The organism is Flavobacterium sp. AJR, assembly GCF_002156885.1.
GTDB lineage: Bacteria > Bacteroidota > Bacteroidia > Flavobacteriales > Flavobacteriaceae > Flavobacterium.
In genome coordinates this window covers 1-41,911 of sequence record NZ_NCWQ01000054.1, presented here as the reverse complement: position 1 = coordinate 41,911, position 41,911 = coordinate 1, and the positions used below count along the sequence as shown (strand labels likewise).

30 protein-coding genes are annotated in these 41,911 nt (G+C 32.7%); 19 read left to right on the top strand and 11 right to left on the bottom strand.

What is annotated here, in order from left to right:
* Positions 1-75: 75 nt before the first annotated feature.
* Positions 76-864 (top strand): sensor histidine kinase, encoded by a 789-nt coding sequence (locus B8T70_RS14700; protein ID WP_086895328.1) that lies wholly within the window; start codon positions 76-78, stop codon positions 862-864.
* 122 nt (positions 865-986) lie between these two features.
* On the opposite strand, the gene B8T70_RS14695 is transcribed toward B8T70_RS14700, so the two are convergent.
* From B8T70_RS14695 to B8T70_RS14660, 8 genes are all read right to left on the bottom strand, one after another.
* Entirely contained in the window at positions 987-2,045 is a 1,059-nt protein-coding gene (locus B8T70_RS14695) for a DNA polymerase beta superfamily protein (RefSeq protein ID WP_086895327.1), read from the bottom strand.
* Positions 2,046-2,071: 26 nt separating this feature from the next.
* Positions 2,072-2,641 carry a peptidylprolyl isomerase gene (locus B8T70_RS14690; protein ID WP_086895326.1) on the bottom strand — a complete coding sequence of 190 codons (570 nt, stop codon included), beginning with the start codon at positions 2,639-2,641 and terminating at the stop codon, positions 2,072-2,074.
* 204 nt (positions 2,642-2,845) lie between these two features.
* A complete protein-coding gene (locus tag B8T70_RS14685; RefSeq protein WP_086895325.1) occupies positions 2,846-4,834 on the bottom strand; it encodes an AAA family ATPase in 1,989 nt (662 codons plus the stop codon).
* Between the two features lie 2 nt (positions 4,835-4,836).
* Complete coding sequence (locus B8T70_RS14680; protein ID WP_086895324.1) at positions 4,837-5,586, bottom strand: nucleotidyltransferase domain-containing protein; 750 nt, start codon at positions 5,584-5,586, stop codon at positions 4,837-4,839.
* A gap of 192 nt (positions 5,587-5,778) precedes the next feature.
* Complete coding sequence (locus B8T70_RS14675; RefSeq protein ID WP_086895323.1) at positions 5,779-6,930, bottom strand: hypothetical protein; 1,152 nt, start codon at positions 6,928-6,930, stop codon at positions 5,779-5,781.
* 438 nt (positions 6,931-7,368) lie between these two features.
* Entirely contained in the window at positions 7,369-8,628 is a 1,260-nt protein-coding gene (locus B8T70_RS14670; RefSeq protein WP_086895322.1) for a Na+/H+ antiporter, read from the bottom strand.
* Between the two features lie 57 nt (positions 8,629-8,685).
* Entirely contained in the window at positions 8,686-9,309 is a 624-nt protein-coding gene (locus B8T70_RS14665; protein ID WP_123912113.1) for a hypothetical protein, read from the bottom strand.
* Between the two features lie 47 nt (positions 9,310-9,356).
* A complete protein-coding gene (locus B8T70_RS14660) occupies positions 9,357-9,914 on the bottom strand; it encodes an ATP-grasp domain-containing protein (RefSeq protein ID WP_369827401.1) in 558 nt (185 codons plus the stop codon).
* An 829-nt stretch (positions 9,915-10,743) separates the two neighbouring features.
* On the opposite strand from B8T70_RS14660, the gene dnaK reads away from it, so the two are divergent.
* The 16 genes from dnaK (at position 10,744) to B8T70_RS14580 (ending at position 37,417) form a co-directional block, all read left to right on the top strand.
* Positions 10,744-12,627, top strand: a complete 1,884-nt coding sequence (gene dnaK, locus B8T70_RS14655) for a molecular chaperone DnaK (RefSeq protein ID WP_039112954.1) — start codon at positions 10,744-10,746, stop codon at positions 12,625-12,627.
* Between the two features lie 376 nt (positions 12,628-13,003).
* Positions 13,004-13,393, top strand: a complete 390-nt coding sequence (locus B8T70_RS14645; protein WP_086895320.1) for an IS6 family transposase — start codon at positions 13,004-13,006, stop codon at positions 13,391-13,393.
* Positions 13,394-13,434: 41 nt separating this feature from the next.
* The gene (locus tag B8T70_RS14640; protein WP_086895319.1) at positions 13,435-14,868 is read left to right on the top strand and encodes a glycoside hydrolase family 28 protein; all 1,434 of its coding nucleotides are present in this window, start codon (positions 13,435-13,437) and stop codon (positions 14,866-14,868) included.
* A gap of 113 nt (positions 14,869-14,981) precedes the next feature.
* Positions 14,982-18,119: a TonB-dependent receptor gene (locus B8T70_RS14635; RefSeq protein WP_242667485.1), complete on the top strand. Its 3,138-nt coding sequence runs from the start codon at positions 14,982-14,984 to the stop codon at positions 18,117-18,119.
* Between the two features lie 18 nt (positions 18,120-18,137).
* On the top strand, positions 18,138-19,949 hold the full coding sequence (locus tag B8T70_RS14630) for a RagB/SusD family nutrient uptake outer membrane protein (RefSeq protein WP_086895317.1): 1,812 nt from the start codon (positions 18,138-18,140) through the stop codon (positions 19,947-19,949).
* A gap of 243 nt (positions 19,950-20,192) precedes the next feature.
* Positions 20,193-21,749: a DUF4957 domain-containing protein gene (locus B8T70_RS14625; RefSeq protein WP_086895316.1), complete on the top strand. Its 1,557-nt coding sequence runs from the start codon at positions 20,193-20,195 to the stop codon at positions 21,747-21,749.
* Positions 21,750-22,776: 1,027 nt separating this feature from the next.
* Entirely contained in the window at positions 22,777-25,950 is a 3,174-nt protein-coding gene (locus B8T70_RS14620) for a SusC/RagA family TonB-linked outer membrane protein (protein ID WP_086895315.1), read from the top strand.
* An 11-nt stretch (positions 25,951-25,961) separates the two neighbouring features.
* Positions 25,962-27,665, top strand: coding sequence for a RagB/SusD family nutrient uptake outer membrane protein (locus B8T70_RS14615; protein WP_086895314.1), 1,704 nt, complete (start codon positions 25,962-25,964; stop codon positions 27,663-27,665).
* A gap of 118 nt (positions 27,666-27,783) precedes the next feature.
* Complete coding sequence (locus B8T70_RS14610; protein ID WP_086895313.1) at positions 27,784-28,719, top strand: alpha/beta hydrolase; 936 nt, start codon at positions 27,784-27,786, stop codon at positions 28,717-28,719.
* An 11-nt stretch (positions 28,720-28,730) separates the two neighbouring features.
* Positions 28,731-29,699, top strand: coding sequence for a DUF4861 family protein (locus B8T70_RS14605; protein WP_086895312.1), 969 nt, complete (start codon positions 28,731-28,733; stop codon positions 29,697-29,699).
* A 348-nt stretch (positions 29,700-30,047) separates the two neighbouring features.
* On the top strand, positions 30,048-31,232 hold the full coding sequence (locus B8T70_RS14600) for a glycoside hydrolase family 105 protein (RefSeq protein ID WP_086895311.1): 1,185 nt from the start codon (positions 30,048-30,050) through the stop codon (positions 31,230-31,232).
* Positions 31,233-31,253: 21 nt separating this feature from the next.
* Positions 31,254-32,477, top strand: coding sequence for a glycoside hydrolase family 105 protein (locus B8T70_RS14595; RefSeq protein ID WP_086895310.1), 1,224 nt, complete (start codon positions 31,254-31,256; stop codon positions 32,475-32,477).
* A gap of 6 nt (positions 32,478-32,483) precedes the next feature.
* Complete coding sequence (gene pelA / locus B8T70_RS24250) at positions 32,484-33,608, top strand: pectate lyase (protein ID WP_242667484.1); 1,125 nt, start codon at positions 32,484-32,486, stop codon at positions 33,606-33,608.
* Positions 33,608-34,480, top strand: coding sequence for a pectinesterase family protein (locus tag B8T70_RS24245; RefSeq protein WP_369827402.1), 873 nt, complete (start codon positions 33,608-33,610; stop codon positions 34,478-34,480). Before pelA ends, B8T70_RS24245 begins: the two co-directional genes overlap by 1 nt.
* A gap of 393 nt (positions 34,481-34,873) precedes the next feature.
* Positions 34,874-36,235, top strand: coding sequence for a glycoside hydrolase family 28 protein (locus B8T70_RS14585; protein ID WP_086895309.1), 1,362 nt, complete (start codon positions 34,874-34,876; stop codon positions 36,233-36,235).
* 435 nt (positions 36,236-36,670) lie between these two features.
* Positions 36,671-37,417 (top strand): rhamnogalacturonan acetylesterase, encoded by a 747-nt coding sequence (locus B8T70_RS14580; RefSeq protein WP_086895308.1) that lies wholly within the window; start codon positions 36,671-36,673, stop codon positions 37,415-37,417.
* Here B8T70_RS14580 and B8T70_RS14575 read toward each other — a convergent pair.
* Together B8T70_RS14575 and B8T70_RS14570 are read right to left on the bottom strand one after the other, a co-directional pair.
* Positions 37,414-38,100: a VIT family protein gene (locus B8T70_RS14575; RefSeq protein ID WP_086895307.1), complete on the bottom strand. Its 687-nt coding sequence runs from the start codon at positions 38,098-38,100 to the stop codon at positions 37,414-37,416. The genes B8T70_RS14580 and B8T70_RS14575 overlap by 4 nt on opposite strands.
* A 5-nt stretch (positions 38,101-38,105) precedes the next feature.
* Positions 38,106-38,510, bottom strand: a complete 405-nt coding sequence (locus tag B8T70_RS14570; RefSeq protein WP_039115615.1) for a hypothetical protein — start codon at positions 38,508-38,510, stop codon at positions 38,106-38,108.
* Positions 38,511-38,830: 320 nt separating this feature from the next.
* Between B8T70_RS14570 and B8T70_RS14565 the strand changes: the two genes are divergently transcribed.
* Together B8T70_RS14565 and B8T70_RS14560 are read left to right on the top strand one after the other, a co-directional pair.
* Complete coding sequence (locus B8T70_RS14565) at positions 38,831-39,283, top strand: Hsp20/alpha crystallin family protein (protein ID WP_086895306.1); 453 nt, start codon at positions 38,831-38,833, stop codon at positions 39,281-39,283.
* Positions 39,284-39,530: 247 nt separating this feature from the next.
* Positions 39,531-39,926 carry a DoxX family protein gene (locus B8T70_RS14560; protein ID WP_039115611.1) on the top strand — a complete coding sequence of 132 codons (396 nt, stop codon included), beginning with the start codon at positions 39,531-39,533 and terminating at the stop codon, positions 39,924-39,926.
* 95 nt (positions 39,927-40,021) lie between these two features.
* Here the strand turns inward: B8T70_RS14560 and B8T70_RS14555 are convergent, their stop codons facing one another.
* Positions 40,022-41,800: an ABC transporter ATP-binding protein gene (locus tag B8T70_RS14555; protein WP_086895305.1), complete on the bottom strand. Its 1,779-nt coding sequence runs from the start codon at positions 41,798-41,800 to the stop codon at positions 40,022-40,024.
* Between the last annotated feature and the right edge of the window lie 111 nt (positions 41,801-41,911).

Sequence of the window (41,911 nt, the reverse complement as noted above, 5' to 3'; positions counted from 1 at the left end):
ATTAGTAGTATTATGTATATCTTATTTTTTAAGGGCTTAATGAAATATGAAACAATAAGCAAAAGATCTAAATAAATGAACGAACTGCCCCACGAAATAAAACTTACCTACATTATTGCCATTATCATAATGCTGTTATTTGTGTGCTTTATAATTATGATGGTGTTCATTTACAATAAAAAGCAATTAATTCAGCAGCAAGAAGATCAAATAAAAGAAAGTGAATTCAAAAATCAATTATTGCAGAAAGAATTAGAACGTCAAAAAGCGATTCAGTTAGAAAGAGAACGAATTTCGCAAGATATGCATGATGATTTAGGTGCCGGAATTTCGGCTATAAAACTTCAGGCTGAGTTTTTAAAATATAAAATGCCAGAGGAAAGTTATTCAGAAGATTTAGAAGCAATCATAAATACTTCTGAAGATATGAATTTAGCCATGCGAGAAATCCTTTGGAGTTTGAATTCTCAAAATGATACTATCGACAATTTTATAGAATACACCAGTATATATGTGAAACGTTTTTTGGATAAGACTACGATTGATTCACAGTTGGATTTGAATATTCTTGAAAAAGAAACTAATTTATCGGTAAAAGCAAGACGAAATCTTTTTTTAGTTATTAAAGAAGCCGTTCATAATGTTTATAAACACAGTCAGGCAAAGAACATCCATATTCAATTTGAGCAAACCGATACTTCTTTTAAAATTACTGTCATTGATGATGGTATTGGATTATCAGACACTATACAAAAAGGAAATGGTTTGACAAATATGTCTTTGCGAATGGAAGCTATAAATGGAACTTTTCAGATTGTTCCTGTACAAAAAGGTTCCCATTTGTTGTTTACATACTTTTTTTAGGATTATTTTTTTTCGCAAAATAAAAGACACATCGAGAAAGGAAAACAATATTCTCGATAAGAGAATTTCTTAAATATAAAATGCGCAAATCACTTTTTAGAATTTGCGCATTTTTTTTGTTTTTATTTATATAGTTCTTCTCGAATCTCGATTAAAGTTTGAATTACTTTTTCTTCATTTGGTTTTTCAGGCAAAGTTGAGGTTTTATAATGATTTTCGATAGAAACAATTAAATTATCTGCCATTTCTAGTAAAGCATCATATTCTTTATTTCCTGCTTTTATATCGAGTAATTCTTCCCGATTGGGAACTCTGATATTTAATTTTCCTGTTGCCAGAATTTGTTCGGCAGTTTGCAAAAGTCGGATGGTATGCATCATATTCTTGCTATCATAATTTTTGCCGTGTTGTTGGTTGGTATTGTAACGATCTTCGTTTCGTTTATCTATCCAACTCCAATATTCGGTGTATTCTTTACAATATTTAGAATATCCGTCTTGATTGCAAGATAAATACCCTATTAGCTTTTCACCTTTAGGAATAGAAGAAAGTGAAACTTCATTCGACATTTCTTTCTGAATAATTCCTTTATAACCTAACATTATATTTTCGTCAAAAAACATCGCAAACATCCCTTTAGAATTTGGCAAATTAACCAAACCTATTTGTTCTTGATTCCAATTATTCTCAGCCAAAAAACTATTTAATGAAATCGTTTCATATCCTTTTAATACATAACAAAAATCCAAAAGACTTTTCTTTTCCTTTGGCATTGGGTTAACAATTTTCTTGTTTAAACCTCTTGCCTTCTTGATTTGCGTAACGGCATAACCCGCAAACGAATCTTTACATAGTTTAGATAGAAAATCTTCTATCTTCAAGTTATCCATAAGCGGATGTTTGTACAAAATACAATCATCTGGCGAAGCCAAAATCTCTAATATATTTGGATTGTTCCTTAGCAACAATTCTACAAAACGACCAATTTCGTAATAAACCTCATCATTGGTTTCATTACTTATTTGCGGAATATAATCTAACCCAAAGAACTTTTCTTTAGGCAGATAATAAACGCCTTTTATATCAGTATCTGATGTTGGTGTATTTAGCCCAAAAGATTTACTTCCCGAAATAACTTCGAAAAGGATTAAATTTTGGGATTTAAGGGTTTGAATGGTCATAGATTTATTAAGATTACACGATATTTTTACTCAATCACACTCAGAATATAAAAGATCGATTTGGGCAAATCATTATAGGTTTTCAAAATAACATAATACCATTTATTTTCAGGAATATCAACTTCAAACAGATCATCCTTTTTATGATTTTTAATTGCATCTTCGAATGTTTTATGCATAACTCCTTCATTAAACCATCCTAAATCTCCTTTGTTAGCATTACTGTCCATATTATAGATAGCAACTAATTCTCCAAATGATTTACCTTTTTTGTATAACTTGATAATTTCTTTCCTTTTATCATTAATACCATTAATAGTCAACTTACTACCATCTAAATAAATATAACTCACTCTCATCGAGACAATAGGTTCAGTTTTCACAATTCTATTTTTATCTATCATATCTTTTTCAAGAAATCTATTTTTATAATAATTCAGACTATCATTACTAATTTCAAAAGTTGTGATTTCTGCCTTTGAATTCAATTTAATAAAATTCTCAGCTTCTTCAATAGAATTAATTTTTTCTAAGTTTTGGGAAGAAACAACAGTAAAATAAAAAAAGCTAAGCGTTAGTAGTAAGTATTTAATCATAATATTATAGTCATTTAAAGTAAAAATATAAGTTACGTTTTTCAATTGAATTAAACATTAAATGTAATTCAATCCAAACCGTTCCAGTTAATTGGCAAGATTCATATCTTAACATATACGGGAGCTTCTAACTCCAAAAAAAATCATCTCCAGAAATAACTTCGAAAAGGATTAGGACTTAATACTTTAGAGTTTGGATGGTCATTATTTTTGCGTAATAAAATTATAAATCTCAATTGTTAATTTTTCAATTTCTTTATTTTTGGATAAAATTTCCCATGAAAAATTTTTATTAAAAACTAACTCACTTAGTTCTCGTTTGTTAATTATTGTTCCAAATGAACCATCTGATTTAACTTCATATGTTGATTGATTAAGGATATATGTTGACGATATTTTACTCATTTTTTTTCTAATTTTTTCAAGGAACTCTCCAATATAATCTTTAAAAAAATCTGAAGAATTAATTTCTGACAACGCTTCATCAATTTTTACTAAAATCTCATCTCCATGTGATTTAACCAATGTTTTATTGCATAAATCAATTAAAATTTCTTTCCACATTTCATTAGTCAAAAGATTTTCAATCTCCCTTATGTTCCAAATAATTTTAGGTTCAAAATTATCTGTTTTAGCATCTTCAAGGGCTTTTAATCTAATTCCCTTTTTACTACTTTGCTTTGATGCATCAGAATCAGCTAAAAGAAAGATCTTATTGCTAATTGCTAATGCTTTTATATCCTTTAAAACAATCTCAACATCCTCTTTTTCAACTTCATCTTCAAAAACATAATGGTCAATATTAGAACCCGCATATTCAAAAAAAGCAAAATCAATATCTTCTTTCAAATAACATTTCTTAATTGAATCACAATACGATTTTAAAAATGCTTTTATATAATTTCTATCCGATATTCCTTCTAACCAAATACTGCAATTTGCCATAAATACAGAAGAATTATTTACACCTAATTCCTTAAGTAATGAGTTATTACCTCTATTTACATTTTTTATAGTAAACTGTTTATCATTTAATTCATTACTTCTCGGAGAAAATGAATAAATAGATACATTTTCTTTTTCAATTGTTAAGTCTAAAAAATGATTTGAATGCGTAGTAATTATGTATTTCAGATTCTTATCTGTTAAATCTTTGTTAGTTGTAATTTGTTCTAAAAATAATCTTTGCATTCCAGGATGCAAATTGAGTTCTGGTTCATCAATAAAAATAAATGATTCAGGTTCAGCCATAAAAATTTTATACATTAAAATTATTATGCCTTGTATACCATCTCCAAGTTCATAAAGTTTTCGAGTTTCTTTTTCTCCTTCGATATGTACACTTATGATTTCGAAATTGTTATTTCCTTTTAAACTTTCATCTTTATCAAACTCCGCGACAATGTCAATTTTTTTTCCGTCAAAAAAATTAACTCTAATAAACTCCTCAAATTTGTCAAACTTATCCCTTACATCTCTTCTAGAGTTCCTTGTATTTAGTATTTCTTTGTAAAGATGAACACCAGTAAACACATCAACATTAATATTGTCTAATTTATAGTAATTATTCAAAGTTTCTAGATAAATATCATTTTCAATTTTAGAATAATTACCTGATTTAAAAGTAAATAAAGAGTGCGCTGTCCTTAAAGTTGGTATATAATACTTTTTGAAATCTTTAAAAACTTTTATGAACTCATTTGTGATTTTTGAATAATTGAATATATATGGATCTTCAATCATAAAAGTTTTAAGACTATCAAGTTTTACCTTATTATCTTGAATTATTTTAAGAACACTTTTATAATCATTATTTTCAAGTTTTTTTAGACGATTACTAGATAAAAATTTAGCATTAATCTCATCCTTATTAGTACCACTTACATAGATTGCCCTCTTAAAGTTTTCAGCAAGCAAATTATATTTTTCTACAATCATTAAATTTATACTAACAACTCTATCATTGTAATATTCAATTTCTTTTTCAAAAAAAAGCAAATCTCTTAGCCCTGTAAAGTAGTTGTCTGACATTAATTGTCTAAGAAACCTACTCTTACCACTATTATTTGCACCAACAATAATATTTATAGAATTAAACTTTGAAAAATATGTAATTGAATTACTCTCATCACTAAAAAAGTAATCTTTAAATTTTTCAGGTTCCTCTAGAACCAAGTCATAAATATTTTCCATAATTATAATTTCATCATTTCCCTAAAAAACAAATCCAACTCTTCATTCAACTTCTTCCCACTTCCTAACTTACTTGCATTCTCCTGATTAAACTTCACGGTCTCCAATAAAAAATCTGTAATAGAAATTTCTTTTGGGTGTAAATACTTTTCGTCTTGGTTGGCTTTTATATGTTGTAATTCTATTATTTTATCTTGTATGTTTTGTGGTGCAATTGGCAATAAATCGGCAAAAGCAACTGGCGGAAATGTATTGTTTTCTATAATCCATTTTCCAGCTAAAGCAGTTCGTAAAGCATAGAAATAACTTTTTAGTTTTACTTCTTCCATTTCGCAAACATCCATAAAGTTTTTTGTTGTTCCCAAATAATGATGTAAAGTCGCTATTGGCGAGAAACATTCTCTGGCTAGTAATTGCATTTCTTGCAAAAAAACATCGTTTTTATAATACACCTCGGGCGAAAACAACCATTCTATCAAAGGTGCGTTAGATTTTGATAATAACTTTACGGCTTTCCGCAAATCCCAACCAGAACCATCAAGATCATCTTCGGTCATAAACTCGATAACATCTGGTTTTTCCCAAAGCGATAAATAATATTCTGGTTTGTGTTTGTATATAAAACGGATATCGTAGTCACTATCGGGAGAAGCAAATCCCCAAGCACGACTACCCGATTCGCAAGCAAAAAGTATTTCGACTTGTTTATCGTTTTCTATTTCTTTTAATTTTTTAAGTATTTTTTCTTTCATGGTTGGTTTTCAAATGTAATTAAAACAAATAGCCTATAACCCCAGTACAAATACCTGATTTTTTTGTCACTAAGGCGCAAAGTTTTTTTTTGCTTGGGTTCGTTTGTAATCTCGCAAAGGCGCTAAGGCGCTAAGTTTTATCCTCTGTCCCTCTGTCCCTTTGCAACTCTGCCTCTTTGTTCCTAACAAAAACTAATATTCATCATCCTCATTAATTGGTTTTTTATTGCGTGTTACAATTTCCCAATTCTCTTTTTGATAGGGGTTATCTATTTTATCAATTTGAACTAAAAACCTTAATTCTCCTTTGCGGTCCTCGTCTTTATCAATTAAAACTCTAAATCCGTATCCTTTTATCTTTTCGATATATTCGTTGTCTAAAGGATTGTTTTGATAATAGTTTATTGCAACATTAATTTCTTTTGAAAACTGCGTATTCTTAGCTAAAAATTCTAATAATTGTAAAGCAGTTTCTTTTTTAAATTCAGTATTATCTATTTTATCTGGTTCTACTTTATAAAACGTATTAAACTCTAATATTAAATTATCACAACCTCCTACACTTGCATTAATTAGAGTATCATTCTTTTTATATATTTCTTCGATAGTTTCGGTATAATTATGCATTTCGATACTTCTGGTACGTTTTTCTACTCCCGGAATAGCATTAAAAATAGTTTTCGATTTTAATTTTGCCAATTTACAACTTGACAAATACGATTCTTCATATAGATTACCATTCTTGTATATAAATGATAATGAAGTCGATTTTAAATCTTCTACCGCACTAGAATACGTTCTGAAATTTTGTGTAACCTTAATTTTAAATTTATTTCCAACAAAATTTGCTTCGTCTATTATATTGTAAGAAAAAGGTGCGTATCCCAGAATACTATGCGATTCTTTCTCCTTAATTTCATCTTGCATAATATAAAAAATAAAATCTCGATTTGTGTTTGCATTTCCTCCCAACATTCCTTCAGATGATCTGTTAATTACATAATCAATGATTCCGTCATTATTAAAATCACGTTTTTCAAAAATTGAAAATGAAACCGTATACGGATCGCCATCATTTGCAAAGTCAACATAATAAGGCGATTCGGATATTTGCATCTCCTTATATTTTTGGGTGCCAATCTCTTCCTTAATAAGTCTTTTTAGAAAATTACTTTCTATTTCGGTCGGAATTATTTTTTCCTCTTCTGGTTCTACAGCCGAAATGGTGTCTTTAATACTCTTTTTATGTACTGCTTTTACCTCTTTTTTACATGAAAATGCTAAGACGATAAATACTAGAAGAATTATTTTATTTCTTTGAAAGTATACTGATTTACAAGTCATTAATGAATCTGTTTTTTATCTGTTAAAATTTTTAAATTTAATTGATTTTTTGGCAATTATTATTCGCAACACAGTTTCAAATTAACAAATAAAAAACCACAAACTCACATGATAAATTTGCAAATTTGTGGTTAAAATTAATTAAAATAACCCGTTGGGTGTAATTACTGCGTCTATTCGCTTCGCTCGGGTCGTAAAAATTTCATTTAACACATAGAAACATAGATTTTATGTGTAAAAAAGAACACAAAAAGAAATACATTTCTTTCACATAGCTTAGCTATGTGCATTTAAAATAAGTGAAACGACTTCTTTGAGAATACAAAGCCTATGTTTCTATGTGTTAAAATTAATTACACCCAACGGGTTAAAATATATGGGCTGTAATAAAATTTCTAGTCACTGGTATAGGATAGCAGGATTGTTTTCTAGAAATAATTATTCCTTTTTTGGATTAAGTTTTTTGACTATCCACGGTAATGTAAGTCCTTGCCCGATGAGAGTTAGTAATACTACGGCAACGGATATGAATATTATTGCGCTTCGTTGGGGAAATGGATTTCCGTCTTCGAGTGTTTTGGGTAATCCCATGGCAATGGCTAGCGAAACAATACCGCGCATTCCAGACCAACTTATTATGAAGCTATTCTTGGAATCTAGAAGTGTGTGTTCACTAACTTTTCTTTTTTTCGTGTCATTTTTTTTGAATGCTTTCTGAAGCTTTATTTTCTGAAGAAATACCCTTGTCATTCGTATCAATAATGCTACAATTGTTATTATTACTGCATAACCAATATAAGGTAGTATAAGGCTGTTGTCGATATTTTTTAGGATATAAGGAAAATTGAGTCCGATTAGGATAAAGATTAATCCGTTTAGGAGGAAGATAATAATATCCCATAATCCTTTGGATTGGTTCTTTAAACTTTCGGGGAAAATCTTGTTGCTAAAACGTGCTATTGCTAGTCCTAATATTACTACGGCGATAACTCCTGAAACATGTAGGTGTTCGGCAACCAGATAGGTTACAAAAGGCATAAGGAGCATGAAGCTTATTGTGACTATTGGGTTTTTATGTACTCTCTGGAGTACAAACGCTAAAATTTTTCCCATTGTAAAACCTACCAGAAATCCGCCTCCTAATAATAGTATAAATTGTAATGTTGCTTCCCATATTACAAATGAATATCCTAATGCTGCTGCAACTGCAAAGCGGTATGCTACTAATGCCGAAGCATCGTTAATAAGGCTTTCGCCCTCTAGGATTGTTATGGTTTTGTGTGATAGTCCTAATCCTTTGGTAATGCTCATGGCAGCAACAGCATCGGTTGCAGAGAGTATGGAGCCTAATACAAATGCTAGTGGCCATGTCATTCCTGGTATCATATAACGCGCTACTACGGCTATCCAAAACGTGGTAAGAAATACTAAGGGTATTGCTAGTGTGCCTATTGTACTAAGATTGGTCTTAAAATCTTTTGGGGAAATATTAAATGAGGCGTCGTATAATAATGGTGGCAGGAAGAGTAGGAAGATTATCTCGGGATTAATTTCTATCTCAGGAATTCCGGGAATAAATCCTATGGCTATACCTACGATTACCAGTAAGATAGGGTAGGGCAATTTTATTTGTTCTGCAAGTACCGAAAGCCCTATTACTATTGCGAGTATAAATATGATGATGCTGTAATTTTCCATTTACGTAATTTTGAAAAATGCTAATGTAATATTGCTGTATTTGTTTTTTTGATTATTTTAACTTGTTGGAAAACATTCTATTAGTAAAGTGTTTCCATTCTTCCATTTTATCCATCCTGATTTTATTTCACTTTTTACGTCATCACATTCAGATGTGAAAATCTCTATCCAATCGCCTTTCATCGATTTAACCTGAAAACACTCTTCTCCTAAATATTTAATTGTTCCGGAATTTGTATTTGGCAATTTATAAATTTTGTCGGCTTTAGATTTTCTTGAAATTCTAAACATATCCTGAAGGTACTTTTCCCAATCTCTAAATTCGGTATTTTTACTTTTCTTAATCCAGAGTGATTTTCCAGACTCATTGTCTACAATTATCTTAAACCAGTCTTTTTCTTGTTTCTCGCAGCGGAAAATAAAGAAGTTATAATCTAACCATAGTATTTCTGGTTTTAACCATTTTTGTTGATTTTTGAGATCTTGAATGTTCCAGCTGTTGATCGTTTCATCATTAAAAAAACGAATTGTTTTTATAGGTTGTTTATCATTAATTGAAGAATAAAAGGGCAAAACTGTTTTGTCATTAAATTTAATAGCAATTAAACCAATTCCTAAATTGGTTTGTGCAAATGCCGAAATAGACAAAGTCAAAAAGAGTAAAGTTAGTTTTAGTTTCATTTTTTTGTGGGTTAATATTCCGAATCTACTTGTTGGTAATCGTATTTTTAAAATCGAGTATAATCTTTTGTTTTTGTTAACTCTGACCATCTTGCAGATAAAAACTTAGCATAATTTGTTGGGCTTATTCCATAAGTTCCCAACGAATGTCCATCATTTATTTCGACTAATTTCATAGTGTCATTTTCATCTATACCAAAATCTAAAGCGTATGAAGCTGGAGCACTTTTAAAATCTTTAACAGCATTTTCAATTATAGACAAGTCGAGTTTAGAATCCCAAGCACCTTTATACTGTCTAATATCTAAAATTTGACCGTATCTTATAAAACATCTCCATTCAGTTTTAAAATTTACTATTTCAGAACACCAAATTTGCGTTGGATTGTCGTTGTCAACAATTCCAATAAAGTCTTTATAATCCTTAACGACTTTTCCTGCAAACTTTTTGATGTCTTTTTTTGGTTTTATAAAAACATTCCAATTTTTTTCGTCTGCAAATATTTCTTCAATTGTAGAAACCCAAACCTTCCTGCCTAAATATTTTTCTAATTCTTGAGGATAATCTATTTCATTTGTAGGGCGCTCTATTCCGAATTTTTCCAATCGTTTTCTCACGTTTCCAATACCGCCAACAACTAAACTTTCGGGGTTGTTGTCTGTGATGTCATCTATTAAAAAGTATTTTTTTGTTTCTCAACCTAAAGATTGAAAGCCTTCGTTGGCAACATAAGCGTTTACATTGTAGTAGTTTCCGGATTTGTCTGTTTGAATGTATGCTTTCATTGAATGTTCTTATCTGTTACTATTTTGGAAAGTATTTTTAATCTAGAACAGCAGTTGTTCATCAATTCTATTTGTTTTGTTGCTGTTCCTGTGAATATAAGTAATTTAAAAATGGTGCTAATGTAGCTATTTCCTTAAAATTATTTAAATCCTGTAGGGTATTATGCTATTAGATTATGCTAATTTTTTTTTGATAATAAAGTTAAGATTAAGTTTCGTATCGGTTATGTTTTTTATCGTGACCTTAAAATTCATTGTCTTTTGGATATTTATGTTTAAATTTATGTTTTTAATAACTTTTTGAAATATAGTATTTTATATAAGATTTGTAATTTTATATTTTTAGGGAAGTATTAAAGTAGGGTAGCGTAATGGTTGTTCTAGCCCTGATGGAAACGGCATCCTTTTTCTGGCTCCTTTAGACAGAAAAAGATATAGTGTACAGCAGGAATAGCTCCTGATAATGACATTGTATATTGGGTTGTGACGTAAATGTCAGTAGGAAAAAATGTCATGTTGTCATATAATATTTGGTGTGCCAGTATGGAAAACTGACAATTTATATGGTTTTTTTGTATTGGCACAAAGATTGACTTAAGCACCATGAGTTGTTAAAATAAGTATACATCAAAATTAAATATATAAAAAAATGGGTAAAATAATCGGAATTGATTTAGGGACTACGAACTCTTGTGTTTCTGTAATGGAAGGTAACGAAGCAGTTGTTATTCCTAACGCAGAAGGAAAAAGAACAACGCCATCTATCATCGCTTTTGTTGAAGGTGGAGAAATTAAAGTGGGTGATCCTGCAAAAAGACAAGCGGTAACGAATCCTACAAAAACGATTGCTTCTATTAAACGTTTTATGGGACACACTTTTGCTGAGACTACAAACGAAGCAAAAAGAGTATCTTACAAAGTAGTAAAAGGTGACAACAATACTCCACGTGTGGATATTGATGGTCGTTTATATACTGCTCAAGAATTGTCTGCAATGACTCTTCAAAAAATGAAAAAAACTGCTGAAGACTATTTAGGTCAAACTGTAACTGAAGCGGTTATTACTGTTCCTGCTTACTTTAATGATGCACAACGTCAAGCTACTAAAGAAGCTGGTGAAATTGCAGGTCTTAAAGTTATGCGTATCATCAATGAGCCTACAGCAGCAGCTTTGGCTTACGGATTAGATAAAAAAGGAACTGATCAAAAAATTGCTGTTTACGATTTAGGTGGAGGTACATTTGATATCTCTGTTCTTGAATTAGGAGACGGTGTATTTGAAGTATTATCTACAAATGGTGATACTCACTTAGGTGGAGATGATTTTGACCACGAAATTATTGACTGGTTAGCTGACGAATTTAAAGCTGAAGAAGGTATTGACTTACGTCTTGACCCAATGTCATTACAGCGTTTGAAAGAAGCTGCTGAGAAAGCAAAAATTGAATTGTCTTCTTCTTCTGAAACTGAAATCAACTTGCCATACGTAACTGCTACGGCTTCTGGACCAAAACACTTAGTGAAAAAATTGTCTAGAGCTCAGTTCGAAAAATTAACTGATTCATTAGTTAAACGTTCTATGGAGCCAGTTGCTAAAGCATTAAAAGATGCAGGTTTAACTACTGCTGATATTGACGAAGTTATTCTTGTAGGAGGTTCTACTCGTATGCCAAGAATCGCTGACGAAGTTGAAAAATTCTTTGGTAAAAAAGCATCTAAAGGTGTTAACCCTGATGAGGTTGTTGCAATTGGAGCAGCTATTCAAGGTGGAGTTTTATCTGGAGATGTAAAAGATGTATTGTTACTTGACGTTACACCTTTATCTTTAGGTATCGAAACTATGGGTGGTGTATTGACTAAATTAATTGAGTCTAATACTACTATTCCAACTAAAAAATCTCAAGTTTTCTCTACTGCTGCTGATTCTCAACCATCTGTTGAAATTCACGTATTGCAAGGTGAAAGAGCGATGGCTGCTGATAACAAAACTATCGGTCGTTTTCACTTAGATGGTATTCCACCAGCACCAAGAGGAGTTCCTCAAATCGAGGTTACTTTTGATATCGATGCTAATGGTATCATCAAAGTTTCTGCAACTGATAAAGGAACTGGAAAATCTCACGATATCCGTATCGAAGCTTCTTCTGGATTAACAGCTGAAGAAATCGAAAAAATGAAAAAAGATGCTGAAGCTAACGCTGACGCTGATAAAATAGCAAAAGAAAGAGCTGAGAAATTAAACGAAGCTGACAGCATGATTTTCCAAACTGAAACTCAATTAAAAGAGTTAGGAAGCAAATTAGCTGACGATCATAAAGTTGCTGTTGAGTACGCTTTAACTGAATTGAGAATGGCTCACCAATCTCAAGATATTCCAGCTATTCAAACTGCTCTTGACAACATTAATGCAGCTTGGAAAACAGCTACAGAAGCAATGTACGCTCAAGGAGAACAAGGTCAACAAGCTGCTCCACAACAAGAGCAAGCTCAAGGAGACAATGTTGAAGACGTTGAATTCGAAGAAGTCAAATAATTACTGATTAACATCAGTTAATAATAAGTGTTAAACCGCTGTAAACGTAAAGTTTACAGCGGTTTTTCTTTTTTATGCATTTTTGTTTCTGCTCTTTTTTAATCGTTTTTTATCATATATTTGTACCATATTTGTACCGGCACTTAAAAGGAGACGAAGTGGCACTTATGTCTACTTATGGTACCTTAATGAGGAGACAAAGATGATGAAAAGAATAAATAAACAATGTCTTAACTGCGGGGAGGAATTTCTGCCTAAAACTGTGGCTTCTGTTTACTGCTCACATTTATGCAGTAAAAAAGCATACAAACAGAAGATACGGTTCTGTCGCATCTGGGAATAACTTTTATCTTTAGAATTTTAAACCGATCAAAAGATGAATACTAAAGGTCATTGTTATCCAAAATATATAATTCTTCAGGCAGTATATTTCAAGCTAAGATTTACACTTAGTTACCGTGATGTTGAGGAAATAATGAAAATTAGAGGAGTGCTTGTGGATCATGCTACGATTCAGCGCTGGGTTTATAAGTTTACACCTTTGCTTGAGTCAGCGATGAAGAAGAGAAAAGGTAGCGTGGGAGGGAGCTGGAGATTAGATGAGACCTATATCAAAGTAAATGGTATTTGGTGTTATTTATATAGAGCAGTAGATAAATTAGGCAATACAGTAGACTTTCTTTTGACCAGAAAAAGACAGAGAATGAGTGCGCAGTCATTTCTAATTAAAGTAATTATATATTTTCGTGTAATCGATTACATTTAAATATATAATTGTTGAAAACGAATTCTAAAAACTATACCACAATGCTTATAAATAAACCAATACTTGCGAATACTAAATATATTTATATAGTAATTACAGCTTTATTTTTATCGTGTATTACTTCTTCTAAATTGCAAGCTCAAAAAAATCCATGGAAGGAAATGGAAGAAATAATTAAAAAAATTCCTACTACAAAATTCCCTGATAAAAATTTTAACATAAATGAATATGGAGCAATACCTGATGGTGTTACAGATAATACGCTAGCGTTTAAAAAAGCTATCGAAGCTTGTGTTGCAAGTGGTGGTGGTAAGGTAGTAGTGCCAAACGGAAAATATTTTACTGGAGCAATACATTTAGACAATAATGTGAATTTGTTTCTGGATGATAATGCAGAGATTTTATTTAGTACAAATCCTAAAGATTATCCTATAGTTCATACCTCTTTTGAAGGGACTGAAATGATGAATTATTCTCCTTTTATATATGCTTACAAAAAAACAAATGTTGCAGTAACCGGAAAAGGAACGCTTAACGGTCAATCTAGTACTAAAAACTGGTGGACTTGGGCTGGTAAGGGGTATGGTTGGGAAAAAGGAATGCCGAGCCAGAATGATGCACTTAATCGTCCAGCTTTGGTAGAAATGGGAGAAATAGGAACTCCGGTAGCCGAAAGAGTTTTTGGAGAAGGTCATTATATACGCCCGAATTTCTTAGAATTCTTCGAGTGTAATACTGTTTTGGTAAAAGATGTAAAAATTAACGATGTGCCTTCATGGGTTATCCATCCTATGAAATCCAGAGATGTAATCGTCGATGGTGTAACTATAATAAGTCATGGTCCTAATAATGATGGTTGCGATCCGGAATATTCTCAAAATGTAATTATCAGAAACTGCACCTTTAATACTGGTGATGATTGTATAGCTATAAAATCTGGTAGAGATGGGGATGGAAGAAGAGTTGGGATTCCGAGTAAAAATATCATTGTTCAAAACTGCAAAATGATAGATGGTCATGGCGGTGTTGTAATGGGAAGTGAGATATCTGCTGGTGTAAGCAATGTTTTTGTAGAAAATTGCATCATGGATAGCCCTAATCTAGATAGAGCTATTAGAATCAAAACCAACTCAAAAAGAGGTGGACTTACAGAGAATGTTTATGTAAGGAATATTGAAGTTGGAACCGTTGCCGAAAGTGTTTTGAGAGTTACCATGTTTTATGATATCTATGGTAGCCAAGTAGGTGATTTTATTCCAGCAATACGAAACATTAATCTAGAAAATATTAAAGTAAAAAATGGAGGAAAGTTTGGTATTCTAGCCGATGGATATGAGCAATCGCCTATAGAAAATATCACGTTTACCAATGTTAGAATCGATAAAGTAGAAAAACCATATTCGCTTAAACATGTAAAGAATTTAAAGTTTAATAATACCTACATCAATGGTGCTAAAATGAAAAGCATAAAATAAACCACCAAAACAAACAAACCTTAACTATTAAAACCAAATTTATGAATAATAACCATTTATTAAAAAAAGGGACAAGAAGTTATTTTGTCTGGGCCTTTTTTCTGATATTTTTCATGAGCAATCAAATTTTTGCTCAGGATGTAACAATAGAAGGTACCGTTAAAGATGCCGCAGGTTTAACTTTACCGGGTGTAAATGTATTAGAAAAAGGATCAAAGAATGGTGTTTCGACCGACTTTGACGGACATTATAAAATAAAGCTTACGAATCCGAAAGCGATATTAACTTTTTCATTTATAGGATTTAAAACTAAAGAAGTTGCTTTAACTGGAAAAAACAAAATAGATATTGTATTAAGTGAAGATGCCAATACATTAAACGAAGTTGTAGTTATTGGATACGGATCAGTAAAAAAAGGGGATTTAACTGGCGCTGTTTCTACTTTATCGGGTAACGATGTAAGAAAGACACCTATTGCAAACGTAGCCGAAGCTCTAACAGGGCGTATAGCTGGGGTTCAGGTAATATCTTCAGAAGGTTCGCCAGATTCAGAAGTTAAAATTAGAATTCGTGGTGGAGGATCTTTAACACAAGATAGCTCCCCATTAATAATAGTAGATGGATTTCCTGTAAATAGCATGAACGATATTTCTCCATCTGATATTGATACTATTACCACCTTAAAAGATGCTGCATCTACAGCAATTTATGGTTCTAGAGGCGCTAATGGAGTTATTATTATTACTACCAAAAGTGGTAAAGATGGTAAAATTGCAGTGAACTTTAATATGTTCTACGGAATGAAAAAGATGGCTAATGAAATTGATGTTCTTGCGCCAGATGATTTTGTAAAGTGGCAATATGAGTATGCTTTGCTCGCAAAAGGAAATGCAGATTCGTATGAAAAATATTTTGGATCATGGCAAGATTATGATATTTACAAAGGTTTAAAGGGGGATAACTGGCAAAAACAAATTTATGGTCGTACTGGAGAAGTACAAAGCCGTGATTTAGCTATACGTGGTGGTTCGGATAAAATTAATTTCAATTTTAATTATGCGCATTATGATGAAACTGCTATTATGCAAGGTTCAGATTTTAAAAGAGATAACTTATCGCTTGCGCTAAAAAGTAAAGCGAGTGAAAAAGTTGATCTTACCTTTACGATGCGTTACTCTAATTCAGAAATAAACGGAGGAGGAGCTAATGAACAAAATGAAGTTTCATCAAATGATTCTCGTTTAAAACACGCTGTGGGATATTCGCCATTACCAATGCCAGGCTTAACTACAGATGATACAGATGAGGCAGTATCAGGTTATCTTGTAAATCCTTTTGTGGCTGTAGCCGATAATGACCGCCAGCAGCTTAGAAAAAACTTTAATATGTTAGGTAGTTTTTCATGGAAAATTACTGATAAACTGGTTTTTAAAACCGACTTAGGACTTGATAATTATAGTTATTTGGATTCTCGTTTTTATGGACGTTCTACTTATTATGTAGCCAATAAACCTGCTGCTACACTACAAGGAATGCCTGCACTTATAATGAGTGATCGTACAGAAGTTCGTTTTAGAAACGCAAATACCCTTAATTATGACTTTAAAAAAGCATTGGGTGATAATCATAATTTAAAAATCCTTGTAGGAGAAGAGTCTATTAATTATCAAAGAAATGATGTAAATACTACTTTACAAGGTTTTCCGACGTTTTTTGATTTTGAACAAGCTAAAAAATTGACTTCACAAGGTAAACCTATCTCTGTAGATAATTATTATTTTGCAGATGATAAATTACTTTCGTTTTTTGGACGTTTAAATTACGATTATAAAGATCGTTACCTTTTTACGGCAACATATCGTGCCGACGGATCAAGTAAGTTTGCCGACGGTAATAAATGGGGATTTTTCCCTGCAGCAGCAGCAGCTTGGAAAATATCTGAAGAAAGTTTCTTAAAAGAGGTTTCCTGGATAAACTCACTTAAAGTAAGATTGAGTTATGGTGAGGCTGGGAATAATAATATCCCAACCGGACAAACAGTAAAAACTTTAGAATCAACCCCATCTTCTTGGATGGATGGTACTGAAAATTATTGGGCTGCACCAACGATCTTGTTTAATCCAGACTTAAAATGGGAGACTACAGTAACGCAGAACTTAGGAATAGATTTTGATTTTTTTAAAAGCCGTGTAAATGGTTCTGTAGAAATGTATAAAAATGTAACTAAAGATCTTTTAATAAATTTCCTTATAGCAGGATCAGGTTATTCGAGCCAATATCGAAACATGGGAGAAACTCAAAATACAGGTTTTGAAGCTACTCTAAATGTTGTGGCATTACAAAAACAGAATTATGGTTTGAATTTTTCTTTTAACGTAGGTATAAATAAAAACCGCATTAACTCTCTTGGAGTTATGGATAGTTTTAATCCTTCAAGTACTTGGAATTCGGCAATAGATGGAGATTATCAGGTAAAAGTGGGTCAGCCAATAGGTATGATGTATGGCTTTAAGAATGATGGTCGTTATGAAGTATCTGATTTTGATTATGACGGAACGAAATATACTTTAAAACCAGGAATTGCAAATAGCTCGGGTATTGTTGGTGCTGTGCAACCAGGAAGTATGAAGTTAAAAGATTTAAACGGTGATGGTGTGGTAACTGTAGATGATCGTACAATAATTGGTAATTCTAACCCAAAATATAGTGGAGGTTTTGTAATTAACGGAAACGCTTATGGATTTGATCTTTCAGCTTCTTTTAACTATAGTATTGGCAATGATGTTTATAATGCTAATAAAGTTGAATTTACGACTTCTACGCCAAATGGGCAATATAGAAATTTAAGTACAGATATGGCCGATGGTAACAGATGGACAAATCTTGATCCGGCTTCTGGACAATTAGTAACAGATCCTACTCAATTAGCAGCTCTTAACGCTAATACAACAATGTGGTCACCATATATGAATCGTTTTGTTTTTAATGATTGGGCAGTCGAAGATGGTTCTTTTTTAAGACTTAATACGCTTACATTAGGATATACATCTCCAAATTCTCTTATTTCGGCATTGGGAGTTTCTAAATTAAGATTTTACCTAACAGCTACTAATGTTTTCCTTCTTACGAATTATTCAGGACCAGATCCTGAGGTTTCTACAAGAAGAAAAACACCGCTAACTCCGGGAGTAGATTATTCTGCATATCCGCGTAGCAGGCAAATGGTTTTTGGTTTAAATCTAGCTTTTTAATTTAACACGTATCAAAAGATGAAACATAAAATAATAATAGCAGGACTAATTTTAGCAAGTCTTTTTAGTGCTTGCCAAGAGTTTTCAGAGGATTATTTGGATGCTCCCGGAAAATCAACATTAGAAGAACAAGAAATTTTTTCTAATGAGGGATTAACCAAAGGTGCAGTTGATGGAATTAAAATAGCATTTGCAGAAACTAATGGACACAGAGGTCGTTTTCTTCCTTTTTACGGATTTAATACAGATACTGAGTGGTATAATGCTTCAGAATCTACTTCTGATGATAAAGCAGGTTTAAGTATTTACGATGCAAAGCCTACCAATAGCCAGATGAATCTGGAGGTAACAGAAGGTGGTGGAGGTAACCCTTGGACATCCATGTATACGGGAATCGAACGTGCTAATATTTGCATCAACGGTATTCGTAAATATGGTAACCCAAAACCGGGAACTGAATTTGGATATTTATTAGGAGAGGCTTTAACATTGCGTGCTGTGTTTTACGCAGATTTAGTTAAAGCACATGGTGATGTACCCGCTCGTTTTGAGCCAGTTAATACAGAAACCATTTATTTACCAAAATCAAGTCGTGACGTGATTTATAAGCAAATTATTCAGGATTTGGGAGAAGCCGCTACACTAGTTCCATGGCCAAATGAAAGTGCTGCTACTGCAAGTGTAGAACGCATTAATAAAGCTTTTGTAAAAGGTTTACGTGCTCGTTTAGCATTGGTTGCTAGTGGATTTCAGCAATATCCAGACGGTGTTCACAGAAGTAATGATACAGAACTTTCGGTAGATAAAATGTATAAATTGGCATTGGATGAATCTCGCTCTGTTATTCAGAGTGGAAAAGCTAATTTGGAACCTTCGTTTGAAACATTCTGGAGAAAATACAACCAAGAAAACATTACGGCAGGAGGGGAATCTCTTTGGGAAATTCCTTTTGCAGATGGTAGAGGAAGAATGTTATACAGTTTTGCTGTAAAGCATACAGATGTAGATCAATTTCATGCAAATGGACCTAACCGCGGAGGTTCGGCAGGACCACTACCTACTATTTTTTATGATTACGATAAAGCAGATAGTCGTAGAGATGTTACCTGTGTACCTTACTTATACGGTAAACCTGTAAATGGAATCGCCAAGCAAGAATTAGGAGCATTAAATAAATGGTATTTTGGTAAATACCGCTATGAATGGATGACTCGTTTTGTGACTTCTACAAATGATGATGGAGTAAATAAAATTTATATGCGTTATGCCGAAGTGCTTTTAATTGCTGCCGAAGCTGCTAATGAATTAGAAGGCCCTGCAGCTGCTGCGCCTTACTTAAAAGAAATACGCAGAAGAGCTTTTACTGCTGGAGATCAGAGTCAAAAAGTAGATAATTATGTAAATGGTCTAAGTAGTAAAACAGCAATGTTTAATGCTATTGTAGATGAAAATAAATATGAGTTTACGGGAGAAATGGAACGTAAACAAGCACTTATTCGTTGGAATTTACTTAAAGTGAAATTAGACGAAGCCAAGCAAAAAATGTTTGATTTACAAAAACACTCAGGAGATTATGCCGATGTACCAACTACTTTGTATTATAAGTACAAAGCTGATAATGTTACTCTTGATATTTATGGATTAAATCGCGGTGAGAATGTAAATCCAGGACCAGATTATACCTCTTTTGCTTGGAGTACACTTACGGATAGTAAGATAAATTCGATTTACAAGATTGGAGTTGATCCAGATACAAGACAGTTTTGGCCAATATGGCAAAAGCTTATTGAAGGAAGCAATGGGAAATTGTTTAATGATTATGGCTATTAATATCTAACTTAAAACCTCGTTGGAGTAATTAATTTTAACACATAGAAACATAGGTTTTGTATGTTAAAAAAGGCATTTCATTTGTTTTAAATGCACATAGTTAGCTATGCGAAAGAAATGTATTTCTTTTTGTGTTCTTTTTATACATATTGTACATAAAATCTATGTTTCTATGTGTTAAATAAAATTTAGCATTTTGCATCCAGCAGCTTAACTTAAAACTAATTATAAATTATTAAGTTTATGAAAATAAAATATATACTAAAAGGATTAATAGCCACATTATTGTTCATGTTTGCTTTTTCTAGCTGCGAAACTTATAATGAAGGATTACTAGACGGAATAGGAGCGACCAGAGAGTTTTCGCCTATAGGGCTTACTGCAGTAGTTAGAAATCAAACAGCAGTTGATTTAAATTGGACTGTTAATGAAGATGCAGATCATTATGTTGTAGAGTTTAGCGCAGATGATGTAGACTTTAAGACTATTTATAAAACAGTTAACGTTAATCCACAAGAATTGCCGGTTCGCATACAATTAGAAGGAGAAACAACATATTCAATTCGAATAAAAGCTGTAAGTTCAACAGGATTAGAAGATTCTAAATGGTCTGTTACTAAGGCAACCACATCATCAGAGCAAATTTTCTTAGCTAGCCAAGATGGCGACATAGAGTCGAATAAAGTTACCTTGAGATGGACTGCTAATAGTAATGTAACAGAAATAGTTGTTAATCCTGGCGCCATTAAACATGTTGTAACTGCAGAAGAAAAAGTAAATGGAATTGCGATAATAACAGGATTAAAAGGAGAAACACCTTATAGAGCAGACTTATTTAATGGTGCTAAAAAAAGAGGTTTTTTAGATTTTACAACAGGAATTGATATAGGAACAGGGATTTTGGTTAAACCAGAAGATGATTTAAGTGCTAAAATTGCCGATGCTGCGCCAGGAGCCGTATTAGTATTGATGCCTGGTGATTATACTGTTTTTAAAGGCACAATCAGTTTAAATAAATCAATCACTATTAGAGGATTATATAGCTATAAGAAACCATTACTACATGTAAACTTCTCACTTAATAATGGATCTACAATTCTTAATTTGATAGATTTAGATTTAAACGGAGATAAAACTCTTACTGATGCTGTTAAATACAATGAAGCAAATGTAACGTATGGTCCGCTTTTAATAAGTGGATGTAATATCCATGATTTCGGAAAATCATTAATATCTTCAAGTCAAGCCAACACAAGAGTTGGTTCGGCTATAGTAGAGAACACTGTTGTAACAAATGTATTGACTAATAATGGTGATTTTATTGACTTTAGGATTGCTCATTTAGGACAGCTTACATTAAAAAACAGTACGTTTAATAATTGTGCATTAGGACGTGATTTTATCCGTATAGATAATGCCAAAGATTTAACAGGGACAGGTTTAATCACTAATATATTAATTGATGGTTGTACGATATTTAATAATGGAATGACTGCTTCAAATAGAATTTTGTACATACGTTTTGTATCTAATGCAACGACAATTCGTAATACATTGTTTGCGCAAACAGCTGCAATCTTTGCAAATCAAGCTGTAACAGTAGCTCCAACATTTGTAAATAATAATTATTATAATTCAGCTGCACTTTTTACTACAGCTGCAACTCCTATAAAATTTGATAATTCTGGAAATTACACAACATTAGATCCTAAATTTACAAATGCTTTAAATGGTGATTTTACAGTTGGAAATCAGACATTAAAAGAGAATAATGTAGGAGATCCGCGTTGGTTTAAATAGCGTTATCTTATAAATTAGTTTAAAAAGAGGTATGCAATTTTTTGCATATCTCTTTTTTTTGTTCATTTTTTAGGCACAGTGTTTAGTTTCAGTGTTTAGTGTCAGTTTACAGTAGCAGTTTATAGTACCAGTTTATAGTACCAGTCTCAGTATGCAGCTCCTTACAGGTAATCTTTCTCTACAAACTTTCTCCACAAACTTTCGCTACAAACTTTCGCTACAAACTTGTCTTCCCGACGCAGGAGGGATCTCCGCAAGTAATTCCATTCCAAATTTCAGATTTTAGACTCTAGACTTTCAATCACCGTAACCGAAGACTATCACTGCATATTAGCTTATAAATATTGCCAACGGTTTCAACCATTGGAGCACAATACATCATCACAACCTGTATCACAGGGTTGAAACCGTGAGCTATGATTAAAATATGATAGAATTTATATTTCACATCTCTCAATCGCCACAACTGAGACTGTAAACTGAAACTGTAAACTGTAAACTAGTACTGCAAGCTGAAACTGAACACTTAAAGCAATCGATTACTTTAATGTAACATTTGAATCTTATTTAAATTATTATAATAACAAATTATCAGTTTTTTTACACTTATTGTAATTTTAATCCTGTATATAAATTAAATACGTAATTTTTATTTAATTTAATTTGGCTCGTTCAAACTAATTTTATACTTTCGTGTAATCGATTACATAATTGTTGTTTTTTATTCAGAAAAGGCATTAATAATCGATATAGATGATTGTAAGTAAGTTTATAACGTCACAAATAGTTGCAGTTTTTAATGTGATTATACTGTTGGTTTTTCATACAGAAAAACAAGTTCATAATATTTCTGAATCCAATCCATGGAAAAAGAGGGATTAATCGCAAAAAAAAGCAGATTAGGTTTATTTACTAAAGAATATTAAAAAGCATAAATTTTATTACTACCTATCTATATAATGAAAAAAAAACAGAATCAATTATGAATTAAAATACTATCAATTAACCAAACCATTAAAACCAAACTATGAACATTAAACCATTATTAAAGAAAAAAATAAAATACAATCTTGTATTTTTATTTTTCCTGAATTTTCTGTTGAGCAATACCATAAATGCTCAATCTACTGTAATAGAAGGAAAAATTACCGATGCCGCTGGATTATCTCTGCCAGGAGTGAATATTCTAGAAAAAGGAACTAAAAACGGAACTTCGACTGATTTTGAAGGAAGTTTTAAAATAAATGTATCAAACAGTAAAGCCACCTTAGTATTAAGCTATTTAGGTTTCCAGACTCAAGAAGTGAGCGTTGCAGGAAAATCAAAAATTAATATAAGCCTTATCGAAGACACAAATTCTCTAAAAGAGGTAGTTGTTGTAGGATACGGAACTGTTAAGAAAGCAGATCTTACGGGAGCAGTCAATACTTTATCATCTGCCAAAATAACCGAAAGAAATGTTACCAATCCTATGGAAGCAATTCAGGGAAGTATTGCGGGGGTACAGGTGACTTCAAACTCAGGACGAATTGGCGACGGATTTAATGTTATTATAAGAGGAGCAAACTCTATTAATAAAGATGGATCAAAACCTCTTTTTGTAGTAGATGGAGTGCCTACAGATAATATCGACTTCTTGAATCCGCAAGACATTGCCAGAATGGACGTACTTAAAGATGCATCTTCGGCTGCAATTTATGGTTCAAGAGGAGGAAGTGGAGTTATTATTGTAACTACAAAAAACGGAACAAATGCCAAAGCTGGTGTAACGGTTACTTTTGATACTTCTTATGGTAATAAACAAGCTGTGAGATTACCTAAATTAATGAGTCCGGAAAAATGGTGGTATTATCATCAATCAGCATTTTTGGCAACTTCTATTTCTGCAAGCAATCCAACTTATATGGATATAGATCCAACGGAGTTAAATGCTGCTGTAGGTCAAGGCGGAACCAATGCAGTTTTGTTTCAAAGAGTAGCAAATAATCAAAGTTACAATTGGCAAGATACTGTGCTTAAAGGCGGAATGACACAAAATAATTACTTTACAGTTTCGGGTCGTGCCGATAATGGATTGGCTTATAACATAGGTTTAGGAGCGCAAAAAGAAACTGGAGTTATTGATAATGAAGGAATCGATAAATATACTTTTAAGGCAGGTTTGAATCATAAGATAAATGATAAAATCTCATTTGGGGTAAACCTAACAATGTCTAAAACTGATGAACAATTAGGAAGTGGAACAGCAATGCAAGAAGCTTTCAGACAAAATCCATATACATCACCATGGGCGATAGATGCATCGGGTAACGAAATAGTAGGTACGTATGCACAACAACCAGGTACTTTAAAATATCCAAATGGAGCACTCGGAATAAATAAAACAGGTTCATATAACCCACTTTTAGAAATTGCTAATTCTAGCGACGAGATAAGAAGATTTACTACAATAGGTAGCGTATTTGCAGAGTACAAAGCTACAAGTTGGTTATCATTTAAATCAACTTTTTCAGCAGGAAAAATGGATGCCAGAGAAGGTAGATCATTAGGAGCACAAACAGATTTTGGACTTAAAAACAAAAGTTTAACATCTGGAGATGTAACCAATGTAGATAACTTTAATTACACTTGGGATAACCAGTTTAATATCAATTACACTATAAAAGATGCTCACGTATTTAGCTTTTTAGGACTTCAGAGTTTTTATTCAAATACAACCGAAACTTATTTTTCTTCTTCAAGAGAAAATCCTTTCGAGACCAGTTTTTATAATCTTCCTTCAGGAGCACAAGCAACTTATTCATTAACACCATCTGGTAATATTGCTTTAATTCCTTCAGGTATATTTATTCCGTATTCTAAAAATACATTAGAGTCTTATGCAGCTCGTTTAAACTATGCTTACAAAGGGCGTTATTTATTGACAGCTTCTGTACGATACGATGGATCATCGGTTTTATCCGAAGAAAATAAATGGACAGCTTTCCCATCTGTAGCTTTAGGATGGAATGTTCACGAAGAATCATTCATGAAAAATTTAAAATTTGTTTCAAACTTTAAATTAAGAGGAAGTATCGGTTATACAGGAAATGACAACGTAAGTCCATACTCAAGTTTAAGCGTTTTAAAAGTGCCAACATATTATGATTTTAATGGTACAGTTGCAAACGGATATACATCTGCAAGTTTAGGAAATACAGACCTTACCTGGGAAAAAACAAAAGAGGTAAACTTAGGTTTAGATTTTGGATTTGTACGTAACAGAATCTCTGGTAGTGTAGATGTTTATGATCGTTTGTCTAAAGATTTATTGTTCCAGCAAGCATTACCATTAGAGATTGGAGTTCCTACGATCACTTCAAACGTTGGTTCTGTAAGCAACAAAGGAATTGAGGTTGCTTTGGTAACCAAGAATATTCAAACTGAAAATGTGACTTGGGAAACCAGTTTTACATTTACTAAAAACGTGAATAAATTAGAATCTATTTACGGACAAGATAAAGTAGATGATGTTGGGAACAACTTATTTATTGGAGAAAACATTCATTCTTATTACAACTATGTTTTTGATGGAGTTTGGCAAGAAAGCGAAGCTGCTCAGGCACTTTCTTATGGTCAAAAACCAGGAGAAGCAAAAGTAAAAGATTTAAATAATGATGGTAAAATCGATGCTAATAATGATAGAGCCATCTTAGGAAATTATGACCCAAAATGGTCAGGAAGTTTCTCTACAACATTAAAAGTAAAACAATTTGATTTATCGATGTCTTTGATAACCAATCAGGGAATGACAGTATTTAGTAGTTTTCACGACAACTTTGCCGACGTAACTGATAGAGGTCGCCAGAAGTTAGATTTAGGAGATTGGTATGTTCCTGCAAATGGAGCTGGTTTACCTGCACAATACTCAAACACAAACCCATTACCACGTGGAGCAGGAGTTTATTATGATACTAATAATGTTGCATTTTATAAAGACGCTTCATTTGTTAAAATTCAGAATATTGCTTTAGGGTATAGTTTTAATGATGAATTACTAAATAAATTAAAACTTAAAAACTTACGCCTTTATGTAAACGTCTTGAATCCGTTTGTATTTACAAATTACGAAGGGTATGACCCGGAATGGGCAACTGCCTCATTAGGAGTTAATCGAGTGTCTACAATGACAGTACAAATGGGATTAAGTTTAAAATTTTAAATTAAAGAAAGATGAAAAAAATAATAGTAATTATAGGAATACTAGTAACGACACTAAACTCTTGCTCGGATTATATCGATGAAGATAATCGTTCCTATGGTTCGGCAGAGCAATATTTTATTACCGCACCAGGATTTGAATCATTGGTAAATACAAACTACGCAGCCTTAAAAGATGTTTATGGAGGAGATCCATGGTTGTTTGAGGCAGGAACAGATATGTACTCTGAAGGAAGAAATCAAGAACCAGAAGGATTAGCTAAATATTTAACCCTTTCTTCTTCTTCGCAAGGAGTAGATCAATTGTATAGAACGTGTTATTCATCTATTCAGCAAGCCAATAAAGGATTGTATTATTCAGGAATAACCGAAAAATCAAGCACATTAGATACAAGAATAGGAGAGCTTAAATTTTTAAGAGCAAATGCATATTTCTTATTAGTTCAAACGTATGGAGGAGTTCCGGTAGTATTAGAAAATATCAATACAGCAGTTACTTCATTTGACAGAAATACGGCAGAACAAGTATATACTCAAATTATAAAAGATCTTGATGAAGCACTTCCGCTAGTAGCTGACGGAGCATATACAGGAAGAGTAAATAAAAGAGCCGTTCAGAATTTATTAGCAAAAGTATATCTTACAAGAGGGTACGAAACTTTCGGAAACGCAACAGATTTTGCAACAGCGGCAGCCTTGGCAGATAAAGTAATTAATGGTCAGGCATTAGCCGTGTCATTTGATAACGTAGTAAAACCAGGAAACGAAATGAATGCCGAAACAATCTTTTCGGTTCAATTCTCAATTGCTTCAAATGCTACAGGAACAACATCATTAGGAAGTTCACAAAACTATTGGTTTAGTTCTTATTTAGGAGCAGCTGCATCAGGAAACCCATATCCTAACAGAAGTTACACACTTTGTCCTACAGTTTATGCTTTATCATTATTTGAAAAAGGAGACAAACGTTGGGAAGGAACATTCATGACCGAAATCTATAGCAGATATTATGATTATTATGATGTAGCCGATAAAACAGCATTAAAAATTGCTCATTTTTACGAGCCAAAATGGTTTACACAAGCCGATAGAGATGCATATATAGCAGCACATAAAGATTTAGGAAAAGTAGTTGCACCAGCAACAACGCCTACAGGATACCATATTTGGGGATCATATTCTTCAGCTGCAGCAGCAGGAGGAGATTATAACCTTATTCCGGTTCGTAAATTTGATGATCCCAAAGCACCATATAGTGGCGCAACAAGTGTAAACTTTAATACAACGCCATATACAGTTGCAACTAACAGAAGTAGTACCCGTGATTTTATCATAGCCAGACTTGGGGAAACATACTTAATTGCTGCCGAAGCTTATTTTAAAGCAGGAGACTCACCAACAGCTTTAACACGTTTAAACGAAGTAAGAAAAAGAGCTGGAGGAGGTGTAGCAGGAGTAATACCAGTACTAACAACAATAGATATTAATACAATATTAGACGAAAGAGGAAGAGAATTATTAGGTGAATATCACCGTTGGTTCGACTTAAAACGAACAGGAACATTAGTACAAAGAACCGTTTTATTTAATCCTAAAGTAACAAGTGCAAATGCTTTTAATGGACAAAATGGAAATCTTAAAGTTTTAAGACCAATCCCACAAGCAGCATTAGATTTGAACAGAAATAATGATTTTCCTCAAAATCCAGCATATTAAGAAGTGTTAGTAATTAGTAATTCCATAATTTTTTAAAATTATTGTTTTTTGAGTTAGTTAAAAAGGAGTTTGATTATATGTCGAACTCCTTTCTTAACTAAAAATTATTTTTTTATAGATGATAAGAATATTGCTTTTTTTGTTGCTTTTTTTCAAAACTATTGATGTACAAAGTCAGTATAGCATCGATACATCATATACCGTAAAAAGCACCTATACAAAATTAATTAAGCGATATCCCTCTATAACAATTGCTCAGGCACAAAAGAATAAAGATGTTAACGCAGTTTATGATATAGTTTATAATCAGGAAAAAAGCAGAGAATTACATCTTGATGCTTTTATCAATAAAAAACAAAAATTAAATCCAGCTGTAATCATGATACATGGCGGAGGTTGGAAATCAGGAAATAAAAAACAAATGCAGGTTCTAGGACAGGAAATAGCATTAAAAGGATATTCTTGTTTTGCAATAGAATACAGATTATCGCTTGAAGCGAAATATCCACAGGCAATTTACGATGTAAAAAATGCGATTAAGTTTATAAAAGATAATGCCAAAAGATTCCGAGTGGATCCAAACAAAATAGCTATTTTAGGATGTTCTTCGGGAGGTCAAATGGCTGCTTTGATTGGTACAACAAATGGAGATGTAGCTTATGAAGATGCTTTGTATAAGAGTAAATCATCGGCAGCAGTAAACGCAATTATTGATATAGATGGAATTTTAGCGTTTAAACATCCAGAATCTGAAGAAGGAGAAATGGCAGCTTTATGGTTAAATGGTACTTATGAAGAAAATCCTAAGAATTGGAAAAACGCTTCAGCATTAACGCATACCAATAAAAACACACCACCAATACTGTTTATCAATAGCAGTTTGGATAGATTTCATGCAGGAAGAGACGATATGATAGCCATTTTGAAACAAAATAAGATATATAACGAGGTAAAAACAATAGAGAATTCGCCGCATTCATTTTGGTTTTTTAATCCATGGTTTGACGAAACAGTACAATACACAACACAATTTTTAGCTACAATATTTAAATAAATTAGAATAAAATGAAAACAATAATAACAGTATCGGCAGCATTAATTTTAGGACTTTCAAGTTGTAAAGCACAAAGCAAATACGATATAAAAACAGCAAAAACATATGCCGAAATATCGGTAAAAACAGATGGTAAATGGGAAGGACGCAAGTATATAGGAGGAACAGTTTTTAAGAATGTAGATAAACTAAAATTAGCTCCGGAACATACCGATCATTCATTTGATATTCGTTACGAAGGACCAGGATGGGAAAGTAACAGAATAGGATATCGTTTGTACTTAGACTGGAGAAATGCCATTGATATTTTTGGCAAAAAAACATCAGAAATGATCTTACCAATAGTTGGTCAAGACAATTTTGACTCCTATCACGAAATGAGCGATTGGGGAGCAGATATTTTAAAAGCAGGAAAAGGAATCGGAATAGGTTCTATAGATCGTTATCTGGATAATAAAAAACTACATTTTTATGAAGTCGATTCAACATTGGCGTATGTACAAAATAAGGTAAATGAATCTAAAGTAAAAGTGAATTATTTTGGATGGAAAACAGCATCAGATAAGATTGATTTTACATCAGAATTAACCATTAAACCAGATCAATTATACACGCAGCATACCATTAAAGCGTCTAAAGAAATTCAAGGAATTTGTACTGGAATTGTAAAACAGAAAAATGCTGAATTGCTTAAAAAAGAAAGCAAAAATAAAAAGTGGGCATACCTTGCTACATACGGAACACAATCATTAGTTCCTGATAAATTAGGAATGGCAATTTTTTATGAAACCACTACAATCGAAAATGTAGCCGATACAGATTTAGATTATTTATTGGTTTTTAAACCAACTATAAAAGCAACTTCGTTTTATTTCTTAGGCGCTTGGGAACAAGAAAAAGAGGGTATAAAAAACAAAGAAGAATTTATAAAATACCTTGACGAAAGATTAGAAGTATTGAATAAAAAAGGCAAAATGTAATTTTTGTGCTGATTTAATAGTGAACAAATAATCTATAAAGGAACGCGGATGAAACGGATTTACAAAAAGTAAAGCCGCGGATTAAAAAACGGATTTTTAAAAACAATCATAATTCTGAAGATTCGGGACTGGAGAAAATCCGTTTTTATCCGTGTTTTCGCCTTAGCGAATCCGTTTCATCAGCGTTCCTTTCGCAAAGAGTTAGATAGAATTAAAACGATAAGTTTCACGCAGATTAACACAGATTCTAGCAGATTTAATTATGGATTATTATCTGTGTACATCTGCTTAAATCTTTTTAAAATCTGCGTGAAAGAAAATCAGCTAAAGATTAAAATATAATTATTAATGATTCAGAGTATTTCTAATAAAATTTATTTTTATAAACAGCTAATTATCGTATTGGTGCTGTTTTGCTGTAAAGCAAATGCTCAAGGCAAATGGTCTGAAAAAACCGTGCTTTCGATTATAAACAAATACCCAAAGGCATGGCAGATAGATGGTGCCGAAAAGCCAAAATGGGATTACAAAATAGGATTTGCATTGCTATCTTTTGAAAAATTATATCAAAAGAACCATAATCCAAAGTATCTGGATTATGTAAAAGAATATACAAGTGAGTTAATAGATAGTTCTGGGAATATAACAGGTTATGACGCAAAAGAGAATAATATAGATTATATCAATCCGGGGAAAATGCTTTTTGATTTATACGATTTAACCAAAGAAGAACGCTATCGAAAAGCATTGGTTATTTTGAGGAATCAAATTGAAAATCAACCTAGAAATGCAAGCGGAGGATTTTGGCACAAGCAAATTTATCCTAATCAAATGTGGTTGGATGGTTTATATATGGCAGAACCTTTTTATGCACGATACACGGTTGAGTTTGAAAAGGGAAAAAAGCTAGATGATATAGCCAAACAATTTGAGATAGTCCAAAATCATTTTATCGATAAAAAAACAGGATTGTTATATCACGCTTGGGACGAAAGCAAGCAAATTGCATGGGCGAATCCAGCAACAGGAACATCACCAACAATTTGGTCACGAGGAATGGGGTGGTACATGATGGCATTGGTTGATGCGTTGGATTATTATCCAAAAAACAACCCGAAGAGGAAAGTATTAGTTGGGGATTTAAATCAATTAGCCAAAGCGTTACTTGTTTATAAAGACAAGTCGGAATTATGGTTTCAGGTAACAGATAAACCATTGCTTAAAGATAATTATCTAGAACCATCGGGATCTGCAATGTTTATTTATGCTTTTGCAAAAGGTGTAAATAATGGATATTTACCTTCGGAATATAAAACGATTGCCGAAAAATCATTTGATGGATTTATAAAAGAGTTTGTTAGATTTGGAGAGAACGGAGAATTGAATATAATAAACGTTTCTTCAAATGTAGGTTTAGGAGGAAATCCATTTAGAGATGGATCAAATGAATATTATGTTAACGGAAAAAAGAAAGACAACAGTTCCATAGCTTTAACAGCATTTCTGTTGAGCGCAATAGAGTTGGATAAATAAAAATATAAAGCATATTTTAAAATGAAGAATATTATAAAACGAAATTATTTTGGGTCAATAGCATTAGTTTGTGTAATGACATTAATGAGTTGTAAAACTATTTCTCAAGAGCCTGCAAAAGCTACTGTAGCGATTTCTAAAGATTTAAAATGGTCAGAAAAAATGGCATTATCTATCATGAAATGCCATCCCGAAGCCTATATGATTGATGATTTAAAAGAACCGAAATGGGATTATGTACACGGATTAGTATTAACATCATTTGAAGAATTGTATAAAAAAACAGGCGATGTTAAATATTACAATTACATAAAAAAGTATGTTGATGATTTAGTTCAAGAAGATGGTAGTATTAAAAGCTATAAATTTGAAACCTATAATATAGACATGGTTACGGCTGGTCGTTTATTATTTAATTTATATGATACAACAAAAGATCAAAAATATTTAAAAGCATTAGAACTTTTAAGAAAGCAAATAAAAGAACAACCAAGAACAGCAAGTGGTGGATTCTGGCATAAAAAAATCTATCCAGACCAAATGTGGTTAGACGGATTGTATATGGGAGAACCGTTTTATGCACAATATACAACCCAGTTTGAAAAAGGAGCAGAACTGAATGATATCGCCAAACAGTTTGAATTAATTCAGAAAAACGATTTGGATAAAAAAACAGGATTACTTTTTCATGCTTGGGACGAGAGTAAAAAAATGCCTTGGGCAAATCCTGAAACAGGAACATCGCCTAATTTTTGGTCACGTTCATTAGGTTGGTACGCAATGGCATTAGTCGATGTATTGGATTATTTTCCAAAAGACCACCCGAAACAAAAAGAATTGGTTACGTATTTAAATCAATTAGCAGAGGCTTTGGTGAAATTTCAAGATAAAAAAACAGGACTTTGGTATCAGGTAACCGATATGGGCGATAAAAAAGGAAATTATTTAGAATCATCAGGATCATCAATGTTTATTTATGCTTTTGCGAAAGGAGCAAACAAAGGATATTTGCCAAAAAAATATAAAGACATCGCAAACAAATCTTTTGATGGATTAACCAAACAATTGATAAAAGTTGATGCCGATGGTGAAATTACAATTACTAATGCTTGCGCAGTTGCAGGATTAGGAGGGAAACCATACAGAGACGGTTCTTATGAATATTATATAAACGAAAGAAAAAAAGACAACGATCCTAAAGCAACAGGTCCATTTATCTTGGCAGCATTAGAATTAAACAGATAATTTGAAATGAAACATATTAAAATCATAGTATTAAATCTAATTGCATTATTAGGTTGTAGCATAATGCTGCAAGCACAAAATAATTATAAAAATTGGAGTGATATTATTAGAAAGAGCGATGCGGCTTGGTTTGCAACGCCCGAAGCTCAAACCATTGCCGAGAATGTGTTGCTATACCAACGTAACATTGGTGGTTGGCCAAAGAATATCGAAATGCAGAAACCACTTTCACAAGCTGAAAAGCAAAGTTTAATTGCATTAAAAAGTGACTTACATGATATCACGACCGATAATGGTGCAACGTGCCAGGAAATGCTTTTTCTGGCAAAAATGTACAAGCAAAAACCAGATGAACGTTATAAAAAAGCATTTCTTTTAGGACTTGATTATTTGCTAGAAGCACAATATGATAATGGAGGATGGCCACAATTCTATCCCTTAAAAAAAGGATATTATACCCATATTACCTATAATGACGATTCGATGTTTCATATCTTATCAATATTAAAACAAATCGGAGAAACTTCAGATTATAGCGGCATTCCTATTTCACAAGATTATGTTGCTAAAGCTAAAGTTGCTTTTGATAAAGGAATAACTTGTATTATAAAAACACAGTACAAACAAAACGGAGTCTTAACAGCTTGGTGTGCACAACATGACGAAAATACTTTGGCTCCAGCCAAAGCAAGAGCTTACGAATTACCGTCTTTAAGCGGAAAAGAATCGGCTAAAATAGTATTGTTATTAATGTCTATAGATAATCCGTCACCAGAAGTAATTACAGCAGTAAAAAGCGCCTGTACATGGTTTGAAAAAACTAAAATCACCAATCTCGAAGAAGAACGAATCCTAAATGATGCAGGAAAAATTATCGATAAAAAAATGATTCCTGCAACAAATGCTTCACCAATTTGGGCAAGGTTTATGGAGCTAGACAACAACGAACCATTTTTTTGTGATAGAGATGGAGTAAAAAAGAAATCTCTGGACGAAATAGGAGGAGAACGCAAAAATGGCTACGCTTGGTACACAGATGAACCAAAAGAACCTTTAAAAAAATACCCAAGTTGGGAGAAAAAATACGCTTTTGAAAAAAGCGAAAAAAAAAAGCTGAATCCGAAAACGTAATTACCGTTGCGCAAGATGGATCAGGAGATTTTAAGTTAATTCAGGATGCGATAAATGCGACTAAAGCTTTTCCGTATGAGAATGTAACGATTCATATTAAAAACGGAACGTATTATGAAAAAATACGAATCCCAGAATTCAATAACAATATTTCGTTAATTGGTGAGAGTAAAGAAAAGACGATCATTACCTACGATGATTATTTTGGTAAGATGAATTTAGGCAGGAATAGTACTTTTTATACCTACACAATGCTGGTAGAAGGGAATGATTTTTCGGCATCTAATTTAACGATTCAAAATTCATCAGGAGATATAGGACAAGCAGTTGCTTTATCAATTATGGGAGATAATGCCTATATTTTTAATTGTAATATATTAGGAAACCAAGATACATTATATGCCTCGGGAAACAACTCCAGGCAGTATTTTAAAGATTGTTATATCGAAGGGACAACCGATTTTATTTTTGGAAAATCCACCGTATTATTCGAGAATTGCCAAATTCATAGTCTCAAGAATTCTTATATAACAGCAGCATCAACACCCGTAGGCAAAGAATTTGGGTTTGTCTTTAAAAACTGTAACCTTACAGCCGATAAAAATGCAACACAAGTATACTTGGGGAGACCATGGCGTATTTATGCTAAAACCGTTTTTATAGAATGCAAAATGGGAAATCATATAGTGCCACAAGGTTGGGAAAACTGGTCTAAACCCGAAGCCGAAAAAACAGCTTTTTATGCCGAATACAATTGTAGTGGTGAAGGATTTAAACCAAAGGAAAGAGTTAAATGGTCGAATCAATTAACTAAAAAAGAGGCTAAGAAATACACAGTTGAGAATGTTTTTTCTAAGGTTCAAAGGGACTGAGGTTCAGAGTGACAAAGGTTCAAAGGCACAAAGGTTTTCCTGTAGAGGTGTACCGCAGTGCGTCTAGAGGTTCAGAGGTTTTTTTTCCATAATATAACCTCAATCTTGTCTTTCTGACGCAGGAAGAACCTCCGCGAGTAGCTTGACAATTTAAGACAAGTTTGTGTTAGTTACTTGAGGAGACCCTTCGTTCCTCAGGGTGCAAGATTGGGGAGAGAAAGGGGCAAATAAACAAAGTAACAAAAGCCCTGAGAAACAAAGGTTCAAAGGTTTTCTGTAGAGACGCACCGAAGTGTGTCTACGCAATAAAGGTTCAAATCTAATAATCCAAAAGTCTAACAATCTAAGAAGTCTAACATTCTAAGTAGTCTAAAAATCTAAGAAGTCTAAATTATGAAATACAGCTTTCTTTTTTTACTATTAATATCATTCAATTGTTTTGCGCAAACGGTTGATTTTCCGACAAGCAAAGTCGATTCCATTGTTAGCAGAATTAAATTACCAGTAATTCCGTCGTATCAAATAAATGTTGTGAGGCTTGGCGCCAAAGGAGATTCTGTGAGTGATAGCAAACCTGCTTTTGATAAAGCAATGGCATTGTGCAAGAAAAATAAAGGCGGAACTATTATAGTTCCGAAAGGAATTTATAAACTCAATGGACCAATACATTTTGTGAGTAATGTAAGGTTAGTGATAGAAAAAGATGCTAAAATTAAATTTAGTGACAATCCTAATCATTATTTACCATTGGTGCTTACAAGTTGGGAAGGAACAATGCTTTATAATTATAGTCCATTAATATATGCGTATGGATGTACGGATATTGCTATTACAGGCGAAGGAACAATTGATGGCGAAGGTGGAAATACGTGGCGTAGTTTTAAAGCCAAAGAAGGAGCAGGTAAAAAATTAAGCCGCGAAATGAATCATAATAATGTTCCATTAAAAGATAGAAAATTCGGTGATGGATATTTTTTAAGACCGCAGATGATTCAGTTTTTCAATTGTAAAAATATTTTGGTTGAGAAAATCAGAATCGAAAATTCACCATTTTGGTGTTTACATTTATTAAAATCCGAAAGTATAACTGTTAGAGATGTAAGCTATAAATCTTTGAACCATAACAACGACGGAATCGATCCTGAATATGCCAAAGATGTTTTGATAGAACGAATAACATTTAATAACGGCGATGATAATATTGCTATTAAAGCAGGTAGAGATCATGAGGGAAGAGCAAATTCGGATACACCAAGTGAGAATATTGTAATTAGGGATTGTAATTTTAAAGGACTTCATGGTGTAGTTTTAGGAAGTGAAATGTCGGCAGGAATTAAAAATGTGTTTGTCGAGAATTGCAAAACGATAGGTTACTTAAAAAGAGGAATTTATTTAAAAACAAATGCCGATAGAGGAGGTTATATAAAAAACGTTTTTGTTCGAAATATCCAATTAGACGAAGTTGAAGATTGCTTGTATATTACAGCCAATTATCATGGAGAAGGAAGCGGTTTCCCATCTGAAATTTCAGATATTTCATTCTCTAATATTTCGTGTAATAAAGTAACGGGTACAGGAATTGTAATTCAGGGATTTCCAGAGAAAAAAGTCAAGAATATCACATTGGATAACATCGAAATCAAATCGGCTAAGAATGCCATTTCGAATAGTAATGCCGAAAATGTTACGATGAGTGAGGTTTTTATCGGAGAGAAAGCAACTGTGCCTACGGCGGTTTCTTTAGGAAGGCTCTAAGGTTCAAAGAAGCAAAGGAACAAAGGTTTAAAGGATCGAAGTTTTTCTGTAGAGACGCACCGCAGTGCGTCTACGCAATATTAGGTTTATCCATAAAGTAACCCCAAACTTGTCTTTCTGACGCAGGAAGACACGAGCAATAGCGAACTGGCGAAGCAATCTCCGCGAGTAGCTCGACAATTTAAGACAAGCTTATGTTAGTTTCTTGTGGAGACCCTTCGTTCCTCAGGGAGACAAGATTGGGGAAAGAAAGGAACAAAGGAAGAAAGGAACAAAGTTTTTCTGTAGAGACGTACCGCAGTGCGTCTACATAATATAGGCTTACCATAATGCGATCATATTTTGTTGCAGATATATAATGTATAAAAAAAATAAAAATCTAAGAAGTCTAGAATCTAACATTCTAAGAAGTCTAAAAATAAAGAAGTCTAAAAAATGAAATATTACCTATTAATCATATTGCTTATTACCCTTAATGTTTCTGCACAAAAAACAACTTTGTATTGCATTGGAGATTCTACTATGGCGAATAAAAAAGATCCAGAGCGAAATCCAGAGCATGGTTGGTGTCAGGTATTGCAGCCATTTTTTAATGAGAGTATTATTGTTGAGAATAAAGCCGTAAACGGACGAAGTACAAAAAGTTTTATTGATGAAAAACTATGGGAAACAGTATATAAATCACTTAAGAAAGGAGATTATATTTTTATTCAGTTTGGACATAACGATGAAAAAATAGCTGATTCTCTTAGATATACTAATCCACATACGGCGTATCGACACAATCTAATTCGTTTTGTGACAGAAAGTAGAGAAAAAGGGGCAATTCCGATTCTGTTTTCGTCTATTGCCAGAAGAAATTTTAATGAGCAAGGTGTTCTAATTGGTACACATGGAGATTACCCTTTGGAAGCCAGATTGGTTGCTAAGGAATTAAATGTGCCTTTTATCGACTTAGAATATTATACGGAATTATTAGAACAATCTTATGGTCCTGAAAAATCGAAGAAATTACATTTGCATTACAAGGCAGGAGAGATTAGATTTTATCCAGAAGGCAAAGATGATGATACGCATCTATCTTTATTGGGAGCAACCGAAATTGCAAAATTAGCGATGGAACAAATTAAGCTTTCGGATAATCCGTTGCTTAAAAATCTCAAAAAAGGAATTAAGAATTAAATATTTACGCCAAAAAGATAACCAACTAATGCTGATATTCCCATTGCAAAAGTTCCCCAAATAGTAATTCTTAATATTGCTTTAGTAGTATCAGAACCACCAGCTTTGGCGGCTAATGCTCCAGAAAGTGCTAGAAAGATTATGGCAAAAACATATTGATATAGTACAATTTCTTTAAGAGGAGCAAAAATTGAAACAAAGAGCGGTAAAACACCTCCAGCAATAAATGATGCTGCCGATGCAAGAGCAGCTTGTAGAGGTCTTGCCTGAGTGATTTCGTTAATACCTAATTCGTCTCTGGCATGAGTTTCCAGAGCATCGTGAGCAGTTAATTGTTTAGCAACCTCTTTGGCAAGATCAGGAGTTAATCCTCTATTTTGATAGATTTCTGCTAGTTCTTTTAATTCTATCTCAGGCATAGTTTTTAGTGCTATACTTTCTCTTTCTAAATCTGCAGTTTCAATATCAGATTGGGAACTTACCGAAACATACTCACCTGCAGCCATAGACAAAGCACCAGCTACTAAACCAGCTATGGTAGCCAGAATAATAGGTTCACGAGTTGTACTGGCAGCAGCAATACCAATAGCTAAACTTGTGGTTGATAAAATACCATCATTGGCACCAAGAACTGCTGCTCGTAACCATCCACTTCTGTTTATATAATGATGTTCTGCTTCCATGCTATTTAGTTGCCTTTCGGGATAGTTTTGATATATTCTTCCTGTGTTCTTTGAACACCACCAAAACTTTCTTTTAAAGCATTTTTAATTTGCAAATGTGTTTTGTTACTAAATGCTTTTTTCCAATCATTTAAGTCATAAATATGTATCTCTTTTGCATAAACATTTGTAGCAAAGGTAATTCTGGATATTGAATATTTGTAAGATTTTAGTTCGTGCGATACTTGACGGTTTGGGACAATGATTAGAATTGTTTCCCAGTCAAGGTAATTTTTCGGGATATCTTCGCGTGAGGTAAGACCTAATGCATTAAAAAGAAGCTTTATTTTTTCATCATTAAGCTTATTTAATTTTTTGTCTATTACAGAGAGTTCCTTACTCAGCAAGGTTTCATTTTCAATAGCACTCATGGTAATAATTTTATAATTAAAGGATAAAATTAGTATTAAAAATTGGCAAAGATCTTTGTTAGTCGGTTAGACTGGTTCTAAATTTTAGAAAGGGATTATTTTAAGAGCTTTTAGGTCGGTAGGATTGGGGTAAATAGATAGTTACTGTCATTTTGTTAGTGTTAATAGTTTATGTTAGGATTTTTTATGTCAATACTTCATTTATTTATGAAAAAATGACAGGTTTTATGGTTTGGTATTTATTTTGTTATATGCATGATGTTGATCAACATTTTTAATAATTATTAAATTATTTGTATAACTATTAAAAGTAAATCATCATGTTAAGTATCAGAAATAACGGAAACAATACACAATCATTTCCATCACTATTAGACGATTTTTTTGGACGTGAACTTTTTAACTGGGAAAACAGCAATTTTTCATCTACAAGTACAACCATACCATCAATAAATGTTAAAGAAACAGATGAAAATTTTGAAGTAGAAGTTGCTGCACCAGGAATGGATAAAAAGGATTTTAATGTTACTCTTAACGATAATTTATTAACGATATCTTCTGTTAAACAGAATGAGAAAGAAACAGTTGAAGATAATTATACTCGAAAAGAATTTAGTTATCAATCATTCCAGAGAAGTTTTGAATTACCAAACAATATAGTTGACGAAGAAAAAATAAAAGCACATTACGATAACGGACTTTTACACCTTGTTATTCCTAAAAAAGAAGAAGCAAAGGAAAGTAAATCTCCACGAGTAATTGAAATTAGTTAATACTAAATTCGGTCACTCAAAAACAATTACATTTAGTTTTTTTTAATAGGGGTCGTCTCAATATGAGACGGCTCTTATTTTTTTATATAATAGCTTAATTTTAAGGAAAGTATTCCTCTTAGACTTGTAAGAATTTCAGTAAGCCCTTGTCCTTTGATTTTAATTCACTAAATTTAAGTGTTCTTTAATTTATTCAAAGATTTATTCCAAAATAAAACGATTATCAATTTAACTAATACTTTTTACTATGAATTATATCCCTTTAATCGGCAGAATCTTATTTAGTACAATTTTTATGTATTCTTCTATCGCAAATTTTTCAGATTATTTTGTTTATGAAGCTACGGCAAAAGGAATACCATGTTCTTATATTTTGGTTCCTTTGGTAGGGATTTTTGAATTATTGGGAGGATTAAGTATTTTAACGGGGTTCATGGCCAAATGGGGTTCATGGTTGATAATTCTTATTCTGTTACCAGTAACATTTGTAATGCATGATTTCTGGAATATTGAAGATCCAGTTCATCATCAATTGGTTCTTATGACTTTTATGAGAAACCTTTCTATTATTGGGGCAGCATTAATGATTTCTTTTTTTGGAGCTGGGCCTTATAGTTTTGATGAATATAAAGCTAGGAAATAAGATTGTACTCAAAAGTTAACTATATAAGTAATGTAAGTTCATTTAAGTTTTATGCTTATGTTTTCTTAGATTACTTATATGGTTAAAATATTTTTTCAATTGGTTTTATTCTGTTTTTTTGATGGAGCTAAATCGTCTTTACGTTCACCTATTTGCTGTCTCCACATAGCATAATACAATCCTTTTCTTTCTACAAGCTCATTATGATTTCCTTGTTCAATAATTTTCCCACGTTCGAGTACAAATATAGTATCGGCATGCATTATGGTCGATAATCGGTGAGCAATGAGAATGGTAATTTGCTGTTTGTCTGCAGATATTTCTCTAACCGTTTGTGTAATTTGAGATTCAGTAAGAGAATCTAACGCCGAAGTTGCTTCATCAAATATTAATATCTTTGGTTTACGTAATAAAGCTCTGGCTATAGAGAGTCGTTGTTTCTCGCCACCCGAAAGTTTTTTTCCACCTTCGCCAAGAACAGTATCAAGACCTTTCCCAGAATTAATTATAATAGGAGTTGCAGATGCTTTCTCTATTGCCGAAAGCATTTCTTCGTCTGTAGCATCGGGTTTAACAAATAGTAGATTCTCACGAATAGATCCAGAGAATAGTTGGGTATCTTGCGTTACAAACCCCATTTGTCTGCGAACACGATTGTATCGTAAATCTTTAATAGATATATCATCATAAAGAATATCGCCTTCTACAGGACGATATAAACCGACCAATAGTTTTACAAGAGTTGATTTCCCTGAACCAGATGGCCCTACAAATGCAATATTATCACCTAGTTTAGCTTTAAATGAAATATTCTGAATCGCGTTATAGCTAGCGTTTTTATGCTTGAAAACGACATCATTAAAATGTAATTGGCTAATTGCACCCACTTCTACAGGATCTTCAGGACTATATTCTGGTTGCTTTTGCATTAGCTCATTAAAAAGAAATAAAGCAGTTTCGGCCTCGCGGTAGGATATTATAATGCTGCCAAGATCTTGTAACGGACTTATAATTCCGGAGGATATAAACTGCATAGAAATAAGTTCGCCAGGAGATAAAACGTTTTTAAAAATAAGCCATAACAGTATAAATAGAATGGACTGTTTTAGGAAAATCAGAATGCTGCCTTGAAGAAAAGTTAGAGTTCGCATTTTCTTGACCTTTTCCATTTCTAGATCATATATTTCCTGAGTATGAACTTTTAAACGTCTAATTTCAGGATAAGTAAGACCTAGACTTTTTACAAGTTCTATGTTTCGTAAACTTTCCGTTATAGTACCACTCATTTGTCGGTTTTGTCGAATAAGCGAACGTTGTAATGTTTTTATCGAACGGCTTAAAATACTTGTCAATCCGCCAAGGACAACTACACCAATAAAAAATACAGGAATAAGTGCCCAATGTTTCGTAATAGCATACCACATTAAAAAACCGATGCCTACTACCGATGTAAATAGGATGTTTATAAAAGACGAAATAAATTTCTCGGTATCCGTACGTACTTTTTGTAATACCGATAAAATTTCTCCGCTGCTTTGGTCTTCAAATTCCTGAAAAGGTAATCTTAGTGTTTGTCTCAAGCCATCATTAAAAATTTGCATTCCAAATTTTTGCACAATCATTCGTAATACATAATCTTTGAACGAAAGGAACAAACGTGCTGCAAGGGCTACGATAACAGCTATTATTAATAATTTTATAACACCTTCTTCTTTGCTAGTGTTGCCTTGTTTATTGTTTAAGGCATAATCATCGATGATTTTTCCAAAAATAATTGGATCATAAAGTGAGAGTATTTGCGATATCCCAGCAAAAAATAAAACAAGTACAATAAGCCAACTATACGGTTTAAGGTATTTCCAGAATAAAATCATATGAATCTTAATTGAAATGAATACACAGCTATAACTAGCAAAAGAATTATAAAGATATTAAATAAAGAAATGAATAATTGTGATTTATAAATTCAATTTTTTTAGCAGGTT

What these genes read in the sequence shown, in the direction of transcription:
- B8T70_RS14640 (WP_086895319.1), top strand. Translation starts at nt 13,435, where the DNA reads ATGCTTATAAATAAACCAATACTTGCGAATACTAAATATATTTATATA.
- B8T70_RS14610 (WP_086895313.1), top strand. Translation starts at nt 27,784, where the DNA reads ATGATAAGAATATTGCTTTTTTTGTTGCTTTTTTTCAAAACTATTGAT.
- B8T70_RS14570 (WP_039115615.1), bottom strand. Translation starts at nt 38,510, where the DNA reads ATGAGTGCTATTGAAAATGAAACCTTGCTGAGTAAGGAACTCTCTGTA.
- pelA (WP_242667484.1), top strand. Translation starts at nt 32,484, where the DNA reads ATGAAACATATTAAAATCATAGTATTAAATCTAATTGCATTATTAGGT.
- B8T70_RS14665 (WP_123912113.1), bottom strand. Translation starts at nt 9,309, where the DNA reads ATGAAACTAAAACTAACTTTACTCTTTTTGACTTTGTCTATTTCGGCA.
- B8T70_RS14565 (WP_086895306.1), top strand. Translation starts at nt 38,831, where the DNA reads ATGTTAAGTATCAGAAATAACGGAAACAATACACAATCATTTCCATCA.
- B8T70_RS14645 (WP_086895320.1), top strand. Translation starts at nt 13,004, where the DNA reads ATGAATACTAAAGGTCATTGTTATCCAAAATATATAATTCTTCAGGCA.
- B8T70_RS14625 (WP_086895316.1), top strand. Translation starts at nt 20,193, where the DNA reads ATGAAAATAAAATATATACTAAAAGGATTAATAGCCACATTATTGTTC.
- B8T70_RS14605 (WP_086895312.1), top strand. Translation starts at nt 28,731, where the DNA reads ATGAAAACAATAATAACAGTATCGGCAGCATTAATTTTAGGACTTTCA.
- B8T70_RS14620 (WP_086895315.1), top strand. Translation starts at nt 22,777, where the DNA reads ATGAACATTAAACCATTATTAAAGAAAAAAATAAAATACAATCTTGTA.
- B8T70_RS14630 (WP_086895317.1), top strand. Translation starts at nt 18,138, where the DNA reads ATGAAACATAAAATAATAATAGCAGGACTAATTTTAGCAAGTCTTTTT.
- B8T70_RS14575 (WP_086895307.1), bottom strand. Translation starts at nt 38,100, where the DNA reads ATGGAAGCAGAACATCATTATATAAACAGAAGTGGATGGTTACGAGCA.
- B8T70_RS14560 (WP_039115611.1), top strand. Translation starts at nt 39,531, where the DNA reads ATGAATTATATCCCTTTAATCGGCAGAATCTTATTTAGTACAATTTTT.
- B8T70_RS14635 (WP_242667485.1), top strand. Translation starts at nt 14,982, where the DNA reads ATGAGCAATCAAATTTTTGCTCAGGATGTAACAATAGAAGGTACCGTT.
- B8T70_RS14555 (WP_086895305.1), bottom strand. Translation starts at nt 41,800, where the DNA reads ATGATTTTATTCTGGAAATACCTTAAACCGTATAGTTGGCTTATTGTA.
- B8T70_RS14615 (WP_086895314.1), top strand. Translation starts at nt 25,962, where the DNA reads ATGAAAAAAATAATAGTAATTATAGGAATACTAGTAACGACACTAAAC.
- B8T70_RS14685 (WP_086895325.1), bottom strand. Translation starts at nt 4,834, where the DNA reads ATGGAAAATATTTATGACTTGGTTCTAGAGGAACCTGAAAAATTTAAA.
- B8T70_RS14680 (WP_086895324.1), bottom strand. Translation starts at nt 5,586, where the DNA reads ATGAAAGAAAAAATACTTAAAAAATTAAAAGAAATAGAAAACGATAAA.
- B8T70_RS14675 (WP_086895323.1), bottom strand. Translation starts at nt 6,930, where the DNA reads ATGACTTGTAAATCAGTATACTTTCAAAGAAATAAAATAATTCTTCTA.
- B8T70_RS14595 (WP_086895310.1), top strand. Translation starts at nt 31,254, where the DNA reads ATGAAGAATATTATAAAACGAAATTATTTTGGGTCAATAGCATTAGTT.
- dnaK (WP_039112954.1), top strand. Translation starts at nt 10,744, where the DNA reads ATGGGTAAAATAATCGGAATTGATTTAGGGACTACGAACTCTTGTGTT.
- B8T70_RS14690 (WP_086895326.1), bottom strand. Translation starts at nt 2,641, where the DNA reads ATGATTAAATACTTACTACTAACGCTTAGCTTTTTTTATTTTACTGTT.
- B8T70_RS14585 (WP_086895309.1), top strand. Translation starts at nt 34,874, where the DNA reads ATGAAATACAGCTTTCTTTTTTTACTATTAATATCATTCAATTGTTTT.
- B8T70_RS14700 (WP_086895328.1), top strand. Translation starts at nt 76, where the DNA reads ATGAACGAACTGCCCCACGAAATAAAACTTACCTACATTATTGCCATT.
- B8T70_RS14695 (WP_086895327.1), bottom strand. Translation starts at nt 2,045, where the DNA reads ATGACCATTCAAACCCTTAAATCCCAAAATTTAATCCTTTTCGAAGTT.
- B8T70_RS14600 (WP_086895311.1), top strand. Translation starts at nt 30,048, where the DNA reads ATGATTCAGAGTATTTCTAATAAAATTTATTTTTATAAACAGCTAATT.
- B8T70_RS14580 (WP_086895308.1), top strand. Translation starts at nt 36,671, where the DNA reads ATGAAATATTACCTATTAATCATATTGCTTATTACCCTTAATGTTTCT.
- B8T70_RS14670 (WP_086895322.1), bottom strand. Translation starts at nt 8,628, where the DNA reads ATGGAAAATTACAGCATCATCATATTTATACTCGCAATAGTAATAGGG.